General features: G+C 64.4%; 52 protein-coding genes. 22 read left to right on the top strand and 30 right to left on the bottom strand.

The window, feature by feature from the left end; genetic code table 11:
- Positions 1-158: 158 nt before the first annotated feature.
- The 6 genes from E8F20_RS23525 to E8F20_RS23550 are packed head-to-tail and all read right to left on the bottom strand — an operon-like array spanning position 159 to position 7,028.
- Positions 159-1,490 (bottom strand): DUF58 domain-containing protein, encoded by a 1,332-nt coding sequence (locus E8F20_RS23525; protein ID WP_280285893.1) that lies wholly within the window; start codon positions 1,488-1,490, stop codon positions 159-161.
- The gene (locus tag E8F20_RS23530) at positions 1,487-2,512 is read right to left on the bottom strand and encodes a MoxR family ATPase (protein WP_280285894.1); all 1,026 of its coding nucleotides are present in this window, start codon (positions 2,510-2,512) and stop codon (positions 1,487-1,489) included. The genes E8F20_RS23525 and E8F20_RS23530 overlap by 4 nt, the downstream gene beginning before the upstream one ends.
- The gene (locus E8F20_RS23535) at positions 2,509-3,750 is read right to left on the bottom strand and encodes a DUF4350 domain-containing protein (RefSeq protein WP_280285895.1); all 1,242 of its coding nucleotides are present in this window, start codon (positions 3,748-3,750) and stop codon (positions 2,509-2,511) included. Before E8F20_RS23535 ends, E8F20_RS23530 begins: the two co-directional genes overlap by 4 nt.
- On the bottom strand, positions 3,747-5,330 hold the full coding sequence (locus E8F20_RS23540; RefSeq protein ID WP_280285896.1) for a DUF4129 domain-containing protein: 1,584 nt from the start codon (positions 5,328-5,330) through the stop codon (positions 3,747-3,749). Before E8F20_RS23540 ends, E8F20_RS23535 begins: the two co-directional genes overlap by 4 nt.
- The gene (locus E8F20_RS23545; protein ID WP_280285897.1) at positions 5,317-6,297 is read right to left on the bottom strand and encodes a stage II sporulation protein M; all 981 of its coding nucleotides are present in this window, start codon (positions 6,295-6,297) and stop codon (positions 5,317-5,319) included. The genes E8F20_RS23540 and E8F20_RS23545 overlap by 14 nt, the downstream gene beginning before the upstream one ends.
- Positions 6,294-7,028: an RDD family protein gene (locus E8F20_RS23550; RefSeq protein ID WP_280285898.1), complete on the bottom strand. Its 735-nt coding sequence runs from the start codon at positions 7,026-7,028 to the stop codon at positions 6,294-6,296. The genes E8F20_RS23545 and E8F20_RS23550 overlap by 4 nt, the downstream gene beginning before the upstream one ends.
- Positions 7,029-7,349: 321 nt before the next feature.
- Between E8F20_RS23550 and sbcB the strand changes: the two genes are divergently transcribed.
- A complete protein-coding gene (sbcB, locus tag E8F20_RS23555; protein WP_280285899.1) occupies positions 7,350-8,780 on the top strand; it encodes an exodeoxyribonuclease I in 1,431 nt (476 codons plus the stop codon).
- Positions 8,781-8,862: 82 nt separating this feature from the next.
- Here sbcB and mvaT read toward each other — a convergent pair whose 3' ends face one another.
- Complete coding sequence (gene mvaT / locus E8F20_RS23560; protein ID WP_280285900.1) at positions 8,863-9,243, bottom strand: histone-like nucleoid-structuring protein MvaT; 381 nt, start codon at positions 9,241-9,243, stop codon at positions 8,863-8,865.
- Between the two features lie 325 nt (positions 9,244-9,568).
- Between mvaT and purU the strand changes: the two genes are divergently transcribed.
- The 3 genes from purU to E8F20_RS23575 are packed head-to-tail and all read left to right on the top strand — an operon-like array spanning position 9,569 to position 11,077.
- Complete coding sequence (purU, locus tag E8F20_RS23565) at positions 9,569-10,420, top strand: formyltetrahydrofolate deformylase (RefSeq protein ID WP_280285901.1); 852 nt, start codon at positions 9,569-9,571, stop codon at positions 10,418-10,420.
- A gap of 48 nt (positions 10,421-10,468) precedes the next feature.
- Positions 10,469-10,894: a CBS domain-containing protein gene (locus tag E8F20_RS23570; RefSeq protein WP_280285902.1), complete on the top strand. Its 426-nt coding sequence runs from the start codon at positions 10,469-10,471 to the stop codon at positions 10,892-10,894.
- Positions 10,895-10,903: 9 nt separating this feature from the next.
- Positions 10,904-11,077 carry a hypothetical protein gene (locus tag E8F20_RS23575; RefSeq protein ID WP_280285903.1) on the top strand — a complete coding sequence of 58 codons (174 nt, stop codon included), beginning with the start codon at positions 10,904-10,906 and terminating at the stop codon, positions 11,075-11,077.
- A gap of 35 nt (positions 11,078-11,112) precedes the next feature.
- On the opposite strand, the gene E8F20_RS23580 is transcribed toward E8F20_RS23575, so the two are convergent.
- Positions 11,113-12,990 carry a methyl-accepting chemotaxis protein gene (locus E8F20_RS23580; RefSeq protein WP_280285904.1) on the bottom strand — a complete coding sequence of 626 codons (1,878 nt, stop codon included), beginning with the start codon at positions 12,988-12,990 and terminating at the stop codon, positions 11,113-11,115.
- Between the two features lie 124 nt (positions 12,991-13,114).
- On the opposite strand from E8F20_RS23580, the gene E8F20_RS23585 reads away from it, so the two are divergent.
- Positions 13,115-14,605 (top strand): helicase HerA-like domain-containing protein, encoded by a 1,491-nt coding sequence (locus tag E8F20_RS23585; RefSeq protein WP_280285905.1) that lies wholly within the window; start codon positions 13,115-13,117, stop codon positions 14,603-14,605.
- 222 nt (positions 14,606-14,827) lie between these two features.
- On the opposite strand, the gene E8F20_RS23590 is transcribed toward E8F20_RS23585, so the two are convergent.
- The 8 genes from E8F20_RS23590 to E8F20_RS23625 all read right to left on the bottom strand — a co-directional run bounded on the left by E8F20_RS23590 (position 14,828) and on the right by E8F20_RS23625 (position 23,347).
- On the bottom strand, positions 14,828-16,300 hold the full coding sequence (locus E8F20_RS23590; protein ID WP_280285906.1) for an inorganic phosphate transporter: 1,473 nt from the start codon (positions 16,298-16,300) through the stop codon (positions 14,828-14,830).
- 154 nt (positions 16,301-16,454) lie between these two features.
- Positions 16,455-16,652: a hypothetical protein gene (locus tag E8F20_RS23595; RefSeq protein WP_028628576.1), complete on the bottom strand. Its 198-nt coding sequence runs from the start codon at positions 16,650-16,652 to the stop codon at positions 16,455-16,457.
- A gap of 303 nt (positions 16,653-16,955) precedes the next feature.
- Complete coding sequence (mapR, locus tag E8F20_RS23600) at positions 16,956-18,377, bottom strand: GntR family transcriptional regulator MpaR (RefSeq protein WP_280285950.1); 1,422 nt, start codon at positions 18,375-18,377, stop codon at positions 16,956-16,958.
- An 81-nt stretch (positions 18,378-18,458) separates the two neighbouring features.
- Positions 18,459-19,874 carry a cytochrome c oxidase accessory protein CcoG gene (gene ccoG / locus E8F20_RS23605; protein ID WP_280285907.1) on the bottom strand — a complete coding sequence of 472 codons (1,416 nt, stop codon included), beginning with the start codon at positions 19,872-19,874 and terminating at the stop codon, positions 18,459-18,461.
- Between the two features lie 235 nt (positions 19,875-20,109).
- Positions 20,110-20,283, bottom strand: a complete 174-nt coding sequence (locus tag E8F20_RS23610; RefSeq protein ID WP_280285908.1) for a hypothetical protein — start codon at positions 20,281-20,283, stop codon at positions 20,110-20,112.
- Positions 20,284-20,326: 43 nt separating this feature from the next.
- Positions 20,327-20,911, bottom strand: a complete 585-nt coding sequence (nudE, locus tag E8F20_RS23615; protein WP_280285909.1) for an ADP compounds hydrolase NudE — start codon at positions 20,909-20,911, stop codon at positions 20,327-20,329.
- Positions 20,912-21,061: 150 nt separating this feature from the next.
- Positions 21,062-22,192, bottom strand: a complete 1,131-nt coding sequence (locus E8F20_RS23620) for a LuxR C-terminal-related transcriptional regulator (protein ID WP_280285910.1) — start codon at positions 22,190-22,192, stop codon at positions 21,062-21,064.
- 108 nt (positions 22,193-22,300) lie between these two features.
- Complete coding sequence (locus E8F20_RS23625) at positions 22,301-23,347, bottom strand: Rieske 2Fe-2S domain-containing protein (RefSeq protein WP_280285911.1); 1,047 nt, start codon at positions 23,345-23,347, stop codon at positions 22,301-22,303.
- A 180-nt stretch (positions 23,348-23,527) separates the two neighbouring features.
- Between E8F20_RS23625 and E8F20_RS23630 the strand changes: the two genes are divergently transcribed.
- The 8 genes from E8F20_RS23630 (at position 23,528) to E8F20_RS23665 (ending at position 30,695) form a co-directional block, all read left to right on the top strand.
- Complete coding sequence (locus E8F20_RS23630; protein ID WP_280285912.1) at positions 23,528-23,860, top strand: hypothetical protein; 333 nt, start codon at positions 23,528-23,530, stop codon at positions 23,858-23,860.
- Positions 23,850-24,488: a Dabb family protein gene (locus E8F20_RS23635; RefSeq protein WP_280285913.1), complete on the top strand. Its 639-nt coding sequence runs from the start codon at positions 23,850-23,852 to the stop codon at positions 24,486-24,488. Before E8F20_RS23630 ends, E8F20_RS23635 begins: the two co-directional genes overlap by 11 nt.
- A 13-nt stretch (positions 24,489-24,501) precedes the next feature.
- Positions 24,502-25,476, top strand: a complete 975-nt coding sequence (locus E8F20_RS23640; RefSeq protein ID WP_280285914.1) for an NADP-dependent oxidoreductase — start codon at positions 24,502-24,504, stop codon at positions 25,474-25,476.
- A gap of 87 nt (positions 25,477-25,563) precedes the next feature.
- Entirely contained in the window at positions 25,564-26,379 is an 816-nt protein-coding gene (locus E8F20_RS23645) for an SDR family NAD(P)-dependent oxidoreductase (RefSeq protein WP_280285915.1), read from the top strand.
- An 11-nt stretch (positions 26,380-26,390) separates the two neighbouring features.
- Entirely contained in the window at positions 26,391-27,317 is a 927-nt protein-coding gene (locus tag E8F20_RS23650) for an alpha/beta hydrolase (RefSeq protein ID WP_280285916.1), read from the top strand.
- An 11-nt stretch (positions 27,318-27,328) separates the two neighbouring features.
- Positions 27,329-28,417 (top strand): 3,4-dihydroxy-2-butanone-4-phosphate synthase, encoded by a 1,089-nt coding sequence (gene ribB, locus E8F20_RS23655; protein WP_280285917.1) that lies wholly within the window; start codon positions 27,329-27,331, stop codon positions 28,415-28,417.
- A complete protein-coding gene (locus E8F20_RS23660; RefSeq protein ID WP_280285918.1) occupies positions 28,414-29,625 on the top strand; it encodes an NADH:flavin oxidoreductase in 1,212 nt (403 codons plus the stop codon). Before ribB ends, E8F20_RS23660 begins: the two co-directional genes overlap by 4 nt.
- Before the next feature lie 299 nt (positions 29,626-29,924).
- Positions 29,925-30,695 (top strand): SDR family oxidoreductase, encoded by a 771-nt coding sequence (locus E8F20_RS23665; protein WP_280285919.1) that lies wholly within the window; start codon positions 29,925-29,927, stop codon positions 30,693-30,695.
- Positions 30,696-30,809: 114 nt separating this feature from the next.
- On the opposite strand, the gene E8F20_RS23670 is transcribed toward E8F20_RS23665, so the two are convergent.
- The 4 genes from E8F20_RS23670 to E8F20_RS23685 all read right to left on the bottom strand — a co-directional run bounded on the left by E8F20_RS23670 (position 30,810) and on the right by E8F20_RS23685 (position 36,431).
- The gene (locus E8F20_RS23670) at positions 30,810-31,799 is read right to left on the bottom strand and encodes a 5'/3'-nucleotidase SurE (RefSeq protein WP_280285920.1); all 990 of its coding nucleotides are present in this window, start codon (positions 31,797-31,799) and stop codon (positions 30,810-30,812) included.
- Positions 31,800-31,936: 137 nt separating this feature from the next.
- On the bottom strand, positions 31,937-33,313 hold the full coding sequence (locus E8F20_RS23675; protein ID WP_280285921.1) for a DUF1329 domain-containing protein: 1,377 nt from the start codon (positions 33,311-33,313) through the stop codon (positions 31,937-31,939).
- Between the two features lie 80 nt (positions 33,314-33,393).
- Entirely contained in the window at positions 33,394-34,770 is a 1,377-nt protein-coding gene (locus E8F20_RS23680; protein WP_280285922.1) for a DUF1329 domain-containing protein, read from the bottom strand.
- A gap of 23 nt (positions 34,771-34,793) precedes the next feature.
- Complete coding sequence (locus tag E8F20_RS23685) at positions 34,794-36,431, bottom strand: DUF1302 domain-containing protein (protein ID WP_280285923.1); 1,638 nt, start codon at positions 36,429-36,431, stop codon at positions 34,794-34,796.
- A 234-nt stretch (positions 36,432-36,665) separates the two neighbouring features.
- Between E8F20_RS23685 and E8F20_RS23690 the strand changes: the two genes are divergently transcribed.
- Both E8F20_RS23690 and E8F20_RS23695 read left to right on the top strand, forming a co-directional pair.
- On the top strand, positions 36,666-38,408 hold the full coding sequence (locus tag E8F20_RS23690) for an FAD-binding protein (protein ID WP_280285924.1): 1,743 nt from the start codon (positions 36,666-36,668) through the stop codon (positions 38,406-38,408).
- A 78-nt stretch (positions 38,409-38,486) separates the two neighbouring features.
- A complete protein-coding gene (locus E8F20_RS23695; protein ID WP_280285925.1) occupies positions 38,487-39,365 on the top strand; it encodes an SDR family NAD(P)-dependent oxidoreductase in 879 nt (292 codons plus the stop codon).
- Between the two features lie 68 nt (positions 39,366-39,433).
- Here E8F20_RS23695 and E8F20_RS23700 read toward each other — a convergent pair whose 3' ends face one another.
- Genes E8F20_RS23700 through E8F20_RS23710 form a run of 3 tightly spaced genes read right to left on the bottom strand, consistent with a single transcriptional unit; the run spans position 39,434 to position 41,279 of the window.
- On the bottom strand, positions 39,434-40,189 hold the full coding sequence (locus tag E8F20_RS23700; RefSeq protein WP_280285926.1) for an SDR family oxidoreductase: 756 nt from the start codon (positions 40,187-40,189) through the stop codon (positions 39,434-39,436).
- Positions 40,190-40,203: 14 nt separating this feature from the next.
- A complete protein-coding gene (locus E8F20_RS23705) occupies positions 40,204-40,983 on the bottom strand; it encodes an SDR family oxidoreductase (RefSeq protein ID WP_280285927.1) in 780 nt (259 codons plus the stop codon).
- Positions 40,980-41,279: a hypothetical protein gene (locus E8F20_RS23710; protein WP_280285928.1), complete on the bottom strand. Its 300-nt coding sequence runs from the start codon at positions 41,277-41,279 to the stop codon at positions 40,980-40,982. Before E8F20_RS23710 ends, E8F20_RS23705 begins: the two co-directional genes overlap by 4 nt.
- 229 nt (positions 41,280-41,508) lie before the next feature.
- Here E8F20_RS23710 and E8F20_RS23715 point away from each other — a divergent pair, with 229 nt between their 5' ends.
- The 3 genes from E8F20_RS23715 to pbpG all read left to right on the top strand — a co-directional run bounded on the left by E8F20_RS23715 (position 41,509) and on the right by pbpG (position 43,424).
- Entirely contained in the window at positions 41,509-41,949 is a 441-nt protein-coding gene (locus E8F20_RS23715; RefSeq protein ID WP_280285929.1) for a thioesterase family protein, read from the top strand.
- Positions 41,950-41,961: 12 nt separating this feature from the next.
- Positions 41,962-42,348: a DUF488 family protein gene (locus tag E8F20_RS23720; RefSeq protein ID WP_280285930.1), complete on the top strand. Its 387-nt coding sequence runs from the start codon at positions 41,962-41,964 to the stop codon at positions 42,346-42,348.
- A gap of 179 nt (positions 42,349-42,527) precedes the next feature.
- On the top strand, positions 42,528-43,424 hold the full coding sequence (gene pbpG, locus E8F20_RS23725) for a D-alanyl-D-alanine endopeptidase (protein ID WP_280285931.1): 897 nt from the start codon (positions 42,528-42,530) through the stop codon (positions 43,422-43,424).
- Positions 43,425-43,495: 71 nt separating this feature from the next.
- Here the strand turns inward: pbpG and E8F20_RS23730 are convergent, their stop codons facing one another.
- The 4 genes from E8F20_RS23730 to E8F20_RS23745 form a co-directional block, all read right to left on the bottom strand.
- Positions 43,496-44,761, bottom strand: a complete 1,266-nt coding sequence (locus E8F20_RS23730; protein ID WP_280285932.1) for an MFS transporter — start codon at positions 44,759-44,761, stop codon at positions 43,496-43,498.
- Positions 44,762-44,804: 43 nt separating this feature from the next.
- Positions 44,805-45,878, bottom strand: coding sequence for a TIM barrel protein (locus E8F20_RS23735; RefSeq protein ID WP_280285933.1), 1,074 nt, complete (start codon positions 45,876-45,878; stop codon positions 44,805-44,807).
- Between the two features lie 117 nt (positions 45,879-45,995).
- Positions 45,996-47,492, bottom strand: a complete 1,497-nt coding sequence (locus E8F20_RS23740) for a PLP-dependent aminotransferase family protein (RefSeq protein ID WP_280285934.1) — start codon at positions 47,490-47,492, stop codon at positions 45,996-45,998.
- 82 nt (positions 47,493-47,574) lie between these two features.
- Positions 47,575-48,501 (bottom strand): LysR family transcriptional regulator, encoded by a 927-nt coding sequence (locus E8F20_RS23745; protein ID WP_280285935.1) that lies wholly within the window; start codon positions 48,499-48,501, stop codon positions 47,575-47,577.
- Positions 48,502-48,620: 119 nt separating this feature from the next.
- Here E8F20_RS23745 and lysA point away from each other — a divergent pair, with 119 nt between their 5' ends.
- From lysA to E8F20_RS23760, 3 genes are all read left to right on the top strand, one after another.
- Entirely contained in the window at positions 48,621-49,859 is a 1,239-nt protein-coding gene (gene lysA, locus E8F20_RS23750; protein ID WP_280285936.1) for a diaminopimelate decarboxylase, read from the top strand.
- Positions 49,860-50,016: 157 nt separating this feature from the next.
- Entirely contained in the window at positions 50,017-51,123 is a 1,107-nt protein-coding gene (zapE, locus tag E8F20_RS23755) for a cell division protein ZapE (RefSeq protein WP_280285937.1), read from the top strand.
- A 92-nt stretch (positions 51,124-51,215) separates the two neighbouring features.
- Entirely contained in the window at positions 51,216-52,946 is a 1,731-nt protein-coding gene (locus tag E8F20_RS23760; RefSeq protein WP_280285938.1) for an AMP-binding protein, read from the top strand.
- On the opposite strand, the gene E8F20_RS23765 is transcribed toward E8F20_RS23760, so the two are convergent.
- Positions 52,924-53,514 carry a Crp/Fnr family transcriptional regulator gene (locus tag E8F20_RS23765; protein ID WP_280285939.1) on the bottom strand — a complete coding sequence of 197 codons (591 nt, stop codon included), beginning with the start codon at positions 53,512-53,514 and terminating at the stop codon, positions 52,924-52,926. The two genes, E8F20_RS23760 and E8F20_RS23765, sit on opposite strands and share 23 nt — an antisense overlap.
- A 164-nt stretch (positions 53,515-53,678) precedes the next feature.
- Between E8F20_RS23765 and E8F20_RS23770 the strand changes: the two genes are divergently transcribed.
- Positions 53,679-54,098, top strand: coding sequence for a hypothetical protein (locus E8F20_RS23770; protein WP_280285951.1), 420 nt, complete (start codon positions 53,679-53,681; stop codon positions 54,096-54,098).
- Positions 54,099-54,159: 61 nt separating this feature from the next.
- Here E8F20_RS23770 and E8F20_RS23775 read toward each other — a convergent pair whose 3' ends face one another.
- On the bottom strand, positions 54,160-54,879 hold the full coding sequence (locus E8F20_RS23775; RefSeq protein WP_280285940.1) for an EthD domain-containing protein: 720 nt from the start codon (positions 54,877-54,879) through the stop codon (positions 54,160-54,162).
- Between the two features lie 166 nt (positions 54,880-55,045).
- Positions 55,046-56,179 carry an LLM class flavin-dependent oxidoreductase gene (locus tag E8F20_RS23780; RefSeq protein WP_280282216.1) on the bottom strand — a complete coding sequence of 378 codons (1,134 nt, stop codon included), beginning with the start codon at positions 56,177-56,179 and terminating at the stop codon, positions 55,046-55,048.
- Positions 56,180-56,290 lie beyond the last annotated feature (111 nt).

Raw genomic sequence — 56,290 nt, forward strand, 5'->3', positions numbered from 1 at the left:
CCCGGATGCAGGGGCAAGCCCTTTGGTTCCTTTCGGCGCTTGAGAAAGGGACTCGTCCGGGGGACGAAACCAGAAGCATCCGCAGAACTCGGCAAGCAGCCTGGCTCAGGACGTTCTAGCAACACTTAACGCAGACATAGCCAATGAATTCGCCCCTTCTACAGCGCCCCGGCTTTCTTCCACGCCAGGTATCGGCTCACCAGTTGCGGCCCCAGCTCGCTGGGGCGGGCGTCCAGCACGGGTACGCCGTGGGCGGCCAGGCGTTCATGGAGGTTGTTGCGGGCATTGAGGTAGTCCACCGTGCCGCAATAGGCGAGGGCGTCATCGAAGCCCAGCACCGGGGTGTGGCGCAAGCTGTCGAGGACCTCCTCGCGCAGGCTGACTACCAGTAGGCGGTGCTGTCGGCCAAGGCGTTTCACTGCGCTGAACAGCTCGGCATCGTCTTCATCGCGCAGGTTGCTCACCAGCACCACCAGGGCGCGCCGGCGCTGGCGTGCCAAAAGCGCTTCCGCAGCGGCGCTGTAGTCGGCCGGGCGCAGGGTGCTGTCCAGGTCGTAGACGCCGTTGAGCAGCACATTCAGCTGTGCCGGGCCCTTCACCGGCGCCACGAAGCGGTCGTGCTCCGCAGCGAAGGTGCTCAGACCCACCGCATCCCCCTGGCGCAAGGCTACGTAGCTGAGCAGCAGGCTGGCATTGAGTGCATGGTCGAAGTGGGACAGGTCACCGTCCTGGCTGCGCATGCGACGGCCACAGTCGAGGAGGAAGACGATCTGCTGGTCGCGCTCGTCCTGGTACTCGCGAGCGATGGGCGTGCGTTTGCGTGCGGTGGCTTTCCAGTCGATCTGGCGCAGGGTGTCGCCGTCACGGAACTCCCGCAGCTGATGGAATTCCAGGCCAAGCCCACGGCGCGGCCGCTGGCGCACGCCCAGTTGGCTGAGCCAGTCGTCCACCGCTTTCAGCTGGGCACCGTAGAGGCGTGCGAAGTCCGGATAGACGCGCGCTTCGCCAGGGAGGTCGAGCACCCGTTTGTGGCGCCACAGGCCCAGTGGACTGGGTAGCTGGACTTCGCAAGCCGGGAAGTAGAAGTGGCCGCGTTTGAGCGGGCGTACCCGGTAGCCGAACTCGGTGTGTTCGCCGGGATGCAGGGCCACCTGCTGTGGCAAGGGTTCGAACTCCATGGTCGCCGGCACCTGGTCGAAAACATCGACCATCAGGGGGCGGCCGTAGTCATGGTGCAGGGTCAGCCGGACTTCACTCCAGCGGCCCAGTGCCAGGTTCCCCGGCAGTGCCCGTTCCAGGTTTGGCGACGGCAGGCGGCGTAACCAGACGGCGTCGAGCGTGCCGAGCAGCGCCAGGGCGCAGAGCAGGCCCCACCAGAGCGGCTGCAACTGCGCCGGCAGGCCTACTCCCAGGGCTGGCAAGGCGCCGAGCAACAGGGCCAGGCCGAAGAGTCCGGCCACCAGCGCGAGCAATGCGCGGGAAGGCTTCATAGACGCGGCGCCGGCACCTGATCGAGGAGTTGCTGGAGTACCTGGTCCACCGAGAGGCCTTCTATATCCAGTTCCGGCGAGAGACGCACGCGGTGACGCAGCACCGCCAGGGCGCAGCCCTTGACGTCATCCGGCACCACGAAATCGCCGCCGCGCAGCAGGGCACGGGCGCGGCCGCCACGGACCAGCGCGATGGACGCACGTGGTCCGGCCCCCATCGCCAGGCCCGGCCAGCTACGGGTAGCGCGGGCCAGGCGCACTGCGTAATCGAGCACCTGGTCGTCTACCGGCAGCTCGCTGGCGATCTTCTGCAGGGCCATCACATCGCGGGCCTGGAGGAGGGTGCGCAGCGGCGCTACTTCGAGCATGTCGGCGCGGGCAGAGCGGGTGACTTGGCGTACCAGGTTGAGCTCTTCGTCCGCAGCCGGGTAGTCCATGCGCAGCTTGAGCATGAATCGGTCGAGCTCGGCTTCCGGCAGGGGATAGGTGCCTTCCTGCTCGATGGGGTTCTGCGTCGCCAGCACCAGGAACGGCTGTGGCACCGGCAAGGCGCGGCCTTCGAGGGTCACCTGGCGCTCCTGCATCACTTCCAGCAGGGCGGCTTGGGTCTTGGCCGGGGCGCGGTTGATCTCGTCCGCCAGCAGCAGGTTGGTGAACACCGGGCCTTTGCGCAGCTTGAACTGCTCGCTCTGCATGTCGTACACGGCGTGGCCGGTAACGTCGCTGGGCATCAGGTCAGGGGTGAACTGGATGCGCGAGAACTCGCCGCCGAAGCAGCGGGCCAAGGCACGCACCAGCAGGGTCTTGCCGAGCCCGGGCACGCCTTCCACCAGCACGTGACCGCCAGCCAGTAAGGCGGTGAGCACGTCTTCGATCACGGCGACCTGGCCAACCACGGCCTTCTGTAGCTCCAGGCGCAGGGCCTGGGCCAGTTGGCTGGCCCTCTGGCGCTGGGTAGCGGCCGAGGGCGCGCTGGCGCCGGTAGCTTCGGATTGCGACGGGTCGGAAATCTGTTCGCTCATAGGGCATTCCTGAGGGTTTGCAGGTGGGCGACCTGGCGGATGAAGTCGGCGGCGTTGAGCCGTTGTTTGGGCAGCGGCCGCATGGCCTGGCTGATGGCGCTTGGCGGCAGACGGGTCAGGCGGCCCAGCACCTGCCACTGCTCGGCCACGGGAAGCCGTTCGAAACCGGGGTGGCGATGCCGTGCGCGGCGCTGGATATCCCGTTGCAGGCCTTGCAGCAGGCTGGTCTGGCCGCTGCGGCGGAGCAGGAAGTCGGCGCTGCCGCGCAGGTGTTCTTCGAGTTGTCGGCGCGCCCGGTTGGCCGGTGCCTTCAGCGGGCCCTGGCGCTGGCCGACATGCCAGAGCACCAGGACGATGAGCAGCATCAGGGCCACCAGGGCCTCGGGGAAATTCTGCCCGAGCAGGGTGCCGAGGCTGTCGCGCTCGGCGCGGTACAGCAGGGTGACGGCGCTGTCCTGCGTGAGATACCAGAGCAGCCAGGCGTTGTCGTATTCGATGATGTCGCGGTTCTGCCAGATCCAGCCGTCGGTGAGCACTGTGATCAGTCCGTCACCGTGGTTCAGTTGCAGCATGTGCGTGGCCTTGGCGCTGTTGGCCCAGGCGTGAGCTCGGTTCTGGCTGTCGTAAAGGTGGAAGTCCGGATCGAAGTTGGCGTAGGCGGGTGCCTGTTCATTTTCAAGGTAGAGCTTGGTCAGCTCGGGGAAGGGGTCTTCCTCGGCCTGGGCCTGCTCGTCCTGCGTGGCCGCGGCGTCCATTGCCTGTGCCTCGGCCTCGCGCTCCTCCGGCTCCCCTGGCTCGGTGCTTTTGTCTTCATCCAGGTCCTTGGCTTCGTACTGCTGGACGCCCAGGCGGTCGGCCAGCAGGTCGCCGCTCTTGCCATCCTCTTCCTCATAGAGGCGTTCGGCGATGAACAGCAGGTGGCCGCCTTTGTTCGCCCACTCCAGCAGGCGGTCGGCCTGACGAGGCGTCATGCGCGAGCGACTGCCGAGCAGGAGCAGGCTGTGGCCCGCGCTGGGAAGGCCGTCGAGCACGTCGAGTCCGTCGGCGCGGGTCACTTGCAGGCCCTGCTTGCGCAGGAAATGTTCTGCGGCGAGATAGGGATTGCCCAGCACTTCCGGTGCCGGGCCGTGTTCGACGGTGTCCTGGTAGGGCTGCAGGCGCCCGGCGATGTAGATCGCCGCCAGCCCAAGCAGCAGAAACAGGCCGGCACCGATGAGGAAGCGCGGACGCAGGTTCACGACACGGCTCCCGTGACGAACAGACGTCGCCAACCATCGCAGAGGCCCTGGCGCAGTTCGGCGGCGGGTAGGCGGTGACCGTAGGCGAGGTTCTGCCAGTGGCCGGTGAGGGTCTGGCTGTAGCCTTCCAGTTCGGTGTTATCCAAGCGACGCACCAGTTGTAGCACTTCACCTTCGGTGTGGGACTGCCTGAGCGGCAGGCGGAAATCGTGCAACAGGCGGCTGAGCAGTGCACGGTAAAGCAGGCCGAGGGCTTCGCGGGGCTGGCTGGCCCAAAGGCGTTCGACTTCTCCGGCGACATCATCGGGCAGGCTTTCCGGCGCCAGTTCCAGGCCGAACAGCACCGATGGCGCTTCACGTCGACGGCGCTGCGGCAGCCCCAGGCGGCTTGCGAAGGCGGCGAGCCAGTCGCGGTAGCGCCAGAGCAGCAAGCCCAACAGACTGATCAGCAGACCCCAGAGCAACACTTTGATCACCAGGGCGACAGCATCCAGGCTCTTGGCGTATTCGGCCAGCTTGAACAGGTTGCGAATGAATTCAGCCCAGCCTTCCATGTCTTCAGGCTTCACATCCTGGTCGGGGCTTTCCTCGCCCAGGCGCCAGCGGGTAACGGTTTCGCGGTTCTGGAAGGGCGGGGCGTCGAGCAGCGCGGTGATGCTGTCCTTCGCCGCCTTGCCGGTCAGGGACTGATGAGTGAGGCGTTCAGCATCGGGGCCGTCGAGGAATGCCTGGGGTGCGAGGCAAAGGGGCGAGGCATCGTCTGCCATGGCGGGTTGCGGCAATTGGATCAGCAGCAGGCCCACGCCCAGCAGCAAGGCATAGGCGGTGCCGGTCAGGCGCTGGCGCAGGCGGCGGAACTGCAGCTCGATATCCCAGCCTTCCAGGGAGGTGCGGCGGTTTAGATACAGGGTAAAGCCACAGGCAACGTACACCGGTCCCCAGACCATTAGCACCAGGGCATAGAGGCTGTTGGATAGATGCTCCAGCCAGAGCCATTCGCCGGAGGCCATTTCCAGGAGCTTCTGCCAGTCCCAGTCGATTGCCACCTGCTGAGGCAGCATCAGGTAGAGCAGTGTGACCAAGCCGAACCAGAGCGCTGACTCCAGGTGCACGCCGATCACTGTCAGCCAGGTGGCGCCGCCCGCATCGCGCTGGCCCAGTACCACCAGGCGCTGGCTGCGGGCCTGCCCGGAAAGCCCTTCGAGCTGCAGCACCGGCAAGTCGAAACTGCGGGTAGTGCTGAGGCGGCGCCAGGTGAGGCTGGCGAGCAACTGGGGCTTGAGAAGGCGCGGGTAGGCGCGCAGGGCTTCCTTGAGCGTAGGCGTATCGCCGAACAGGGCACGGGAGAGGATGTACAGCGGCAGGCGTTCGTAGGCCGGCTTGAGCAGCCAGAACAGGAAGACGGACAGCCCCGGGTAGTTCCAGCAGATCAGGGTGAGCAGGCCGAACACCGGTAAGGTGACGAGGGCCCAACTGGCCATCAGCAGGCCAGCGTGACGGCGGGCCAGCAACACGCCAAGGTCCATGGCCTCCCAGGCACTGCGCGGGCGGATGGCGACGCTGGCGTCAGTCAGGCGCATGCGCCCTCCTGCCGACCAGGCCGAAGTAGAGGCCTACGAGCAGCCAGAGGCCGGCGCCCACCAGGTATTTGACCTGGGGCTCCACCAGGGTCATGGAGGACCAGTAGGCTTCGACGAAGGCGGCGATCACCAGCAGCAGGATCACCCCGGCCACCAGTTGCACGCTGTGTCCGGCGGCCAGGCGCAGGGCTTCGCCACGGGGCAGGCGGCCGGGGGCGAGCAGGGCCCAGCCCAGCTGCAGGCCGGCGGCGCCCGCGAAGGCAATGGCGGTGAGTTCGAAGGCGCCGTGGCCGATGACGAATGACCAGAAGGTTTCACCGAAGCCGATCTGGGTCAGATGGCCGGCCACCGCGCCGATGTGCAGGCCGTTGAACAGCAGGAAGAACAGGCTGCCGACACCAAAGAGCAGGCCTCCGGCGTAAGTCTGAAAGGCGATGCCGATGTTGTTCATGATGTAGTGGCCGAACATCATCCAGTCATCCCCCGAGTCTCGTTCGCTCATGGGGCCGATGCGTCGGGCGTCCGGGTCATACATGGACTCCATTGACGACACCTGTTCCGGGTCCAGCACGCTGTAGACCAGGTCAGGCCAGTTGTGCACCAACAGGCCCATCAGCAGCAGGCTCCCGTAGAACAGCAGGCTGGCGGCGGCGATGCTGCGCCACTGATTGCGAACCAGGCGCGGGAAGCCGCCGAGAAGAAAGCCCAGCAGGCGCGCGCCGAGGTGGCTGCGATGGCGGTAGAACTGCTGGTGGCCGCGCATGGCCAGCTGCTGCAGGTGCTCCACCAGATGGCTGCTGTAGCCGCGCTCCTGGGAGAGCGCCAGGTGCTGGCAGAGCTGTCGGTAGTCGGCAGAGAATGTCGCACAGGCCTGCGCATCGGCCTTGCCGCGTTCCAGGCGGTCGAGCAACTCGGCGAAGGCTTTCCAGCTTGCCTGGTGCTGGCGTTCGAAGAGGTTCTGTTTCATGGCGAGTTCGTCCCCAACAGGCCACGAGCGATGCCGTTTATACGCGCTTGCGCCTGTTCCGGTGGCACTTCCAGCGGCTCGGCAAGGATGCCGGCGAGTTCGGCGCGACGGGCCGGCGACAGGCTGGCCTGGCGCTCGGCGAAGCTGAGCAGGGCGCGCTGGTCGGCCAGGCTCAGGGGGAAGGGCGTGCGCTCCGGCTCGGCATACGGCAGTTCAGGACGCTGGATCTTTTCGTCGCGGTAGACCACCAGACTGCCGGCGGCGATGTCGCCCAGGCGCTTGAAGGTCGGGTGCAGAAGGCAACTGAGGACGCCCAGGGTGTAGGCGAAGGGCAGCATGTCGACGAAGCGCAGCAGGTTGCGCACCAGCGAGGCGGACCAGCCAATGGGTGTGCCGTCGTCATGCACCACCTGCAGGCCCATCACGTGCTTGCCCGGCGAGCGGCCCTGGTTGAGCACCTCGAACAGCACCATGTACCACCAGTTGAGCAAGAACATGAGGATCAGCCCGAGACCTATGCCGAACTGCCCGAGCAGGGCCAGGGCGATGAACAGCACAAGCATGATGGCACCGCGGATCGCCAGGTCGATGGCATAGGCCAGCGCGCGGGGTAACAGGCCGGCGGGACGCAGGACCAGGTCAATGCCTTCTGGTGTCTCTACCTGGTAGCGGGTGTCCAGCGGCAGGACCTGGGACTCGGCAGGATGGGAACTGGATCGGGTTGCGGGCATCGGCTGGGCGCCAAGGGGAAAGCCCGATGCTAGCGACCGGCCGGTATCCAGGCAACCTGGCAGGAAGGACTCAGCCCGCATGCTGTGAAGGGTGTGGGAAAGTCGACGGGTCAGCGTGTGCGCAGGCATGTGCGCGAGGTGCGGAAGGCACAGGCATGGGGGCAGTCCTTGTCGGGGGTCGATCATCCAGTGGCGGCGATTCTAGGCCCGCCATAATCCGGCCAGCAAGCGGGTTGATGGTGAAGTTTCCCAGCCTGTTCGGCGCCGTTGCCTGGTCCGCCCCGGTGTTAGACTGACCCGCTCACGAACAAGGGGGACGCCGTGACTTCCAGCATCTTCTGGCACGACTACGAAACCACCGGTATCAACCCGCGCTGCGACCGTCCGCTGCAGGTTGCCGGCATTCGCACGGACGAGGCGCTCAACGAGATCGGCGAGCCGATCAACCTCTACTGCAAGCCCAGCGACGATATCCTGCCGCATCCGGCAGCTTGCCTGGTCACTGGCATCCTGCCCGGTACCCTGGCGGAGAAGGGGCTGGGTGAAGCCGAGTTCATGCATCGGGTACATGCCGAACTGGCGCTACCAGGCACCTGTGGCGCCGGCTACAACACCTTGCGCTTCGACGATGAGGTCACTCGCTACAGCCTCTACCGCAACTTCTACGACCCCTACGCTCGCGAATGGCAAGGCGGCAACAGTCGCTGGGACCTGATCGATGTGGTTCGCACCGCCTATGCGCTACGTCCCGAAGGTATCGAGTGGCCTCAGCAGGACGGCCGTGTCAGCCTGCGCCTGGAGCTGCTCACCGCCGCCAACGGTATCGATCACGGCCAGGCTCACGATGCGCTGTCCGATGTGCGTGCGACCATCGCCCTGGCCCGTCTGCTGCGTGAGCGTCAGCCGAGGTTGTTCGACTATCTCTACCAACTGCGCAGCAAGCACAAGGTGCAGGAGCAGGTGCGCCTTTTGCAGCCGCTGGTGCATATCTCCGGGCGCTTTGCCGGCGAACGCCACTACCTGGCGGTCGTCCTGCCGCTGGCTTGGCATCCGCGCAACCGCAACGCATTGATCGTGCTGGACCTGCAATCAGATCCGGCGCCGCTGCTGGAACTCGACGGGGAGGTTCTGCAAAAGCGTCTCTACACCCGACGTGACGCGTTGGCCGAAGGTGAGTTGCCGGTGCCGCTTAAGCTTTTGCATATTAACCGTTGTCCAGTAGTAGCACCGCTGGCGGTGTTGCGAGAAACCGATCGCCAGCGCCTGGGCGTCGACCTGGAACTCTGTCAGCGTCGTGCCGTGCAGCTCACCGAGCTGGCCGCCGTCTGGCAAGAGAAGTTGCCGGTTATTTATGCGGAGGAGGAATTCATTTCGCTGGATGATCCTGAGCAGCAGTTGTACGGCGGATTTCTCGGCGACCGGGATCGTCGTCTCTGCGAACAAGTACGGCGTGCCGATCCGCAGCAATTGTCCCGGGAAAATTGGCCGTTCGACGACACGCGCCTGCCGGAGTTGCTGTTCCGTTACCGTGCGAGAAACTTTCCTGAAACTTTGTCGGAGACCGATCGGTGGCGCTGGGAGGAGTTCTGCAGGAACCGGCTGAAGAGCCCGGAATTCGGGGCGCCAAATACCCTGGAGAGTTTTTTCGCGGCCCTGGATGAGTTCCAGTCCAAAGCCGATCCGGCGCAACAGGCGGTGTTGCTGGAGTGGCACCGATATGCCCGGGAACTGGGTCATCGCTATCGGTTGTGATAACCGCCCCCTGAACTTTCCGGGGTTTACCTGCGCCATAAAAAACGCCAGCGGATGCTGGCGTTCTTTATTGCCGAGGGGCTTAGCCCAGGATGGTGGCCCATCCTTCAACGGTGTCGGCGCCCCACTTGGCTTTCCACTCTTTCAGAGTCTTGTGGTTGCCGCCTTTGGTTTCGATGACTTCACCCGTGTGCGGGTTCTTGTACTGCTTGACCTTGCGGGCGCGCTTGCTGCCAGTAGCACCGGCCTTTGCAGCGCGCGGAGCCTTGCTGGAGCGGGCATCCGGATCGAGCAGGGCAATGATGTCGCGCAAGGACTTCTGATATTCACCCATCAGGGTGCGCAGTTTGCCTTCGAACTCCAGTTCTTTCTTCAGCTTGTCGTCCTGGGACAGGTTCTTCAGGCGCTCTTGGAGCTCCTTGATGGCTTCTTCCGTAGCCCGGTATTCGTTGATCAGCGACATGTCGGCGTCCCTTGTTGGAATCGTACGTTGACTTGCGATTGCGAAGTGTCAGCAATAATAGACAGCGATTATCTGTAAGTAAATAAGCACGAAAACTTTTGTACGCATTGTTGTCGGCTTCTTCTTTGATACTAGTCCCGCTGCCGTTCTAATGCGTAATTGTGCTTCGGATACTCGCTATATCACCGTCGGATGGTGCCCTTTAGTTGTGCGCTGTGTGTTGTACCTCGATCAGCAGAATCCCCTTCAAAGCACGCGGTTACTGAAGTTTCTGCGCGCAGTAGCTAGAATGGCTGCCTTTGCGAAGTCTCTGGAGTGTTCCCTCATGCGCACATTTCGTCTGGTGATTGCCTGTCCGGACGGCGTCGGTATCGTAGCCAAGGTCAGTAACTTCCTGGCTACCTACAACGGCTGGATCACCGAGGCCAGCCATCATTCGGATAATCAGAGCGGCTGGTTCTTCATGCGCCATGAAATCCGTGCCGATTCCCTGCCTTTCGATCTGGATGGTTTCCGCCAGGCGTTCGCGCCGATCGCCCGTGAGTTCGCCATGGACTGGCGGGTGACCGATTCCGAAGTAAAAAAGCGTGTCGTGCTGATGGCCAGTCGTGAGTCCCATTGCCTGGCCGATCTGCTGCACCGCTGGCACAGCGGCGAACTGGATTGCGAGATCCCCTGCGTGATCTCCAACCATGACGACCTGCGAAGCATGGTTGAGTGGCATGGCATTCCCTACGTTCACGTTCCGGTGGATCCGAAGAACAAGCAGCCGGCCTTCGACGAGGTTTCCCGTCTGGTGGAAGAGCATCGCGCCGATACCGTGGTGCTCGCCCGTTACATGCAGATCCTCCCGCCAGAGCTGTGCCAGCGTTACGCCCACCAGGTGATCAACATCCACCACAGCTTCCTGCCGTCCTTCGTTGGCGCTAAACCCTATCACCAAGCGTCGTTACGCGGCGTGAAGCTGATCGGCGCCACGTGCCACTACGTCACCGAGGAGCTGGATGCCGGCCCCATCATCGAGCAGGACGTGGTGCGCGTAACCCACCGCGACAGCGTCGAGGACATGGTTCGACTCGGCAAGGACGTGGAGAAAATGGTCCTGTCCCGTGGGCTACGCTATCACCTTGAAGACCGGGTGTTGGTGCACGACAACAAGACCGTCGTGTTCGACTGATCCCTTCGGCGGGCACCGCTCCGGTCAATTGGAACAGGAGCCCGCCCTATGCTCAGATCCATCAAGGTGCGCGACTACATGGCCCGTCACCTGGTGACCTTCAGGTCCGACACCGACCTCTTCCTGGCTATCGAACGCCTGCTGGAACATCACATTCCCGCCGCTCCGGTGGTGGATTCCCAGGGCCATCTGATTGGCATGATCTCGGAGGGCGATTGCCTTCGCGGCATTCTTTCCGGGGCCTATTACGAGGCCATTGGCGGCAACGTCAGTGGCTACATGTCCACCCAGGTGGAAACCATTTCTCCAGAAGCCGATATCATCGATGTTTGCCAGCGCTTCCTGCGTGACAAACGCCGTTGTTTCCCGGTGGTGGAGGAGGGGGTGCTGGTTGGACAGATTAGCCGCCGCGATGTGCTGCGAGCCGTAAAAGCCTTTGCCCAGCACGATTCCGGGCAGCCTCCGGAAGTCTGAGGAACGCCCATGACCGATCCACGCAACCGCGCTACTTCCACACCGCCGCCCACATTGGGCGAAGGCTGCGTACGGCGTTATGACCCGGATGAGCTGAGTGAGGAAAACGGCACCGAGTTTCCCGGGGCTGCCGAACTGTGGCGAAAGGTGCAGGAAGAGGAAGAAACGAAGAAGGCGCCTTAGGCGCCTTCTCTGTATTGGGATGGCGGCGCGTTGATCTAGATCCGGAAACTCCCCACCAGATGCTGCAAGCGTGCTGCCTGCTGATCCAGATCGGCACAGGCGCGCAGCGTGGCTTGGAGGTTTTCCACGCCTTCCTGGTTGAGGGTGTTGATCTCGGTGATGTCCATGTTCAGCGAGTCGACCACGGCGGTCTGTTCCTCGGTGGCGGTGGCCACCGACTGGTTCATGCCGTCGATCTCGCCGATGCGCTGGGTGACGCTGCCCAGGCGCTGGCCGGCCTGGTTGGCGATCTCCACGCTCTGTTCGCTGTAGCGCTGGCTCTCGGTCATGGTGCTGACTGCCTCGCGGGCGCCGACCTGCAGCTCCTCGATCATCTGCTGGATTTCCTGGGCCGACTCCTGGGTGCGGTGGGCCAGGTTACGCACTTCGTCCGCCACCACGGCGAAGCCACGGCCCGCCTCGCCGGCACGGGCGGCTTCGATGGCGGCGTTGAGCGCCAGCAGGTTGGTCTGTTCGGAGATGCCTTTGATCACTTCGAGGATCTGGCCGATGTTCACCGTCTTGCTGTTCAGTGTCTCGATGTTGCCGCAGGAAGCGCGGATTTTCCCAGACAACTCGTTCATCGCCTCGATGGTGCGCTCAACCACTTGGCGGCCGTCTTCGGCCAGGGTGCGCGCCGAGGAAGCCTGGTGCGAGGCATCGGCGGCGTTGCGGGCGATTTCCTGGGCGGCAGCGCCCAGTTCGTTGATCGCCGCAGCGACGCTGTTGGTGCGGTTGGCCTGCTCGTCGGAGTTGCTCATGGACGAATTGGAGGCGTTCAGCACCAGCTTGGCCACCTGGTTCACGTGGTTGGTGGCCGAAGACACCTCGCGGATGGAACCGTGGATACGCTCGACGAAGCGGTTGAAGGCACTGGCCAGTTCACCGAACTCGTCCTGTGCGTGAATCGCCAGGCGGCGGGTCAGGTCGCCTTCACCCTGGGCGATGTCCTGCATGGCGCGACCCATGATGTGCAGCGGCTGCATCAGCACCCGGATCAACATGCCCAGCAACAGGATAATGATCACGACGGCAATCACCGTCGCGATGATGGCCGAGGCGCGGAACTCGCTGAGCATGCCGAAGGCCTTGTCCTTGTCCACCGACACGCCGATGTACCAGTTCACCGAGGGCAGGCCCTTGACCGGGGCGAAAGTCAGGATGCGGGTGACGCCGTCCACCCCCACTTCGCTGAAGCCGGCATTGATGGCCGGTGTGTTCTGCGGATAAATGTCCCGCAGATTCTTCATCACCATGTCCTTGTTCGGGTGCACCAGGACCTTGCCGTCTGAGCTCACCAGGAAGGCATAGCCCATGCCGTCGAAGTCCAGGGCATTGATGATCTGCACCAGGGTTTGCAGGCTCAGGTCGCCGCCGGCCACGCCGAGGGACTGCACCGGCGTGGCGATGGTCATGATCAGCTGGCCGGTGGCCGCATCGACATAGGGTTCGGTGAGGGTGGTGCCGCCGGCGCTCTTGGCGCCCTGGTACCAGGGGCGGGTGCGCGGGTCATAGCCTTCGGGCATTGCACTGTCCGGGCGCATGGTGAATTGCCCGTCCTGGGTGCCGAAGTACGTGAAGGCGAAGGTGGAGCTCAAGGCCCGTTGTTGCAACAGGGTCGGTACGGCGTCAGGCGAAGGGTTGGCGGCCAGGGATTCGGCCACGCTTTCCACCAGTAGAATCCGGCCCGATAGCCAGTTCTGGATGTTGCTGGCGGTGACATCACCCATTTCCTGCAGATAGTTTTCCAGGTCGTCGCGGATCGCATTCCTTTGCAAGTAATCGTTGTACAGGGTGAACAGCGAGAAAGCCGCAATTACCACCAGCGAGGCGGCAAGCAGAATCTTGTGGCTGAACCTCAGGTTTTTGATCATGTTTGCTTGCGTCCGGTTAGGTCAGGCACCAGTCTTCATGGCACGCGAGTGCAGAAAAACTGAGTAGAAACGTCGGTTTATATATCGGCTCGAACCAACAAAAGCTTTAACCGAGGAAGGCAAAATGCCCGAGCAACGTTCCCTGATTCTTGGCGCTGACCCAGAGGGTAATGCCGTTTCCCAGGCCATGAAGCTGGCCAACCGGCACGGCCTCATCGCCGGCGCCACCGGCACCGGAAAGACGGTGACCCTGCAGCGGTTGGCCGAAGCGTTCAGCGACGCTGGCGTGGCCGTATTCGCGGCAGACATCAAGGGCGACCTCTGCGGCCTTGGCGCCGTCGGCAATCCTCAGGGTAAAGTGGCCGAACGCATCACCTCGATGCCCTGGTTGGGGCATCAGCCCCAGGCGTATCCAGTCACCCTTTGGGACGTCGCCGGGCAGTCCGGCCATCCGCTGCGCACCACGCTGAGCGAAATGGGGCCGCTGCTGCTCGGCAACCTGCTGGAGCTGACCGACAGTCAGCAGGCCGCACTCTATGCCGCCTTCCAGGTGGCCGACCGCGAAGGTCTGCTGTTGCTCGACCTCAAAGACCTCAAGGCCCTGCTCAATCACCTCAAGGACCATCCGGAGATGCTGGGCGAGGACCGCGCCTTGTTCGCCGGCGCATCCGCCCAGGCTCTTTTGCGACGCCTGGCCACCCTGGAGCAGCAGGGTGCCGAAGCGCTGTTCGGTGAACCCGCGCTGCAGTTGGAGGACATCCTCCAGCCCGATCGCGATGGCCGCGGACGTATCCACCTGCTGGATGCCAGTCGTCTGGTCCACGAGGCGCCCAAGGTCTACGCCACGTTCCTGCTTTGGCTGCTGGCTGAACTCTTCGAGCAATTGCCCGAGCGTGGTGATGCCGACAAGCCGGTGTTGGCACTTTTTTTCGACGAGGCTCACCTGCTGTTCGCCGATACCCCGAAAGCCTTGCAGGAGCGCCTGGAACAGGTGGTGCGGTTGATCCGTTCCAAGGGCGTTGGTGTGTATTTCGTCACCCAGTCGCCCAGTGACCTGCCGGACGACGTACTGGCCCAGCTCGGTCTGCGTATCCAGCATGGCCTGCGCGCGTTCACCGCCAAGGAGCAGAAATCCCTGCGCGCCGTGGCGGATGGTTTCCGCCCGAATCCTGCGTTTGACACCCTGACCGTGCTCACCGAACTCGGTATCGGCGAGGCTCTGGTTGGCACCCTGGAAGAGAAGGGCACTCCGGCCATGGTCCAGCGCGTGGCCATTGCGCCGCCGCAGTCGCGCATCGGCCCGCTGAACGACAGCGAGCGCGCCGTGCTGGTACGTGGCTCGCCCCAGGCTGGGCGTTACGACAAGCCAATCGATCGCGAGTCAGCCTACGAAATGCTCAGCGCCCGCACGGCACAAGCACCGGTGGATGAGCCCGAGAAGGGCGGCAAGACGCAAGCCAGTCAGCCCGGCATGGGTGACCTGGCCGGCGAGCTGCTGGGAACCTTCGCCAGCCAGGCGATGAAGACCGCGGTGCGCCAGGCGGCCAACCAGCTCGGACGGCAATTGGTTCGCGGCCTGATGGGCTCCCTGCTGGGCGGCAGCAAGCGCCGCTGAGTTGTGGGGTCTATTTCAATCGACTTGCAGGTCGAAGGTCTGCCCTGAGGTTCACTCGGGGCTGCTTAGCTTGCCTTGGCGAATGAATTGGTTATGTCTGCCCTATGTGTTGCAAGCAGCTGCATTGCCCGTAGGAGCTGGCTCTTGGCCCGATGGTAAATCTCTCGCAACAGCCAAACGAAGAAGGGCGCCCGTGGGCGCCCTTCTTCATGTTCGTCCTGATCAGACGATAAAGGTGATGGCCACCCAGAACAGCGCGGCGGAGAGCAGGATCGTGGTAGGCAGGGTGAGCACCCAGGCCATCAGGATGTTGCGCACAGTCCCGCCTTGCAGGCCGCTGCGGTTGGCGACCATGGTGCCGGCGACGCCGGAGGACAGCACATGGGTAGTGGATACCGGCAGGCTGTAGATGTTGGCCATGCCGATGGCGCAGGCGGCGGTGATCTGGGCGCTCATGCCCTGGGCATAGGTCATGCCCTGCTTGCCGATCTTCTCGCCGACGGTGCGCACCACGCGTTTCCAGCCAACCATGGTGCCGATGCCCAGTGCCAATGCCACGGCCAGGATCACCCAGAACGGGGCATACTCGGTGGTGGCGGTCAGGTCCTTGCGCAGCTTCTCCAGGTCGGCCTTTTCGCGAGCCGGCAGTTCAGAGAGCTTGCCCACCTTCTTGGCGGTGTCGTCCAGGCAGAGCAGGTAGCGACGGACCTCGACGCGGGTGTCGTCGTTCAGGTCGTTGTAGTTGGCCACGCCGTTGAGCTTCTGGAGCAGGGCGTTGATGGTCGGCTCGGTCTGCTTCGGATCGCAGCGATAGAGCTGCGGCATCTCGCTGCCATTGCTCTTGCCCAGGGCCAGCATCTCACCAAGGGTGTCGGTGTGACGCTGGTAGAACTGGCTCAGGTGAGTCGCCGCGTCGCGGGTACGCTCGATCTGGTAGGTGGTGCTATTGAGGTCCAGCACGAACTTGGCGGGAACGATACCGATCAGTACCAGCATGATCAGGCCGATGCCTTTCTGGCCATCGTTGGAACCGTGCACGAAGCTCACGGCCATAGCGGAAAGCACCAGGACCAGGCGGTTCCAGAAGGGCGGATGCTTCTTCTCGTCCAGCTCCTTACGGGTTTCCGGCGTCTTGTGCATCTTCGATAACGGGTACATCCACTTCAGACCCAGCAGCAGCAGGGCTGCGACCAGGAAACCGGCAGCCGGGGAGAAGATCAGTGACAGGCCGATATCGATGGCTTTGCCCCAGTTCACACCTTCGCCCAGGGGCAGGTCGGTGAGCAGTGCGTTGGCCAGGCCGACACCAAGGATCGAACCGATCAGGGTGTGCGAGCTGGAGGCCGGGATACCGAAGTACCAGGTGCCCAGGTTCCAGGCGATGGCCGCGGTGAGCAGGCTGAACACCATGGCCAGGCCATGGCCGGTATTGACGTTGATCAGCAGCTCCACTGGCAGCAGGTGGACGATGGCATATGCCACGCCGACGCCGCCCAGCAACACACCGAGGAAGTTGAAGATCCCCGAGAGGATCACCGCCCGGTAGGGCGACATGGCCTTGGTGTAGATGACAGTGGCCACCGCGTTGGCGGTGTCATGGAAGCCGTTGATGAACTCGAAGGTCAGGACGAATGCCAGGGCGAGACAGAGGCTCAGCACCAGCCAGGCATCTAGCCCGCTGAAGAGATCGAACATGAAAGTTTTGTGACTGGCTCATGGAGGGGCCGCGATTATGCCAGAAAACCGGTCGTCGCCCAGACCCGGGCGTCGAGCGGTTCCTGGCATTCCCTACGCAAGTTGTCGCAAATCTATACGAAAGACTCCCCAACTGACCGGGTGCGACAAATTGTCAGGGTTCCTCTCTGAGCTCTTTCTCGATCTTCTCGAGCTCTTTCTCGAAGCTCTTGTCAAGCAGGCTGGGTTTCTTGCGCCAAGGCTTGCGCTCAGGATCCCTTTGCGCGGCATAGGTCGTGACCTCGCCGCCGTATACATCCTTGTAACGTTGCGCCTGGCGCTCAAGTTCGGCGCGCAGTTCGTCTTTCGTCACGTGGTTTTTCCGTCTCTTTGATCAATGGTCTTAAGGTGGAACAGGCGATCTAGAGGTCTCGGCCCCCATAGCGTCGGTCGCCCGGTCGAGGCCGTCGTTGCGGCCCTCTTGTAGAACAAAGTTCGATTGTCGCAACTACGGTGGACTTTCCTACGCACTACGGAAAGACCCTGCGACAATTCCGGGAATAGAAGTCGATTTCTCTGAAGGCCCGGAACGAACATTGAGAAGTATAACAAGCAAACGGGAAAGCTCCATTACAGAACAATCCCATGAGCGCGAAGGATATCTATTCTTCGGGAATCAGGGATTGCCCATAAGAGACCGGATAATCCTGCCGAGAGTTTCCATCGCCTGCTCGCTGGAGTTGCTCCAGGGGTGACCATAGTTGAGGCGGGCACAATGGCCGAAACGCCGTGTTGCGGAAAAAATCGGCCCCGGCGCGATGCTGATGCCCTGGGCCAGGGCGAGCTGGAACAGACGGAGAGAATCTACCTGCTCGGGGAATTCCAGCCAGAGGAAGTAGCCCCCTTCGGGCCGGCTGACGCGGGTTTCTTCAGGGAAGTGCCGGGCCACTGCGGCCAGCATGGCGTTGCGCTGGCTTTCCAGGGCGTAGCGCAACTTGCGCAGGTGACGGTCGTAGCCGCCGTGTTGCAGGTAGTCGGCGATGGCTGCCTGGGCCGGCACCGAGGCGGAGATGCTGGTCATCAGTTTCAGCCGTTCTATCTGCCCGGCGAATCGCCCACCGGACACCCAGCCAACCCGGTAGCCGGGCGCCAGACTCTTGGAAAAAGAGCTGCAGTGCATCACCAGGCCTTCGGTGTCGTACGCCTTCACCGGTTTGGGCGCCTGCTGGCCGAAGTACAGCTCGGCGTAGACATCGTCCTCGATCATCGGCACCTGGTGCTTGGCGAGCAGGGCCGCCAGTTGGCGCTTCTTGTCTTCGGAGAGACTTGCCCCCAGCGGGTTCTGGAAGTTGCTCATGAACCAGCAGGCCTTGATTGGCAGCCGTTCAAGGCTGTCCTCCAACACTTGAAGGTCGATGCCGTCGCGCGGGTGCACGGGGATTTCCACGGCCTTGAGCTTCAAACGCTCCAGCACCTGCAGGCTGGCATAGAAGGCCGGCGCCTCAATGGCCACCAGGTCGCCAGGACGGGCCACGACCTGCAGGCAGAGATTGAGTGCCTCCAGCGCCCCATTGCAGATCACCAGTTCCTCGATGGGCAGCGGAAGGCCGCCGACCATGTAGCGCAGGGCGATCTGTCGACGCAGGGCATGATTACCCGGCGTCATATCGGCCACTGTGGAGCGCGGGTCCATCTCGCGAACCGCGTGGGCCATGGAGCGGGCCAGGCGCTGCAGAGGGAAAAGCTCAGGGCTGGGGAAGGCCGAACCGAAGGGCACCGTGTCCGGGTCCTTGATGGAGCTCAGCACCGAAAACACCAGTTCGCTGACGTCCACTTCCGTGGTAGCCGCTTCCCGTGGGCCTGGTTGCGGCTCCGGCAGCGGCCGGCGCACGTGTTCGCAGACGAAGTAGCCGGAGCGCGCGCGGGCCATGATCAGCCCGCGGCTTTCCAGCAAGTAGTAGGCCTGGAACACCGTGGATGCGCTCACGCCGTAGGTTCGGCTGGCGTGGCGCACTGAGGGTACTTTCTGCCCAGGGGCCAGGACTTCGGTGCGGATCAGTTCGGCGATGTCGTCAGCGAATTTCTCGTAGCGCTTCATCTTTTCCTGGTTGGGCAGCGGCCAGTTGGTGCCCAACTCTAAGCGCTCGGCGCGTTCGCCGCCATGATCCCGGGCCATGCGTCAGCGCCTCGGACTGACGAAGGTGCTGCTGGCGCTGGCCACGGTGCCCGGTTCATCCAGGCTGCGCACTACGAAGCGCAGTGGACGCGAGCCGGCGGGGCCGCTGTCGTCGGTCAGTGCCACCGAGACTGGCAGCGACACGATCTCGCCTGCGCCGATGTTCACCTCGTGCTCGCCCTGCAGGCGGAAGCCCGGGACCTCCTCAAGTTCCACCACGTAACGCTGTTCCCGCTGGGTCTTGTTGATCAGCTTGAGGTTGTAGATGTTCTCGATCTCGCCGGCGGCATTCTCGCGGAACATGCCGCGGTCCTTGATCACATCCACCGACAGCTGCGAACGGGTAGCGCCCATCCAGGCCAGGGCGATGATCATCAGCAGCAGGGCGACGGCATAGCCGATCAGGCGCGGGCGCAGCAGCCGGGTCTTGCCGCCTTCCAGCGCGCGTTCCGAGCTGTAGCCCACCAGGCCACGGGCGTACCCCATGTGGTCCATGATCGAGTCGCAGGCATCGATGCAGGCCGCGCAACCGATGCAGGCGATCTGCAGTCCATCGCGGATGTCGATTCCGGTGGGGCAGACCTGTACACACATCTGGCAGTCGATGCAGTCGCCCAGGCCCTGGGCCTTCGGGTCACTGCCCTTCTTGCGTGGGCCGCGGGATTCGCCGCGGGTGGCGTCGTAGGAGACGATCAGCGTGTCCTTGTCGAACATCACGCTCTGGAAGCGGGCGTAAGGGCACATATGGATGCACACCTGCTCGCGCATCCAGCCTGCATTTATATAGGTGGCGGCGGTGAAGAAGATCACCCAGAACAGTGCGGTGCCGCCGATCTCCCAGGTGACCAGGTTGGCCACCAGTTCGCGCACCGGGGTGAAGTAGCCGACGAAGGTGATGGCCGTGACCAGGCTGATCGCCAGCCAGAGGCTGTGCTTGACCGTGCGCCGCAGGAGCTTGTTGAAGCTCCAGGGCGCGGCGGACAACTTGATGCGCTGGTTGCGGTCGCCCTCTGTGACTTGCTCGCACCACATGAAAATCCAGGTCCAGACGCTCTGCGGGCAGGTGTAGCCGCACCAGACGCGACCGGCGAACACCGTGATGAAGAACAGGCCGAAGGCGCAGATGATCAACAGCCCAGACAGCAGAATGAAGTCCTGGGGCCAGAAGGTGGCGCCGAAGATGTAGAACTTGCTTTGCTCCAGGCTCCAGAGCACCGCTTGGCGGCCATCCCAGTCGAGCCACAGCGTGCCGAAGAACAGCACGCACAGGAGCCCCGCGCCAAGGCGGCGCAGGTCGCGGTAGAAACCGGTGAAGCGGCGGGTGTGGACAGGTCCGTTGGAGGCGGAAAGGGGTTTGCTTGCGGCGGGCGGCAGGGAGGGAGCTACCTCAATGACCTGCGCCGGGATTCTCTCGCTCATGATAAGTGCCCATCAGGCTGTTACGGCGAGACGGACTATAGGAAGGCACTGATGGGCAAAACAGATTCAGATCAGCCGGCAAAAACCATATCAGATGATTCGGAACAGGGCGCCAGGCCGCAAGGCGCATGGATTGGGCGCCTGACGGCAGAATCCGTGGCAGCTGTGCGGCATCCGGTCGCGGGGCGTCGAGCGGGTTGGCCGCCCTGTGTGGCTCAGAGCTGACGGGGCCTGTTCAGGGCAGCATCGTTCCAATGGTTGGAACTGGCATGAAACAGCTGGGGTAGGCGGGCGGGCAGTATTGCGTGGCAGCTAGCGTCGGCGGCAAGGGCCGCATGATCATGGTGGTGTAGGCGGCGCCGAAGGCACAGAGGACAAGGGCGAGGTACAGCTTTTTTCTTGTTTTCATGGTCATTCCTCTACACAGGAGGGACATGTTGTTTGGGGCAAGACTAGGAACCGCTGCGACAGGCCGCCTCGTCCGAATGGACTAGATGTCGGATTGGCCGACTAAGTGCCATGAACAACGCAGCAATGGCGCGTGCTTCCTGCAGCTCTCCCGAAGCCACCAGGGCCGGCAGCTTCGATACCGGTACGCGCACGACCTCCAGGGGTTCCGGTTCATCACCTTCAGCTGCACAGGGCTGGAGGTCTTCGGCCAATACCACGCGGCAGCTGTGGCACAGGTGGCCGGGAGCCAGGGTCAGCAAGCCCAGTTCCTGCACGCGGTTGGCACGCAGGCCGACCTCCTCCATGAGTTCGCGAGTGGCGGCCTGCTCCGGGCTTTCGTCACCTTCGACGCCGCCCTTGGGCAGACCCAGGACTCGTTGCTCGACCCCTACTGCGTACTCGCGCACCAGCAGGACATGGTCGGGATCGGGTTGTGCCACCACGATCACCGACTGGTAGCCGGAGCCACGCAGGCGCTCATAGACCCGCTGCTGGCCGTTGCTGAACTCAAGGTGCAGAGCTTCGATCTGGAACCAGTCGCTCTTGGCCAGGAGTTCGGTCTTCAGGATGGTGGGCAAGCTGCGCATGGCGGGCTCCCGTGGCGTGATCAGGCAGAGCGTCGCGCGCATTGGGTGTTGGGGCATCGTCTGGATGGACTAGCACGGCGCGGGTCGGCGGGACCGTCCCGCAAGGTGGACAGCGCGTTCTATCCACCCGGTGATCCCATCTCGGCGGGCTCAACCCAGTGTCGCCACACTTCGCAAAATCAACCGCACCAGCATGGTCTGCCGTGTGACCCCGGTCTTGGAGAAGGTCGAGCGCAGATGCGCCCGCGCGGTGTTGCGGCTGATGCCGAGGGCGTCGGAGGCTTCATCCAGGGTCAGGCCGTTAGCCAGAAGCATGGCCAGCTGCGCCTCCGCCGGGGTCAGGTCGAACAGCGCCTTGACGATCTCCTGGGGTGCGCTGGACTCCTGCTCCGGGTCGCTGATGAAAATCACCACCGAGGGGCACTGCTTGCCCTCGTTCCAGGCCGACAGCGGTACTGAGCGCACGATGATGCCCAGGTCCGTCTTGCCCGATGGCCGCTGGACCCGTAGCGCCTCCACCACCGAAGGCAGGTTGTTCTTCTGCGACTGCAGGGCCTGCTTCACCAGCCGGCGGAACTCCTGAGTGTCGCGCGGGTTGCCCACCTGCAGGCCGTCATTGACCAGCTTGAGGCCGTCCTTGTCCTGCAGCAGGCGCTCGGCAACGCGGTTGGTCTGCAGCACCTTGCCGTCTTCGTCGAGGATGATGGTGCCTACCGCCAACTGATCCACGGCGCCGGCGTAGAGGTTGCGCTCGGTCTCGATTCGGTTGAGCTGCATATGAATCTTGATCGAGCGCTCCAGGTGCGGAATGAACCGCGCCACCAGGGCCTTGTCGTCGTCGGTGAAGTCAGGCTCCTCCGGGCCGCGGCTGATGCGAATGCGGCACTGGGCGCCGTCACAGGTACGGATGTCTGCACCGAGGATATGAAACACCCCAACGGGTTCCAGGAAGCTCTTGTAGAACTCCGACTCCACCCACTCCTGGCGCGAGAGGAACTCGCCACTGGTAACCACCTGGCGGTTAGGCAGGTCGACGAAAGGGTCGAGGGCGAAGAAATGTTTGTTGTAGGAGGCCGTTACTTCTGAAGAGCTGCCGGTGGTGTTCACCATCAGGCCTTCGGCATGTTCGCTTGGAGGACGCAGGATAAAGGTGACGTACTTGCTGTGCAGATACAGGTTCAATTGATTGAGGAAGGTCGCCCACGGGACGTCTTCCAATGGCCCCTGGTAGAGGTTGCCGAGCATCTCACTGAATTCGTCGAGCAAGAGAGTGTGTGCCATATCTGAACCGCTTCTTATTTTTGTAGGGAGCTTCTTACCGGCTTATGGGATGGTTCATCAAGCTGGATCGTCCCCCGCTGATCGGGAGACGATCGGGCCAGTCCGGACTCAGGCGGTTTCGGTTTCATCCAGTACGACGAAGGAGCGCGGCTCCTTGATGCTGGCGGGCAGTTCGGCGACATCGGTGTAGAACTGGTCGTACCACTTGCGCAGCTGATAGACCGGACCATCGCCATCGCACAGCAGCGGGTTGTCCACGCGGGTCTTGCTGTGCCAGATGGCCACGTCCTCGTAGAAAGCGTCCTGTGCCTGTTTCACGTATGCCTGGGCCATCTCGCGGTTCTGCTCTTCGGTCAGGCCGGGAACCTTCTTCACCAGCACGCCGTAGCGCAGCGTGAAGCTGTTCAGGTCGATGGGCACGTGGCAGTTGAGCAGGATTGAGTGGATAAGCACGCCGTCCATAGCGCCGGTCATCTCCGTGATCTGGTAGGCCGGGCCGTAGTAGGTAGCGACCGTGGTCAACTCACTGTCGCCGGACAACCGGGCGCTGCTGCCGCGCATCACCTGCACCGCCTTGTGGCCTTCGAAGGTGTTGCTGAAGTGGTTGAGGTCGGTGCCGTGTACGGAATCGAAGTGCGCCATGTCGGACACGTTGTCGATCAGCTCACGGCAGTTGGTGTCGATCTTCAGTTCGGCCACTTCCCAGTCGGCCCATTCGTCGCTGAAGCATTCGTCGATTCGGGGAATGGCCTGCTCGGCAATGGGCGGGTTGCCCTCGGGGTCGTTCCAGACGAACAGCAGCTGGTTCTGTTCCAGTACCGGCCACGACTTGATCTTCGCGCGGGGCGGAATGCGCTTGGCGTAGGGAATGTCGTCGCACACGCCGTCGGCGCGCCAGCGCCACTCATGGAAGGGGCAGCGAATGGCGTCGCCGTCGACGCAGCCCTGGCTCAGGTCGGCGCCCATGTGCGGGCAGTAACCATCGAGGATGCGGATCTGCCCATCCTCCCCGGCGAAGGCCACCAGGCGGGTGCCGAAAGCATCCAGGCGGTGGGCCTTGCCATCGCGGTACTGCCCGGCCAGCCCCAGGCAATGCCAGCCACGGGCGAAACGCGGTTCCAGTTGCTTGGTTTCGATTCGGTGCAGGGTACTCATCTTCTTGTTCTCCCATCAGGGTTCTCGTGGGCCGCATCCGGCTTCGGAGAGCCGCTGCAGCACATGCACTGACCGGATTCTGCGGTGCCAGCAATTCCCGGCATCGTCTGATCGGACGATGGCCGCGGACTGTCCCCCGGTTTTACTGCGCGGCAGAACAACAATCAGGGGCGCCCGAAGGTGATCCACATACTCGATGAGATTCCGCTCGTCGCCGGGCGCGTCGCTCAGGTGCTGGAGGCGCTGGACAGGCTCTACCTGCCGGCCTGCACCGGTCGGGGCCTGACCCTGGAACAGCGTTGGGTGTCGCCGCCGGTCGTGGTGCCGGGGCAGCCCAATACCCTTTGGCTGCTCTGGCGCGTGGCCGACGTCCCGGCTTACTACGCCATGCGCAGCGCCGCAGGCGCCGAGGTACGTGCCTTCTGGGACCTGGTGGAGGAGGGCGGCAGTTGCCGTCGCCGCCATGTGCTCGGATCGGCGGACCAACCCCTGGAGGCGCCCGATGTCGAGTGAATCGCTGCAGCTGAACCTGTCCGGCGGCGTTGACCCCGTGGAGTTCGAAGACCGATTGCGTGAGCGCCTCCAGGCTGTGCCTGGTCTTCTGCATTTCGGTTTTGGCCGCAACCTGCCCGGCAGTTGGGGGGCCGCCGATTGCACCCTCGACCTGCAGTTTGCCGATACGGCGCCGTCAAACCTGGATGACCTGCTTGGCCAGCTCCACGGCATCGCCAGCGTTGAGCGCGTGGCGTACCGGCGCATTGGCGGTGGCTTGCGCGAGCCGGGCCTGGCGGGTGGCATCTGGCGCACCTTACTGCTGCGGGTTCGCCCGCAGGCGACGGTCGAGCAGCACGCGGCCCTGGAGCAGGACCTGCTGCGTATGCCCTTGTACATCAGCGGCATCCGCAACTGGCAACTGGCCCGGGTGTCGACGCCGGGGCGCTGGACCCATGTCTGGCAGCAGGAATTCGCCTGTGTCGACGACCTGCTGGGCGAGTACCTCATTCACCCCTATCACTGGGCCTGGGTGGACCGCTGGTTCGACCCCGACTGCCCGGACTGGACGGTGGACGCCATCGCCCATGCCTTCTGCCCCTTGCAGACCAGCCTGCTCGGCCGGTCTGCCTCAAATCCAGATAACTGACCGGGAGACTCGCATGCGCGCAGTGGTCATCGAACGCCTTGGTGGAGCCGAGGTTTTGCAAATGAAGGAAGTCGACCGCCCACAACCCGGCCCCGGCGAAGTCCTTGTCCGGGTGGTCTGCGCCGGGGTCAATCCGGCGGACTGGAAATGCCGCGAGGGCTACCTCGGGGCCTTCCTCACCTATCGTTTCCCCTTTGTGCTCGGCTTCGATCTGGCCGGCACGGTCGAAGCCCTGGGCGAGGGTGTCGACGACCTGCCCCTCGGCATCCGCGTGTTCGCCCAGAGCGATGTCGGTGCCGGCAAGTGGGGCTCCTACGCCGAATACGCCTGCGTGTCCCGTGCGGCGCTGGTGCCCATGCCGGACAACCTCGACTTCGCTGCCGCAGCGGCGGTTCCTACCCCGGCCTTGGCGGCCTGGACCGGCTTGTTCGACGAAGGTGGCCTGGTCCCCGGGCAGACTGTGCTGATCCACGGCGGCGGCAGCGCGGTGGGCGGTTTTGCCATCCAGTTCGCCCGTTGCGCCGGAGCGCGCATCGCCACCACCTGCGGTGCGGACAATGCCCGTCAGGCGCGGGCCCAGGGTGCCGAATGCACCATCGACTACCGCACCGGAGATATCCACAAGGCCCTGCGCCAATGGGCGCCGGACGGCGTTGACCTGGTGCTCGATTGCATCGGCGGCGGCAGCCTGCCCAATGGTCTCGACTTGTTGCAGCCGGGCGGCATCCTGGTCGCCATCCTCACCCTGGCGCCGGGGGATGCCGGCCCCGACCATGCCGCGGCGGCCCAGCGCGGGCTCCGCACGGCGATGGCCTATAGCCGCATGCCCAGCGGAGAGCTGCTGGGGCGCATCGCCAGCCTGCTGGCCGCCGGACGGGTGCGTCCGCCGGCCATCGACCTGTTGCCCCTGGCCGAGGTGGCCGGTGCCCACGAACGTCTCCAGCAGGGGCGGGCGCGGCGCAAGCAGGTGCTGCAGGTCGCCAGCTGACCGTACCCTCGTCCGCACGGACGATGGCCGGCCGTGCTGAAGCGGCTCTACTGGCGAGCACTACAACAATAGGAAGGGGAATCAGCCATGCGAATCGAACGGGGCCAGGTGGCGGTGATCACCGGAGCGGCCGGTGGCATTGGCCGTGGTCTGGCGGAGGAAGCCGGCGCGCGTGGCCTGCGCCTGGTGTTGAGCGACGTGAGCGGTGAGCGCCTGACAGCCCTGGCCGAAACGCTGCAAGGGCAGGGCGTGGAGGTCGCCAGCCTGGTGGTCGACGTTGCTGACTCGCAGCAGGTGGATGCCCTGCGTGATCTCGCCGTCCAGCGCTTTGGCGGCGTCGACCTGCTATTCAACAACGCCGGCGTAATGCAGACCGGCTTCAGTTGGGAAATCGACAGCGCCCAGTGGCAGCGTCTGCTGGCCATCAACCTGGGCGGTGTGATCAACGGTGTCCGCAGTTTCGTGCCGCTGTTGCTCGGCCAGCAGCGCCCGGCCCGGGTGGTCAACACCGCGTCCCTCGCCGGACTGATCTGCAGCCCCATGCTCGGCCCCTACACCGTCAGCAAGCAGGCGGTGGTGGCGCTCTCCGAGACCCTGCACTACGAACTGGCCATGCTCCAGTCCCAGGTGGCGGTGGCCGTGCTCTGCCCGGGGCCGGTGGCCAGCGACATCATGGCTTCCAACGAGGCTGGTGCCGCCGCCACGCAACAGCTCGACGAGCTGCTCGACAGCAGCATCCGCCAGGGCATGGACCCGCGCGAACTGGCCCGCGAAGTATTTGCCGGCCTCGAGGCCGGGCGCTTCTGGCTGCTACCCCACAAGAATTTCAAACCGGCGCTGGAACGGCGCCTGTCCAGCATCCTCGACGAGACCAATCCGGTCTTCCAGATGGCCGACGCCTAAGGATATCCAGCATGTCCCTCGACCCCCAGATCGCCGCCGTGCTCCAGCAATTCAGCGGCATGCCGCAGCCGGACTACAGCCAACTCGACCCGGTTCAGTACCGCCAGTTCTCCGACAACCTGATGCCGCCCATGCCCGGCGAGCGCCTGTTCGAGGTGCGCAACCTGCGCTTGGCCGGCGCCGAAGGCGAACTGGACGCGCGCCTCTATCGCCCGGAAGACCGTGATGACCTGCCCTTGCTGGTGTTCTTCCACGGCGGTGGCTTTGTCATCGGCAATCTCGATACCCACGACAACCTCTGCCGCAGCCTGGCCCGCCTGACCGGCGCCGTGGTGGTCTCGGTGGGCTACCGGCTGGCCCCGGAGCATCGTTTCCCGGCCGCCCCACATGATTGCTACCGCGCCACCTGCGACCTGGTGGAGCGGGCCCGTGAACTGGGCTTCGACGCCAGCCGCCTGGCCCTTGCCGGTGACAGCGCCGGAGCCAACCTGGCCATCGCCGTGAGCCGCCTGGCGCAGATCCGCAAGGGTCCGCGCATCGCCTCGCAGTGCCTGTTCTACCCGGCCACTGACGCCCGTTGCGAGAGCGCTTCCCAGCACGAGTTCGCCGAAGGCTACTTCCTCACCCGTGAACAGATGCAATGGTTCTGGCGGCAGTACCTGCCACGCCGCGAGCAGGGCGACGATGCCCTGGCCTCGCCGCTGCGTGCCGAGGATCTGGCGGGCCTGCCTCCGACCACGGTGTTCAGTGCCGAGTACGACCCGCTGCGCGATGAGGGCGAGGCGTTCGCCCGACGCCTCGAACAGGCTGGCGTGAAGACCCGGCTGGAGCGCTGCGCAGGCATGATCCACGGCTTCATCAGCATGGCTGCGTTCGTCTCTGGCGCCCAGGCTGTGCTGGAATCCGCCGCCGCCGACCTGCGCCACGCGCTGAACTGAAGGGGCACTCCATGGACAGCCCGCAACGACTGATCGAGGCCATGGCCAGCGGCACCATGCTGGTGGTCACCGACGACGAGGGGGATGGCGAAGGTTCGCTGGTGATCGCTGCCGGTCACGCCGATGCCGCCGCCGTCAACTTCATGGCCCGCGAAGCGCGTGGGCTGATCTGCCTGGCCCTGACCGAAGAGCGCTGCCAGGCCCTCGGCCTGGAACTCATGGTGCCCAACTCGCGGGCCCGTCATGGCATGGGCTTTACCCTTTCCATCGAGGCTCGCAGCGGAGTTTCCACCGGCATCTCCGCGGCCGACCGCGCCCACACCATCGCGGTGGCCGTTGACCCGACCAGCACCGCGACCGACCTGGTACAGCCGGGTCACATCTTCCCCCTGCGTGCGCAACCCGGCGGGGTGATGCAGCGCGCCGGCCATGTCGAGGCCGCCTGCGACCTGGCACGCCTGGCCGGACTGATGCCCGCCGCGGTGCTGGTCGGCATCCTCGATGAAGAGGGCGAACCCGCACGCGGCCAGGTCCTGCGCGACTTCGCGCAACGGCATGGCCTGCCGCTGGGCAGCGTGGCCGACCTGATCCACTACCGCATCCTCCACGAGGGCACCATCCGCCGTTCGGGCGAGTACCCGATCCAGACCCGTCACGGCGAGTTCCGCGTCGTCACCTACCTGGATGACTACCAGGGACAACTGCACCTGGCCCTTGTACGTGGTGAAGTCCGCCGCGACCGGCCGACGCTGGTGCGGGTGCAGGCTGCGGAAACCCTGCGCGACCTGTTGGACAGCCATCCCGACCAGTGGAACCTCGAACGCTCCCTGGCGAAGGTGGCGCAGGAAGGCGCCGGCGTCGTGGTGCTGCTGGCCCAGCAGGAAACGCCGGCCGCCTTGATCGAGCAGCTCCAGCAGGGCGCGCACAAGCCCCGCCCACCAAGCTTTCCGCAGCGCACGCTGGGGATCGGTGCGCAGATCCTGCGGGACGTCGGCGTTCGCAAGATGCGCCTGCTGAGCTTCGCGGTGAACTACAAGGCGGTGTCCGGCTTCGAGCTGGAAGTCGCCGAATTCGTCCCCTTCGATCGGGAGCAGGCATGAACCCGCACCTCGACAGCCTGCTACAGCCGGCTCGGCTGGCCGGCCTTCAGTTGCGCAACCGACTGATCAAGACGGCCACCTTCGAAGGCATGTGCCCCGGCGGGGTTCCCGGTGACGACCTGATCGAGCATCACGCGACCATGGCTCGCGGCGGCGTCGGTCTGACCACCGTTGCCTACTGCGGTGTCTCGCCCGACGGCCTGACCTTTCCCGACCAGATGTGGATGCACGCCGGCATTTTCCCGCAGCTGCAGCGCCTGACGTCGGCGGTGCATGCCGAGGGGGGCGCCATATCCGCCCAGCTTGCCCATTGCGGCTACTTCAGCCGCAATCGTCCGCTCAACATGCCACGGCCGCGCGGCCCAAGCGCCTGCATTAACCAGTACGGCCTGTTCTCCGGCATTCCATTCGGCGGTGCCATGAGCATCGCCGAAATTGGCCGCACGGTCGCTGAGTACGCCGCGGCGGCCAGCCTTGTCCGCGACGCGGGCTTCGATGCCATCGAAATCCACATGGGGCATGGCTACCTGCTCAGCCAGTTCATCTCGCCGGCCCTGAACAAGCGTCGCGATTCCTACGGCGGCATGCTGGAGAACCGCATGCGCCTACCACTGCAGGTGCTGGCGGCGGTGCGGGGGGCGGTGGGGCGCGATTTCCCGATTCTGGCCAAGCTCAATCTCAGCGATGGCTTTGCCGGTGGCCTACAGATCGAAGAAGCCTGCCAGGCCGCGCGCCTGCTGGAAGAGGCGGGGCTGGACGCCATCGTCATGAGCGGTGGGCTGGTCAGCCGCACGCCGATGTTCCTCTTCCGGGGTGCGAGCCCGTTGGCGCAGATGGTGCCGCTGGAAAGGAACCCACTGCAGCGCACCGCCATGAAGTGGTTTGGCGGCGCCAGCTTCCCCGACCTGCCCTTCGAGGAGCTGTACTTCCTCGAATTGGCCCGGCAGATGCGGCGCACCGTGAGGATGCCGCTGGTGTACCTCGGCGGCGTGTCCAGCGGCGAAGGCATGGCGCGGGCGGTGGAGGAAGGCTTCGACTTTCTCGCCCTTGGGCGCGCCTTGCTCAATGACCCGCACTTGCCGCAGAACCTGCAGCGTCAAGGCTCGACCTGGCGCAGTGCCTGCACCCACTGCAACCAGTGCGTCGCCAGCATGGGGCTCCCGGGTGGAATTCGCTGTGTGCTTAACCGGCCTGCAGTCTTCCGTTAGGGGCGAATGAATTGGCTATGTCTGCGTAAAGTGTTGAAGGTCCCGGAATCCCTTGTAGGAGCTAGCTTGCTAGCGAACGCGGACATTTTCGCCAGCAAGCTGGCTCCTACAGGCGTCCAGGTTCACCGGTTGCCGTCTAGCAACAGCTAACGCAGACATAGCCAATGAATTTTCGATGCCTGCGTTAGCTGTTGCGGGAGATTTACCCTCGAGCCAAGAACCTGCGGGCCATGCAGCTGCGTGCAACGCATCCAGCAGCCTTTATCTCCGAGTTCATCCCACAACAAGAAGGAACACTCATGACGCGTGAAGCATTCCCCGACGGCGTCGCCCTGATAGTGGGCGGCAGCGGTGGCATGGGCCAGGCAATCTGCGAGCGCCTGGCCGAGGCCGGAAGCGATGTCGTGCTCACCTATCACCGCAATGCCGCACGCGCCGAAGCTGTGGTGGCCGCAGTGCGTGATCGCGGGCGCCATGCACAAGCGCTGCAACTGACCCTCGGCGACGAAGCTTCCGTCACCGCCAGCCTGCAGCAGCTCACGGAAGGACGGCGTATCCATACCCTGGTGGTGGCATCGGGCTCGGACATTGCCCAGCCGAGGATCAGCGAACTGAACCTGGCGCAATGGAAGCGGGTGATCGATGCCGACCTCAACGGTTTCCTCAACCTCGTGCTCGGCGTGTTGCCGCACATGCGCGCCCACAACGGCGGTTCCATCGTGCACATCAGCTCGGCCGGGCTGTTCCGCTGGCCGGAGGGCGACGTGCTGTCGGTGGCGCCCAAGGCGGCCATCGAGTCGCTGATCCAAGGCATCGCCAAGGAGGAGGGGCGTTTCGGTATCCGCGCCAACAGCGTGGCCATCGGAGTGATCGATGCCGGCATCTTCCATCGCCTCTGGGCTGACGGCACCTTCGATGAACAGTGGCGAGATGCCGTGCAGGCCAAGCTCTGCCTCAAGCGCTGGGGCCAGGCTGAGGAAGTGGCCGAAGCCGTGGCCTTCCTTGCCTCCAGCCGTGCGGGGTACACCACCGGGCAGGTGCTGGCGGTGGATGGGGGATATGGGGTTTAGCCAGGAGGCGCAGCAGGAGCAGTGCGGCAGCGTCTGCACCTCTCAGAAAACCGAGCGGAATCGTTGCCACAAAAAAGCCCCCAACCGGGGGCTTCTCCTTCACCTACCCACACCTCAAGGCTTGACGCCATGCAGCATCAGCTTCGCCTGGGCTTGCACCAGTGGCGAGGCGGTGTAGTTGCCGTCGATCGGGGTGATCACTGCCTTGCCCAGCGATAGCTGGTAGGCGTCGCCCTGTTTCTGTTCGGCGGTCGGCGCCGACGGGGCGACGAGGTTCATCCGTACCACACCGTCGGCACCCTGCTGCGGGGCGAAGACCACGCTGCCCCAATCGCCGATGGGCGCAAAGGCCACGCCCGTCACCTGGCCAGCTTCCAGAGCCGGGTAGTTGATGTTCAGCCCTGTGATGCCCGGCAGGCCGATCACGTTGGTTTCGCAGTAAGCCTTGGCCTTGCCGTGGCTCTTCTGGCACAGGCGCTTGGCTTCGGCGCCGATGGCGGCGGCACGGTTGATCACGCGGACGGCGAAGCGCGCAGTGTCGTCCATGGCATTGAGGGTCTTGAGGTAGCCGGCCTGCTGGTCCTGGGCGATCAACTGCAGGTCGATGGCGGTGGATACGGCCACCGCCGGCACGCCCTTGAACATGGCGCGAACAGCAGCGTTGACGGTGCCCGACATCTGCGTCAGCGGGCCGACGTTGTCACCGAAGTTGGTGCCGGAAACCACCAGGTCCGGGCGGCTGTCCTTCAGCAGCAGGTCGAGGCCGACGTTCACCGCATCCACCGGTGTGCCGATGGCCGATGTCTTGCCGGCCGGCGGTGTGTAACCCGCAGGGGCACCGACACAGTACTTGTCCTGGGCGAGTTGGGTGATGGCGACGACCTGGCCGGGCACTACCACGCTGGCGGCGCCGATGCCGCTGCTGTCGTTCTGCGGGCCCACCAGTGTCACCTGGTGACCGGCTGCGATCAGTGCCTGGTAGACGGCATCGATGCCCGGTGCTCGGCAGCCGTCATCATTGGTCAGGAGGATGTTAAGGGCGTTGGCCTGCAGTGACAGGCCAAGGGCGGTCAGGCTGATGCCGACGCTCAACAGCTTTTTCATTGTTGTTTCCTCGTGAGGTGGGGTTGGTCAGGGAAGCTGACCTTATGGTCAATTTGTTTCAGGTTTTCGAGGTGGCTGTTGCAACTGCTACCAGGAAGCGGGGCCATTGCGGCGCCCGCTTCGCGGCATGCTCGGGATCAGCGGCCCTGCTTGCGCAGGCTCGCGACGGTGAAGTTGCTGGAGTCGAAGTCACTGGCGTTGAGCTTCGGGGCGTCCTGGTCGTTGATCAGGCGGTCGGCCAGGTAGGAGCCGGCGATCAGGTCGTGGTAGACGGCGACGCGGGCGTGGAAGCCTTGCAGCTCGTAGGCGTAGATCGAGGCCTGCATGTTGGTTCGCCAGAGCTGGCCCTTGCCGTCGTAGTTGTCAGCCAGGGCGGCGGCCCAGGTGTCTTCGTCCAGGTACATCACGCGCTTGCCGTAGACGTGACGCTTGCCGGGCTTGAGGTTGGCTTCCAGCACCCAGACGCGGTGCTTCTCGTAGCGCATGTACTCGGGATTGATGTGGCCGCTGGTGGCCAGCAACTGGTCGAGCTTCACCGACGGGTCGTCGAGCCGGTAGTTGTTGTAGGGGATGTACAGCTCCTTCTTGCCCACCAGCTTCCAGTCGTAGCGGTCGGGTGCGCCGTTGAACAGGCGGTCCTCGTCCATCACGCGGAAGCCGCCGGCGCCGTACGGCGTGTCGTAGGCCACGGTGGGGGCACGGCGCACGCGACGGTTGCCGGGCAGGTACTGCCAGCTCTGGCGCGGCTGGGCCAGTGGGTCGGTAAACTCGTTGCCGAGGAAGATCTCGCCGCGCTTGCGGGTGGGCTCCATGGTGGTGATCATGAAGTGCGCCTGGATGCCGTTGAAGGCCTCCGCGTTGCCGCTAGGGTCGGTCCAGGGCGAGAGGATCTTGTAGTTCACCAGCTCGAACTGGCGATTACCGTTGGCCAGGGTCAGCGCCATCTTGTAGGTGGCGTCCTCCTTCCAGGCCACGGTGTGGAGGTTATGGTTCCACATCAGCTCGTAGCCGTTTTTCGGGATGGGGAAGGGGGCACCGCCGTAGGCATTGGCCACGCCGTTGCCATCGTTGACCAGCTCGGCGTTGAGCGCGTTCTGCTTGATGGCATCTTCCACCCACTGGCCATACCGGAAGTCCCGGTGGCTGGGGTAGATCGGCATCGTGAAACTCTGTGGATAGCGCTGGAACAGCGCCTTCTGGCCGTCGGACAACTGGTCGGCATACTGCGCCATGTTCTCGGCAGTGATGACGAACAGCGGCTTCTCGCCGGCATAGGGATCGGGGTGTTTGTTGCCGCTGCCAGCGAACTGGACTTGCGGCGGTGCGCCGCGCCACTTGCCGCTCCAGGCGGGAATGCTGCCGTCAGCGTTGCCGGCTTTCTCGGCGCCGGTGGGGGTCAGTTCCTGGCCCAGGCGCGCGGCTTCTTCGGGACTGACTTTGGCCAGGGCGGGAGCGCTGGCGATGCTGGCGGCAAGCAGGGCGCCCAGCAGGGGCGAGGGGTATCTCGAGAACATGTTCAAGGTTTCCGTGAGGGGTCCAGGGAAAGCCCTGGCCCCGCCGCCTTGCGCGGGCGGGTACCAGGGCGGCGCTTGGGCTATTTGCCCAGCTTGCGGAGGTTGCCGGCGGTGAAGTAGCTGGCGTCGAAAGCGGCGTCGTTCAGTCGGGCCGGGGCCAGGCCGTTGACCAGACGGTCAGCCAGGTAGGAGCCGGCGATCAGGTCCTGGTAAATCGCGACGCGGGCGTGGAAGGCCTGAATCTCATAGGCGTAGACCGAGGTCTGGGTATTGGTGCGCCAGAGTTGCCCCTTGCCGTCGTAGTTGTCGCCCAGGGCGGCGGCCCAGCTGTCCTCGTCGAGGTAGAACACGCGCTTGCCGTAGACGTGGCGCTTGCCGGGCTTGAGGGTGGCTTCCAACACCCAGACGCGGTGCAGTTCGAAGCGCACCTTGTCGGGGTTGATGTGGCCGGTACCGGAGGTCAGCTCGCTGGCGGGCATATCCGGGTCGTCCAGGGCGTAGTTGTTGTAGGGGATGTACAACTCCTTCTTGCCCACCAGTTTCCAGTCGTAGCGGTCGGGGGATCCGTTGAACAGGCGGTCCTCGTCCATCACACGGAAGCCGCCGGCGCCGTAGGGCGTGTCGTAGCCGACAGTGGGCGCACGGCGCACACGGCGGTTGCCGGGCAGGTACTGCCAGGCCTGGCGGGGCTTGGCCAGCGGGTCGGTGAAGTCGCAGCTGAGGATGATCTCGCCCTTCTTCCGTGCCGGCTCCTGGGTGCTGATCATGGCGCAGGCCTGGGTACCGTCGAAATTGCCGACCGAGCCCTTGGGGTCATCCCAGAGGGAGAGGATCTGGTAGCCGACCTTCTCTTCCACCCGACTGTTGTTGGCCAGCACCAGGGCCATCTGGTAGGTGGCCTCTTCCTTCCAGGCGCGAGCCGGCAGGTTCTGGTTCCACATCAACTCGTAGCCGTTTTTCGGAATGGGGAAGGGAGAACCGCCGAAAGCGTTGGCCACGCCGTTGCCATCACTCACCAGCTCGGCGTTGAGGGCGTTGTATTTGATGTTGGCTTCCACCACGGGCGAGAAGCGGAAGTCGCGATGGCTGGGGTAGACCACTATCCGGTAGGTGTCCGGGTAGCGCTTGAACAGGGCCAACTGGCCGTCGGAAAGCTTGTCCTTGTACTGCTCGACGTTGGCTGCGGTGATGGTGAATAGCGGCTTCTCGTCGGCATAGGGATCGGGGCGCTTGTTGCCGGTTCCGTCGTACTTCACATGGGGCGGGGCGCCCAGCCATTTGCCGCTCCACGCCGGAATGCTGCCATCGGCGTTGCCGGCCATCTCGGCACCCATGGGTGTCAGGTCCTGGCCCAGGCGGGCGGCTTCTTCGGGGCTGACCTTGGCCAGCACCGAAGTGCTGGCCAGGCTGGCGGCGAAGAGGGCGATGAGGAGCGGTTTTTTGTTCTGCGCTTGCATCTCGTCTCTCCTGCTGCGGTGGATCAGAAGCTGTATTTGGCGCTGAGACCGAAGTTGTCTCGGTCGGCCAGAGGGGTGTCGCCGGCATCACCCAGGAAGGCGTTGTAGCGGGCCTCGATGGTGAAGTTGTTGAGGTAGCGCCAGGTGGTGCCGATGCCGAGGCGATCGTCGCCTTCACCCATGCCGAAGCTGCCGGCCAGGGAAGAGTTGCCGCCGAGGGACTGGCTGTAGATCAGCGGGATGGTCAGGTCCCAGCCTTCGAAGAGGTTCAGGTAGTCCAGCGACAGGTTGAGGGTGTAGCCCCAGGCGCTCTTGTCGTTGTAGAGCTTGTCGGTGTTGTTGGTGGTCATCGGGAAGAAGCCGCCCACGCCGTCTGGAACGAAAACGTTGAAGCTGGGTGCGCGGTCGTTGTCGAGCACCTCGTTGTAGCCAACCTCGCCGGTCAGGGTGGTGTTGTCGGCAATCGGCAGGTTGCCGAACGCGTGGATGAAGGACACCTGCGCCTGCATGGTCTTGGCGCGCACCGCGTGCGGGGTCAGGCCGGTATCCACCAGTACGGGCTGGCCGTCGCGATAGCTCACTTCGCCGCTGACGTTGGTTTCGCCGAGTACGGTGGAGAAGCTCGCGCCGTAGAGGTCGATGTCGTCGAAGTAGCGGACCTGGTAGTTGCCGGTGTTCCAGTTGGTGAGGAAGTCGAGCGTTGGCGCCTTGTCGTGGAAGCGCACGTAGTAGAGGCCGAACTCGGTGTTGTTCAGCGACTCGGCCACATAGGTCATGGCCAGGCCGTACTGGCCGCTGTCACCGGGTTTGTCGTCCTTCAGGCGACGGGTCATGCCGAAGGCATCGGTGAAACCGCCTTCGTCCATCTGGTCGGTGACCGAGAAGAAGCTACCGACGCCGTCGATCTCGGTTTTCTCCCATTCGTACTGGTAGTACGCCTGCAGGCCGAGGTTGTCGGTGACGCTGACCTGGCCGAACACCTGGCCCACCGGCAGGAAGATTTCCTTCACCTCGACGCCGGGAGTGTTCACCTTGGTGCCATCGGCCGGGCTCATGGCCGAGGAGATGCCGTTGGCGATGAACAGGCTCTCGCCCCAGCTCACGACCTGGTCACCCACCCGCAGGTTGAGGTCGTGGCCGCCCATGTCCCAGGCACCGTACACATAGGAGTCGAGCAGACGGATGTCCTTGCCGTGCTGGTCGATGGTGTCCTGAGGGAAGTGATTGGCCTTGGAGCAACCGCCACCGGCGAAGCAGTTGGAGGTGCCGGTGCCGTTGTCATTGCTGCGGTTGTAGACGTCGTCGTAGAAGCCGCTGGCGCGCATGAACAGACCGAAGTCTTGGCGCCAGTTGAAGTTGGCCTCGGTGAGGAAGCTGGCGCGGTTGGTGATCAGGCTGCCCTTGTCAAAGGCGTTGTTGCCGTCGTCGATGTTGGCGATGGCCGGATTCGGGGAGCCGTTGGACAGCGCGTGGTCCCGCGACTCGGTGCGCCAAGCCAGTGCGTAGGTGAGGGTGGTGTCCCAGGAAATCTTCAGATCATCGTTGGGCTGGAACGCCAGCGCGTGGCTCAGCCCTGCGTGGCTGAGCGCCAGACCCACGAAAACAGTACGGATCGCAAGGTGAAGCGGCTGAAGGGAGTGGCCTTTTTTTGTTCTTATCATGTTGTCGCTCTCGGCTTGGCTGGGCACAGCTCGGTTTGCCAGGCCCAAGGTTGAGTTGAGTGTGGCGGCCTGACTATGTGGTCACCGATGCGGGGCAACATCGTCCGAAAAGACTAAGCGGCTTGTGCGATTCGCAGTCCCGTGGCCGCTAGTCCCAACGGACGATGTTGGCGCCAGGTGGGCTGCCGAGAATCCGGCTGGATTGCGCAAACAGAACAACAAGGGAGTAACCCGATGAGCGCGAACAGCCCGCAGTGGGATGACAGTTGCGACGTATTGGTGGTGGGTTCGGGAGCCGGTGCCATGACCGCTGCGCTGCGTGCCCATGACCTTGGTTCGAAGGTGCTGGTGGTGGAGAAGAGCGACCGCTACGGCGGCACTTCCGCCATTTCCGGCGGCGGTATCTGGATTCCCTGCAACCACCGCATCGAGGCCCTGGGTGGGCAGGACTCGGCCGAGGAAGCCATTGCCTACATCCGCGCGGTGACCCACGGTGAAATCGACGACGGTCGCATCGAGGCCTATGTGGAGAAGGGCCACTTGGTGGTGCGCTACCTCGAAGAGCGCTCCCGCGTGCGCTTCGAGGCCCAGCCGCGTTATGCCGACTACTACCCGGAAGTGCCCGGCGGCAAGCCCGGCTTCCGCTCCATGGACCCGTTGCCCTTCGACGCCCGAGAACTGGGAGACGAATTTGCCCGCATGCGCGAGCCGTCTCCCGGCACCCTGATGATGGGCCGCATGGGCATGACCATGAAGGAGGCCCAGGTGTTGCTTTGTCGCGGTCCGGGCTGGTTCGGCCTGACCCTGAAGATCTTCTGGCGCTATTGGCGCGACCTGCCGGGCCGTCTGCGTTCCAGGCGCGACCGTTTCCTCACCCTGGGCAATGCCCTGGTCGCCGCGTTGCGCTGTTCCCTGCTCGATCGCCAGGTGCCGGTGTGGCTGGACTGCCGGCTGGAGCGCCTGATCGAGGAAGAGGGGCGGGTAGTGGGTGCCGAGTTGGTTCGCGCCGGCCGTCTCCTGCGGGTTCGCGCCCAGCACGGGGTGGTGCTGGGCGCCGGTGGCTTTGAGCGCAACCAGGTCATGCGCAGCCGGTACCACGCGCAACCCTCACGCAGCGACTGGAGTGCCACGCCACCCTACAACACGGGCGATGCCATCCGCGCCGGCCAGGCGCTGGGTGCCGCCACCGCGCTGATGGACCACAGCTGGTGGGCGCCGACCACGCATGTCGAGGGCGAGGAGAAGCAGCGTGCACTGTTCGTCGAGCGCACCCTGCCTGGCTGCGTCATGGTGAATTCGGCGGGTCAGCGCTTCGTCAACGAAGCGGCGCCCTACACCGACATCGTCTACGCCATGTACGAGAACAACCGCGAGGGGGCTACCAGCGTGCCTTGCTGGCTGGTCTTCGATGCCGAGTTCCGCCGCAAGTACCCCTGTGGTGCGCTGCTGCCCGGCTACGCCATGCCCGACAGCCGCTTGCCCAGGCACCTTCACAGCTACTTCCACAAGGCGGACAGCCTGCACGAACTGGCGGAAAAGACCGGAATCGACGCTATAGGCCTGCTGCGCACCATCGACCGCTTTAACCCGATGGCCGAGGCGGGCAAGGACCTCGACTTCCACAAGGGCGATTCACTCTTTGACCGCTACTACGGCGACCCGACGGTGACCCCCAACCCCTGCCTGGCGCCGCTGCTGAAGGCGCCGTTCTACGCGGTCAAGGTGGATGCCGGTGACATCGGCACCAAGGGCGGCCTGCTCACCGACGTGCATGCCCGCGTGCTGCGCGAGGACCGCACACCCATTGACGGGCTCTACGCCATTGGCAACAGCGCCGCCTCGATGATGGGCCGGACCTACCCCGGTGCCGGCTCGACCATTGGTCCGGCGATGGTCTTCGGCTTCCTGGCGGCCAACCACATTCACAGCGCCGAGCAGGACCCGCCGCAAGCGGTCCCCATCGCGCGCCAGGCCTGAGCCCGTCCTGGAAATCGCAGGAAACGGCTTCAACCTCTGAACCACCAGCTTTGGCTGACTGCAGCAAGGAACCCTCGTATGAACGCGAACAACACTCCCGTTGCCGTGGTGACCGGCGCCAGTCGTGGCGTCGGCAAGGGCATCGCCATCGCCTTGGGCGCGGCAGGCATGACCGTCTACCTGAGCGGCCGTTCGGCCACCCAGAGCAACAGCCAGCTGCGCGGCCAGACCCTGCCGGGCAGCCTGGCGGACACCGCCGAGGCCGTCACCCGCGCCGGCGGCAAGGGCATCGCGGTGCCCTGCGATCACCGTGACGATGCGCAGGTGCGCGAACTCTTCGCCCGCGTCGAGCGCGAGCAGGGGCGTCTCGACCTGCTGGTGAACAACGCCGCCTTCCTCCACGAGAATCTGATCGATCCCGGTCCCTTCTGGCAGAAGCCCCTGGAGATGGTGGACATACTCGACGTCGGCCTGCGCTCGGCCTATGTCGCGAGCTACCACGCGGCGCCGCTGCTGGTGCGCAACGGCCGGGGGCTGATCGCCTTCGTGTCTTCCTACGGTGCCGGCTGCTACATGCACGGGCCCGCCTATGGGGCGCAGAAGGCGGGCTGCGACAAATTCGCCGCGGACATGGCCGTGGACCTGGAAGGCTCGGGCGTCGCCGCGCTGTCGCTCTGGCTGGGGCCGCAGCGTACCGAGCGTACCGCCATCGCCGGCGCCGAACGCGCCGAGCAGTACGAGGCCTTCATGGCCATGGCGGAAACTCCGGAGTTCAACGGCCGGGTCATCCACGCGCTGCTGAACGACCCGAACCTCCAGGCACTGAGCGGGCAGACCCTGGTCACCGCGGAGCTGGCCCTGGGCTATGGCATCAGCGAGGCCGAAGGCCGCCAGCCGCCGTCCTACCGCGAGATGCTCGGCTCGCCCCGCACGCAGCACCCTGCGCGGGTCATCTAATCGGCCGATGGCACAAGGAAAGAGGCCCGCAATCGCGGGCCTCGTTCTGTGCATGACCTTCGCCTCTCTTAGCCCCAGTAAGCCTGGCCGCCATCCAGCGGAATGGTGGCACCGGTCAGGTAGCGGGCGTTGTCGCTGACGAGGAAGGCCACAGTGCGGCCGATATCCTGTTCGCAGTCGCCGACCCGGCGCAACGGAATGCTGCTGAAGTAGGCCTCGGCCTCTTCCGGGTTGGCTTCAATCCAGCCGCGCAGCCCGGGTGACAGGGCGTGGGGGGCGATGACGTTGACGCGAATGCCGTCCACGCCCCATTCGCAGGCAGCGCCACGGCTGAGCGAGCGGATCGCTTCCTTGGTCGCGGCGTAGTGGCCGTAACCGGAGGCGTCCCAGCGCACGGCGGCGGCGGAGGCCAGGTTGACCACCGCGCCATCGCCCTTGAGGTGCGGGTAGCAGGCGCGCATCAGGCGCAGGGTGGCCATTGGTCCGGAGTCGATTCCCAGCATGAAGGCTTCGTCACTGACGTCGAGGATGCGGCCCAGCGGCACGATGTGCGCGTTGTTGACCAGGATGTTCAGACCACCGAAGGCCTCCACCACCTTCGCGACGCAGCGGTCTATGTCCGCCTGGCTCATCACGTCGCATTCCACCGCCAGGGCCTGGCCGCCACGGCGACGGATCTCCGCGCAGGTTTCTTCCAGGGTGGCGAGGGTGCGGCCGGCGATGGCCACCCGGGCACCTTCGGCCGCGAGCGCGTAGGCGATGCCCTGGCCGACACCCTGGCCGCCACCGGTGACCAGCGCCACCTTGCCTTGCAACATGTTCATCGAGGTTGATTCCTTCATGGATGGGTGGCTCCGGCGGCGATTCCGGAGATCAGTTGCGCGTTGTCGATGCGTAGCTCGGCGCCGTTGACGAAGCGCGATTCGTCCGAGGCGAGGAACAGCACCAGGTTGGCCACATCCTCGGGCATGCACATGCGCGCCATGGGGTTGTCGGCGATACCCAGTGCCACGGGATCGAGGCCGGGTACCAGGGCCTGGGTCATGGGTGTCCAGATGCCATCTGGGTGGATCGAGTTGCAGCGGATGCGATAGCCGCTGCTCTTGCAGTGCACCGCCACGCTGCGAGTCAGCGCGGTGACCGCGCCCTTGGAAGCGCTGTAGGCGCACATGGGGGGCAGGCCGCCGAGGGCGGCAATCGAGGACATCATAATGATCGAGCCGCCGCTGGCATTCTGCTTCATCGCCTCGATGGCGTACTTGCAGCCGAGGAAGTAGCCGTCGGCGTTCACCCGCAGTACGTTGCGCCACTGCTGCAGGCTGGCTTGCTCGATGCTACCCAGGGGGCAGATGGCGGCGTTGTTGACCAGCACGTCCAGACGGCCATAGCGCTCCAGGGTTTGGGTGATGGCGCGCTGCCAGTGCTCTTCTTCGGCGACATCCAGATCGACGAACAGGGCGTTGGCGCCGATCTCGGCGGCCAGGGCCTGGCCACCCTCGCGGTCGATGTCCGCCAGCACCACACGGGCGCCTTCGGCGGCCAGCAGCAGGGCGTCTGCCTTGCCGACTCCGCTGGCGGCACCTGTGATCAGGACCACCTTGTCTTCCACGCGTTTCATTCAGGACTCCTCATGCTGGCCTGGCCGGCCAGGGCATCCTGCAGGGCGACCGCGCCATGCAGGGTCACCACCGGGTCGTCCAGGCGGGGATTGCGGCACAGTTCGTTGCCGCCTTCGATGGCCAGGCTCTGGCCGGTGATTCGCACGGTCTTGCCGTTGAAACTGAAACCGGGTCCCTCCGGCACGGCGTCCGGGCTGAACAGACGGGCCAGGGCCTGCTGGCGCCGTTGATCCACCGGTTGTGCAAAGCGGCAGACGAATGCGTAGAGCGCTTGCTTGTGCGATGCCGCGGACATGTGGGGATCCTCCTGATGCGGCCTGCTTCGATACAGGTGCGGGGACACTCGCATTGGCGGCGTGGTGGGGCATCGTCCGAGGGGACTAAGACGGCGCCGTGGTAGCACGGCGCGTTCGTTGCGCAGGTCCTGCACCTGGGCCGGGGGGACTGCCTGGCGCGCCAGTGTTGCAAAGCGGGACATTGGCCATAATGTTGGCTTCCCACTCTTCTTGCTGCGGAGACCCTCCATGTACCAGAAGACCCTTATCGCTGGTTGGGGCGACATGGATTTCAACTCCCACATGCGTAACACCGCCTACCTCGATAAGTCCGCCGATGTACGCATGATGTATTTCGCCGATCATGGCTTTCCCATGTCCGAGTTCCGCCGCCTGCGCCTGGGCCCGGTGGTGATGAAGGACGAGATCGAATACTTCCGCGAATTCCACCTGCTCGACGAACTGGACATCACCATGAGCTCCGCCGGCTTGTCGACGGATGGCAGCCGGATGTTGCTGCGCAACGCGTTCTTCCGCAGGGGTACGCTGGCGGCACGGGTGACGTCCACTGTTGGCTGGTTCGACCTGGAGCAACGCAAGCTGACCATCCCGCCGGCCGGTCTGCTGGCGGCGCTCCAGGCCATGGACAAGACCGAGGATTTTCGCGAACTGCCCAGTAGCAGTCGCTGAGGAGGCGGAGCGATGAGCATCAGCATCGTCCGGCTGGGTACGCCACGGGCCGCGGGGGAGGGGGTGCGCATCGGCACGGTCCGGCGGCCACCGCGCGGTGTGCCCAGGGCCGAGTTCGCCAGCCGCGACTACTACGACACCTGGTTGCCGCTGCTGGCCCCCAGCGCCGAGCTGATGGCCGAGGGCAAGGCCGTCGAAAGCGACGCCGACTGGGCGCGCTTCGCTAAGCGTTACCGCGCTGAAATGGAAGGTGGGGAGGGCGCGCGGGTGCTTGACCTGCTGGCAGCCCTGTCCCATGGCAGCGACTTCGCAGTGGGCTGCTACTGCGAAAACGAGGCGCGCTGCCATCGATCCCTGTTGCGCCAGTTGCTGGCTGAGCGCGGCGCCTCGATTCGCTGATCCTCGTGGCGAAGTTCGCCCACGCGCTCCCTCTGGCGGACATTCGACCAAAGGCGCAAAATCGCGCCCCATCGACGGAAGGCGCTGAGTGCTTTGGTGCCTTCATTCCTATACTTGACCAGTATCGGTCCTACATTTCATTTCCTCTTTTCTTCTTTACTTACGTTACTGGACGCATCGTGAAAATTCGCAGTTCGATCGCCAAACTGTTCGTCCTGGGTTCCTGCCTGTTCGTTCTTGCAGGTTCGCCAGCCCACGCCCAGGAACAGTCCTTACCGGCACGTGACCCGGCCAAGCTGCAACTGTCGTCACGCAGTGCCGCGCTGGTGGACCTCAACAGCGGCAAGGTGCTCTATGCACGCAATCCGACCCGCGTGATGCCGATCGCGTCGGTGACCAAGTTGATGGTTGCAGTGGTGGTGCTGGAGTCCAGGCAACCGCTGGACGAAGTGCTGACCGTCACCATTCGCGACAACCGCGAAATGCGCGGGGTCTATTCGCGGGTGCGCCTGGGCAGCCAGCTGAGCCGCCGCGAATTGCTGCACATCGCCCTGATGTCTTCGGAAAACCGCGCCACTTCGACCCTGGCCCACCACTACCCGGGTGGTTACCGAGCCTTTATCGCCGCGATGAATACCAAGGCGCGCGCGCTGGGAATGACGAGTACGCGCTATGTCGAACCTACCGGCCTGTCGCCGCTGAACGTATCCACCGCCAACGACCTGGTGGTGCTGCTGAAGGAAACCCGCAAGTTCCCGCTGATGACGCAGCTCAGCACCACCGAGAGCAAGACCGTCACCTTCGTCAAGCCGCGCTACAGCCTGGGGTTCCGCAACACCAACGGCCTGGTGCGCAAGCCGAACTGGAGTATCCAGCTGACCAAGACCGGCTTCACCAATGACGCCGGCCATTGTCTGGTGATGCTGACCCGCATGAATCAGCGCCCGGTGGCCATGGTGCTGCTGGATGCCTACGGCAGGTACACCCACATGGCCGACGCGACGCGCATGCGCCGCTGGCTGGAAACCGGCTCCAGCGGCAAGGTGCCGGCGGGGGCTCTGGCCCACAGCCGCTAGCGCACCCTGCTCAATTGAAGAAGCCAGCCCCCGGGGCTGGCTTCTTCGTTTCTGGCCGGGGTGGAACGGCTTCAGGCCTCGGCTGCCATTGCCTCCGGCAGGGTATCGCCGCGCTTGCGCACTGCGCGGTGCAGCAGGCTGGAGACCATGAAGCCGATTACCGCCAGCACGCTCATCAGCCCGAACACGTAGGTGTAACCCTGTTCCCCTGGGTAGTGGTCGAGGATGGCGCCGTAGATGACGTACGCGAACATACCCGGTGCGTAGCCGATCAGGCAGCCGATACCGAAGGCAGAGCCGGTGATGCGCGAGGGAATGCCGACCTCGCTCATGGGCGCCCAGAACACGCCGCGCATGGTGAAGACGATCAGCGCGAACGAGAGGGTGGCCGCCATCCCGGCGTAGATGAAGCTTTCCCCTGTGGGAATCGTCAGGATCACTGCCATGACCGGCAGTAGCGCCAGGAATGCCCACTTCAGGTAGCGGCTCGGGCTCTGGAAGCCCTTGTCCGCCATGAAACCGCCAGCCGGACCGCCGAGCACCTTGAGGAAGTACTGGTTGATGATCCCGTAGGCACCGACCAGCGCGACCGGCAAGTGGTACATGTCCTTCAGGTACGGGATGAAGTAGGTCAGGCCGCAATAGACGATGTAGACCATGAACACGTTGAGGCTGACCAGCCAGATGCCCGGTACGCGTACCGCTTCCAGCAGGCCGGCCAGACCGATGGTTTCAGTGCTGGCAGGGCCTCGCTTGCTTTCCTTGAGCAGGAACCAGGTGAGCAGGCCCGCGCCGATATCGATCACCGAATAGAACAGAATGGCCGATTTCAGGCCGGCTTCGCCCGAGCCCATGGCGACGAACACGCCCAGGGCGGAGAAGGCCACCAGGGTATCGACCACACCCCGGCCGCCTTCCAGGAAACCGAACATCCGTCCCTGCTCGGTATCGTCGCCCAGGTTGCGAATGGCCTTGAGCAAGGCGGGCCAATAGATGCAGTCGGCGCAGATGGCGAACAGGCTGAACACGATCAACAACTGGCTGTAGCCGGGGAAGGTTGCCAGGTAAAGGCCCAGCGCGCCGGTGCCGATCAGGCCCAGGGGTATCAGTTTGCGGGTGTCGAAGCGGTCCGCCAGGAAGCCGCCGACCACGAACAGGGCGGTAGCGATGATGGCGTTCGCGCTGAGCAGGGTACCGATCTCGGTGTGGCTCAGGCCCATGTGTTCCTGCATGGGCACGTAGAAGGCGTCTTTCAGGTTGGCGAGCTTGTAGATGGTCCCGCCGCCGAGGACGAGGATCAGGAATCTGAGCCACTTGGCCTTAGCCTGTGCTGTCATTTTTGTTCTCCACAGTATCAAGGGGTGAATTGCTGGCGGCGGGTCAGGCGCAGGATTGGCCAGTCTCGGTCAGCGTGAGTTCGGCCAGCACGCGCAACTCGGTGAGCAGCCCGCGGACATGCCGGATCTGGTTGTTCGCCCAACGGTGCTCGTCGGCCATCATGCGGTCGGCCGTGTAGCCGGGCGGCAGAAGGGTTTCGCTCATCTCGCGGTAGGGGATGAAGGGATCTTCCGCCTCGTCCGATTGACGGAACGACGGGGCGATGTAGTGGTTCTCCTGCTCCAGGATGAAGGCGATCACCTGGGGGGCGTGTTCGCCGAGCATCAGCAGTTCGAACAGCATCCGTGCGCCAGGCAGGTCATCTTCGCGGCTGCCGTGGAGGACGCCGTAATGGCCGAAGCCGTTCTGTTCGGGGACGATTCGCACGCCCTTGAGGTGTACCTGGCGGATGTATGGGGAAAGCGCCTGAAGCGCCGGTAGCGGTTGCTCGCAGGCGTTGATCATGTTGCCGAAGTCGAACAGCGCGTTCAGGCGCGGGTTGCCGGCTTGACGCAGCAGTTGCGCAATCTCGCCGCTCTTGAGTTCCTCGTGCTGCTCGAAGTCGAAGTGCAGGTCGTGCTGGTTTGCCAGTTGGCCGATGTACTGGAGGTCTGCCTCGATCAGCGCCATGACACGCGAGAGGTGACCCTCGTAGCGCGAGTAGACGCGGATGTTGCGGGTGCCTATCGCCTGGGCGACGCCTACCACCTGGTCGACGTCTTCGCGGCGCGTGCTGCTGATCTCCAGGTGCACGTCCAGGCCCAGGGCGCGCGCCTTGTCGGCGAAGGCGCGGAGCTGGGTGGGGCTCATCTGCGACAGGCTGTTCTCTTCACCGTCCAGCAGGTGCAGGCTCAGGCCCTGCAGTTCATGGCGGTAGGCGAAGTCCAGTAGGTCTTCGGGCTTGAGGCGGCCGTGGGTGAGGTTAGTCAGAAGCGGGTAGCCGTGGGCGAACAGGCGGAGGCTTTCGAGGCGTGCCAGCAGGCGGGCGGCGAGGTCGGGCGTCAGGGCCGGAGGCGGGGCTTCACTGCTGGCGTTCTGGCGCAGCAGCGCGGCAAAGCGTGCTTGGATAGCGTTCATTCTTGTCATTCCTGAAAAAGGTGCCGGGTTGGCCGGCGTTGCCTTTATCTCTCCGGAATGGCGCTATCGATATAGCCATTATTTTTTAATTGTTATGACCACTTTGGGTGGGCGCCGCTACAGGCGATAGCCGAGATTCGCCAGGGCCCTTGCCAGAGCCTCGACTTTCTCGACGGCCTGTTCCTCGGGGGTACCGGCAAAGCCAATCAGCAAACCCGGAGGCAGGTAGCGCTTGATGCAGTAGTCGCCCAGGCCATAGGTGTAGATCTGCTGCCCGGCCAGCCCTTGTGCGACGGCGTTGTCGTCCTCGGCTTCGTCGAGCCAGCCGATCAGGTGCAGGCCCGCTTCCACGGGGTCGACCCGCATGAAACCACCCAGGTGGCGCTGCAATTGCTCGAGCAGCCGTTCCTGGCGTGCCCGGTAGAGCGTTCGCATGCGGCGGATGTGACCGAGGAAGTGCCCCTCGACGATGAAATCTGCGGTGGTGGCCTGGTGCAGGGTGGAGGGGCTGCGGTCCATCACCGCGCGGATGGCACAGAAGGGCTCCACCAGGGCCTCGGGCAGGATCACGTAGCCCAGGCGCAGCGAGGGGTAAAGCACCTTGCTGAAGGTGCCGACGTAGATGACCTTCTGCCATTGATCCATGGCGAACAGCGCCGGTAGCGGACGACCGACATAGCGGAATTCGCTGTCGCAGTCGTCCTCCACTATCCAGCCATGGCCACGGCCGGCCCACTCGATCAGTTCCAGGCGTCGGGCATAGCTCATCGTGGTGCCGAGCGGGTGCTGGCGCGAAGGCGTGGTGAACGCGAGGCGGGCGTCCGGACATTCGCGCAGGCCTTGCTGCACGTCCAGACCCTGATCGTCGATGCGCAGCGGAACCAGCCGGCAGCCCTGGGCCTGGAAGGCGATACGCGCGGCGATGTGGCCTGGGTCTTCCATCCACACGCCGTCCTGCGGGTCGAGCAACAGCATGCTGAGCAGGTTGAAGGCCTGCTGGGCGCCGGATACCACCACGACCTGGTCCACGCTGCACTCTATTCCGCGCGCGTCGAAGACGTATTCGACGATGGCTTCGCGCAGGCGCTGCAGGCCTTTCAGTTCGCCGTAGCCGAGCAGCGCCTTGGTGGGATGGCGGAGGTGACGGTTCATCAGGCGCTTCCACACCGGCAGGGGAAAGGCATCGTAGGCCGGGTGACTGGGCAAGAAGGAGGTCGGGCACTCAGGCGCCCAGGTGGCATAGGACACCCCGCCGAAATGTTCGCTGCGCAGGGAGTGTACGGACTGACTCAGGCTCGACAGGCGCGGTGGCTTGCGCGGGCCATCGGAAGCGGCATCACGGCGTTCCCATTCGTCGCCTACATAGGTGCCGGCACCGGTGCGTGGCGCCAGGAAACCTTCGGCAGTCAGTTGGTCGAACGCGTTGAGGATGGTGATCCGCGACAGCTCCAGCTCCTTGCATAGCGTGCGGGTGGAGGGCAGTCGTGTGCCGCCCGGTAGCCGGCCGCTGAGGATCTGCTTGCGCACTTGCAGGTAGAGCTGGCGGTAGAGGGGAATGGCGCTGGCGCGGTCCAGCTCGATTGCTGTCAGCAACATGCCGCCGGGTGACTTCATTCTGTGCCTGCCTCGTCGTGTCGAGCTCGGTGCGGGTGTCTATTGTGCGTCAGCCTGGCCAGGGTAAGTGGCAGGGCGTCGTTCAGTCTGTGCGGTGCAGCCGTGCTTCCAGTGCACTGATCAGGCTTTGCGCCTGCTCGTGGAGTATCTCAGTGGCGGTATCCACCAGCACGGAGGAGGGCCGGTACTCGGGGCGGATCAGCTGCACACGGAAGGGAATGGACGTTCGCAGGCGCCGCATCTGCAGGCCCCGGCCCGCTTCGTCCAGGGCGCTCAGCGGGTTGACGATGGCCAGCCCCAGGCCCTGGCGGACCATGGCGCAAACCGAGGCGGCGGTGCTGGTCTCCACCACCATCCGGCGTTCCACCCCGGCGGCAAGGAAGTGGGCGTCCAGGCTCTGCCGATAGATGTCCAGGCCGGCCAGACTGATGAAGGGTTGCCCATGGAAGTCCGCCAACTCCAGCTCGGGTCGCGCCAACAGTTCGTGGCCTTCAGGCAGCACGCAGACCATATCCCCAGCGAACAGCGTCGAACCTCGGGTTCCGCGCGGCAGGATGTCGGTTTCCGAAAGCCCAAGATCATGTCGCTGGCCGCTGAGGGACTCTTCCAGTAACGGCGACTCCTGGGCGCTGATGGCCAGTCGCACGCCGGGATGGCGTTCGAGGAAGGCCTGGCAGAATCCGGGAAGCAGGGTTTGGGCGAACACCGGCAGGCCAGTGATGGCCAGTTGGCCCTGGTCGAATCGGCGGATGGCCTGGGCGGCACCGACGATGCGTTCCAGGCCGGCGTAGGAACGTTGCACTTCATCGAACAGTGCCAGGCCCTGGGCGGTGGGCGCCAGGCGGCCGGCCTCACGGTCGAACAGGCGGAAGCCCAGCAAGTGCTCGAAGCGCGCCAGCTCGCGACTGACTGTGGGCTGCGAGGTGAACAGCAGGCGCGCGGCGCCGGTTACGCTGCCAGCGGTCATTACCGCGCGGAAGACTTCGATATGGCGAATGGAAAGGTCCATGGGGCGCTCGGGAGCAGGTGACTGTGCATATCAATAATGAATGGTATAAGCAAAAATTGGTATTTTATTGAATTGATCGACCTCGACATCATGGCGCTATTCCTTCCCAGGAGGCCGCCATGCGCCCGAATATTCCCGCCGCCACCCTCGCCAACCTTGCCCGTGAACACGGCACCCCGCTGTGGTGCTATGACGCTGCGGTGATCCGTGAGCGCATCGCCCAGCTCAAGGGCTTTGATGTGATCCGTTTTGCCCAGAAGGCCTGCTCCAACCTGAGCATCCTGCGCCTGATGCGCGAGGAAGGCGTGCAGGTGGACGCGGTGTCTCTCGGCGAGATCGAGCGCGCGCTGCTGGCCGGCTATTCGCCCAAGGGTGAACCGGCTGGCGTGGTGCTGACCTGCGACCTGCTTGACCGCCCGACCCTGGCCCGCGCCGTGGAGCTGGGCATCGAGGTCAACGTCGGCTCCATCGACATGCTCACCCAGCTGGGCCAGGCAAGCCCTGGCCACCGTGTCTGGCTGCGCATCAACCCCGGTTTCGGTCATGGCCACAGCCAGAAGACCAACACCGGCGGCGAAAACAGCAAGCACGGCATCTGGCACAGCCAACTGGATGCGGCGATGGCGGTGATCCGCGACTACGGCCTGGTGTTGGTGGGCCTGCACATGCACATCGGTTCGGGCGTGGATTACAGCCACCTGGAAGAAGTCTGCGGTGCGATGGTCGGCGCGGTGCGTGACCTGGGTTGCGACCTGGAAGCCATCTCCGCCGGCGGCGGCCTGTCGATCCCCTATCGCGATGGCGATCCAGTGGTGGATATCCCGCGCTATGCCGAATTGTGGAACCAGGCTCGTCGCGAGATCGAAGGTATCGTCAAGCATCCGGTGCGCCTGGAGCTGGAACCGGGCCGCTTCCTGGTCGCTGAGTCCGGCTGCCTGCTGAGCGAAGTACGGGCCACCAAGGATGTCGGCAATAACCACTTCATCCTGGTGGACGCCGGCTTCAACGACCTGATGCGCCCGTCCATGTACGGCAGCTTCCACGCCATGACCCTGTTGGACGATGCCGGCAATCCGGTCAACGCTCCCAGCCGCCCGACAGTGGTCGCCGGCCCGCTGTGCGAGTCCGGTGACGTCTTCACCCAGCACGACGGCGGTCTGGTAGCCCCGCGCGAGCTGCCGGCTGCGCAGGTCGGCGATTTGTTGCTGATCCACGACACCGGTGCCTACGGTGCGTCCATGTCGTCCAACTACAACAGCCGTCCGCTGCTGCCGGAGGTACTGGTGGACGGCGACGAGGCCCGCCTGATTCGCCGTCGCCAGACCCTGGCCGACCTGCTGGCGCTGGAGCAGTTCTGAGTGCTTTGCGCCCCTCTCCCACCGGGAGAGGGGCCGGGCGTGAGGGTTGTTTCCGGCACGCGGAAGTATCCAAGGCTGGATGCGTTGGGCTTCGCTGCGCTCTGCGCCAACCGACGGACCTTCCCCATGGCGCCTGCAACCGCCACAATGCGGCGCCATGACTTTCGACTCCCCCCTTGCCGCCTACTGCCACGCCCTGGAGCAAGACGGTTTCCAGCCGGATGCCGCCCAGCGCCATGCCGTCGACTGTCTGCAGGCCTGCCATGAGGCGCTGCATCGCGCCGGAGAAGTGACCGGCGTCTACCTCTGGGGGCCAGTCGGGCGCGGCAAGACCTGGCTTATGGACCGCTTCCATCAGAGTCTCAAGGTTCCGGCGCGGCGCCAGCATTTCCATCACTTCATGCGCTGGGTTCACCAGCGTCTGTTCCAGCTCACCGGCACACCGGACCCGCTCCAGGCGTTGGCGCGTGAGCTGGGTCGGGATGTACGGGTGCTGTGTTTCGATGAGCTGTTCGTCAATGACATCGGCGACGCCATGCTGCTCGGTCGCCTGTTGCGGGCGATGTTCGAGGAAGGCGTGGCCATGGTCGCCACCTCCAACCAGCCCCCGCAGCAGCTTTATGCCGACGGCTTCAACCGCGAGCGCTTTCTTCCAGCCATCGAGGCCATCGAGCGGCACATGCAGGTCGTAGCGGTGGATGGCGATCAGGACCATCGGTTGCACCCCGGTGCGGTTCATCAGCGCTACTGGGTGGCCGAGCCCGGTCGACCCAGCGCCCTGGCTGAGGTGTTCGAGCGGCTGGCGGTGGGCCAGGGCAGTTCCAGCGCTGCCGTGGAGTTGGGCCATCTTCCGGTGCCGGTCGTGCGCCGATGTGCGACGGCGGTCTGGTTCCGCTACGAAGACCTTTGCCAGCAGCCACTCGCCGCGCTGGACTTCATCGCATTGTGCGACCGCTTCCAGGCGATTCTCCTGGGAGAGGTGCCCAACCTCAGCGCCGCCCGCCGCGAAGGGCGCATTGCACGTGGCACCGAAGATGGCGCTGAGCGAGTGGCCGCTGGCGATCGGGAGCTGCCGCAGCTGTCCGTACATGACGATGGTGTGCGCCGCTTCATTGCCCTTGTGGACGAGTGCTACGACCGTCGTGTGCCGCTCTACATGGAAGCCGCCGTGGCCATGAACCGCCTCTACACCGACGGCTACCTGGAGTTCCCCTTCCGTCGCACCCTGAGCCGGCTGCGGGAAATGCAACTGGAACGCTTCTAAGCCGCATCCGCCTTCTTAACATTTGTTAATGCCACCGCTGCATCGGCCCCCAACAATCGGCGCACAACAACGCGCAGGTCCAGGAGGCCGCCATGCCTAGCCAAGCTCCCACCACCGTCTACGAACTGTTGCAGGCCTCGGCGTCGTGCCACCCGGAGCGAACGGCCCTGACCTTTATCCACAGCCTGGGAGCGGAGATCGGTGAGCAGAACCTGAGCTACGCGGCGTTCTTCGCCCAGCTCAACCGCAGCGCGCGGTTGTTGCTGGCGCTGGCGGGAACGCGCAAACCGGTGATCACCCTGTTGCTGCCGAACATTGCCCAGAGCCAGTGCCTGCTCTGGGCGGCGGCCAGTATCGGCATCGCCAACCCGATCAACCCATTGCTGAATGAAGACGCTCTGGTCAGCTTGATGGAGAAGGCCGGCACCGACCTGGTGGTGGCCCTCGGCCCGGTGGCGGGTTCCGACCTGTGGCAGAAGGCCCTGGGCGCCTCCGTGCGCTTACCGAACAAGCCGAAGTGCATATCGGTGCTGACGCAGGGCGGCGAGTTCTTCTATGACGCGTTGCTCGAGGGTTACAGCGACGCTGTGCTGGAGCCTGCGCTACTCCCTCGGCCGGAGGATAGTGCGGCTTACTTCCACACCGGCGGCACTACCGGCCTGCCCAAGCTGGCCCGGCAGACCCATGCCAACCAGGTGGCGGCAGCCTGTGCCTATCGCGCTTGCATGGACGCCGGCCCGAAGGATGTGGCACTGAATGGCCTGCCGATCTTCCATGTGGCCGGCGCCCTGGTGAACAGCCTTGGCGGCCTGGCCAGCGGGCTGCGCATGCTGCTGCCGACCCTGGGTGGTTTCCGCAATCCAGAGGTGATCCGCCAGCACTGGCGGTTGGTAGAGCACTACGGCATCACCCTGAGTGGCGGCATACCCACCTCGGTTGCGGCCATGCTCGAAGTGCCCATCGACGGACGCGACATCGGCAGCCTGCGCTTCATGCTCTCCGGCGGTGCACCCGTACCGGCGGCCCTGTGCGAAAAGGTGAAGGCGGTAACCGGGCTGGAGCTCTACCAGGCCTATGGCATGACTGAATGCACCGGGGTGATCGCCTTGCCCAACCTGGCCAATCCGGCGATTCCAGGGAGTGCCGGACATGTGGCGCGGCCCATCGAGGTGAAAATCGACGGCGGGGAAATCTGCGTTCGCGGGCCCACGGTATTCGCCGGCTACCTGGGGCAGGACACTCCATCCCTGGAGGAGGGCTGGCTGCGCAGTGGCGACCTCGGGCATCTGGACGAGCAGGGCAACCTGTTCATTACCGGGCGTGCCAAGGACCTGATCATCCGCAGTGGCCACAATATCGACCCGGCGCTGATCGAAAGTTGCCTGGAAAGCCACCCGGCGGTGTCCATGGCTGCCGCCGTGGGCATGCCGGACGAGTATGCAGGCGAGTTGCCGGTGGTCTACGTGCAACTGCGCCAGGGGCAGACGGCAAGCAGCGATGAGTTGCAGCAGTTCGCGTTCGACCATATCGCCGAACGTCCGGCCTGCCCGAAGCGGGTGTTCCAGGTGGAAGCGCTGCCGGTGACCGTGGTGGGCAAGATATTCAAGCAGCGTCTGCGGGAATTGGCGGCGGCCTGCGTCTATCGCGAGCGGGTCGCCAGTCGCTGCCCGACGCTGGGCTGCGAGGTCGTGCAAGACGCTGATGGCCGTCTGTGGATAACGCTGACGGATGTCCCTGCCGAGCAGCACGACTTCTGTGTGGAGCGTGCCGAGGCCCTGGGTTTGCGGGTACGCGAGAGGGTCAGCGGTCCTGCCTGCGCTTGACCCGTGAGAAAGACACAGGGTCCATCCCCAGATAGCTGGCCAACTGGTACTGCGGCACCCGATCCAGCAGCCAGGCTTCGTGCTCCATCAGCCACTGGTAGCGCTGCTCGCTGTTGCTGGTGAGCAGCAGCGCCTCGCGGTCTTCATTGCGCAACATGATCTGGCGGGTCACCAGATCCTGCATCTGCTGCAGTTGGGGGAAGCGCTCGCCCTGCTGGCTGAGCATCGCCAGCGGCAGGCTGGCCAGTCGACACTTTTCCACAGCGGCGATGCTGTAGGTGCAGGGCTGTTGCTTGAGGTGGGCGCTGAGGGAGCCGATCAGTTGGCCTTCGCGGAAGAAGGTCTTGTTCCACTGCCGACCTTCGGGGGAAAGGTAGTAGTAGCGCGCGACGCCGGAAAGGATGACGTAGAAGTGGGTGGGACGTTCGCCAGCGCGGATGATCAACTGGTCGCGGTCGTAGTCGCGCAGCTTGAGCGCCTGCATCAGGCAATCCTGCAGCGCCGGGTCGGTCATGCCGTGGGCACGGAAGATGTCTTGCAACTGGACTAGGGTATCGGCGGGGATCATGGGGCTCGGCCTGTGGGCGATGGTCTTATCTAAGCACAAGCGCGCACGTTGCCCCCCAATCGAGAATTGCCCGCCGCTCTGCCGTGCCTGACACTAGACTCCTTTCAGCCCCAACCAACAAGGATTACCTCGTGTCCCCAAGCCAACAAGACAGCTGGGCCCAGATCTGCCTCGCCGCCGGCCTTGACCCGGAAAAGCGCCTGGCCGCCCGTCAGGCCGTACTCGACCATGCCGATGCCCTGGACTGCACCCTCTATCGCCCCGATGAGAATGACCTGGACGCCGAAGAGGAAGACCTCGGTGATGCGCGTGTTCTGTTTACCGGGCCTTTCCAGGCCCCGGCCGAATGGAGCGAGCAGGATCACGAAGACTACTTCGGTGATATCGACCCCTCGTCCTTCGTCACGGCGCTGATCGAATGCCAGGCCGATCCGGCGACCCGCGATTTCTTCCTCGCGGATGCCGGTGATTTCGTCGCGGTAGTCACCGCCTCCGGCGACGTGCAGATGTTCTACCTCTACGACTGCAGCGAAGACGATGACGGCCTGCACTGTGTGCTGGTGCGGGAAGACGAGGAAGCCTGATTCCTCCTTTCAGGGAGGACTCAAATTCCCGACGGGAATTACGACCGGTTCGTGCCCGGGGTCAACCCGCCGCCGCTGTCTTCAGCACGTACTGGCTGGTGGGGAGCACGTCGATCTTGTCGAAATCGATGAAGCGGTTGCAGCTCTCCATCATGGCCGCAAGGTTCTTCTGGAACTTTTCCTCGTCACCCACGGCGTCGAAGAAGGCCATGGGGTTGGTCATCGCGGCCGGCGGGAAAGCTTCTTCCACGATGGCGTCCAACGGCGCCGCGCCGTGGGTCAGGGCTCGTACCACCAGGTTCTGCACGTAGAGGAAGTTGTCCTGGGTGTCGATGGCTACCTGGGTGTGGTAGTTGCGCCAGGTATCCAGCCAAGCGTCCCGGGTCAGGCGCGGTGGGCAGCTGAGGAAGGCGATCTGCGAAAAACCGTGGGTGCGCTGGCCAGGGTGGGCGGGGAAACGCGTATTGCGGATCGCCACCGACTCGCACACCAGGTAGGCCGCCAGGCGGCTGCTGGTCGCAGCCAAGACTTCATCCAGGGGCCGACGGCTTTGCGCGTTGGCGCTGTCGACCCAGAGCGACACGACCGCATCCGCCAACGGCCGGTTGTTCTCCTGTCGCAGCCCAGCGGCGGGGGCGACATCGGCGTCGGCCAGGTTCACCTGCAGGCCACGGCCGCCCAAGGTGAAGAGTTGTTCGGCAACGCCACCCCGCAGGCGTTGGGAAAAGGCGTCGAGGCTGTCCGACGGATTGCGCCACAGGGTGTAGATGATCTTTTCCACGGCAAGGTCCCTCAATAGGCAGTGAGTTCGGCCGGGTTTCGGCCGGGCCGACAGAACATGCAACGCGCGCCGGGGCGCTGCATCGTCTGGCCGGACTAGCGCCTTCCTGCTGGCAGAAAAAGCCAAACGGGCCCGAAGGCCCGTTTGGCATTCCTCACTCCGCGGCTCAGGTCAGTCCGTTCTGTTTGCGGAAGTAGGGAATCACGTGTTCGCCGATGTTCTTCAGGGTTTCGAGCTGTGCCCATTGGGGCACGGTGCCCATCTGGCAGATGAAGAGGATTTCGTCGGCGCCGGCGTCGATCAGGCGCTGCACGTAGCCGATGCAGTCCTTGACGGTGCCGTAGGCATGGTTGGGGTTCATCATCGCCATGGTCGGGTCGGAGAAGTCCACGGTGACTTCCTCGGAGGCGAAGCGCGACTTGATCACGGCCTGGCCGTTGCCGTCGATGAAGGTGTCGTCCTTCCACTTTTCCGGGTCCGGGCGTTCGCCGCCGGCGTACCAGTAGGCCAGCGATTCCATGAAGTAGCGTTGGCCGCGGATGCCGATGTGGCGGGCCTGCTCGTTGTCGTCGAGGACGATGGCCGGGCAGAGGGCGGCGATGTGGCGGTTGGGGCGGAAGCCGACCTGGTTGTTCGCGTCGCGGTTGTCCCAGGCCTGGTGGTAGACGGCGACCTTCTTGGCGATTTCCTCGGGGCCGCCGAAGCCCAGCACCAGGGCGCCCATGCCGCGGCCGCCGGCGTTCTTCAGCGACTCGGTGTTGGTGCAGGCCAGATACATCGGCGGGTGCGGGTCCTGGTAGGGCTTGGGATGGATCGGGCGCTTGGGGATCTTCACGAAGTCGCCGTTATGCTCGATCTCGTCCTGCACGAACATTTTCGGGATCAGGTACATGGCTTCGTCGATCTGCGGCTGCAGGGTGGCCAGGTCGTAGCCGAAGGTGCCGGCTTCCTGCTGGGTGCCGCCCTTGCCGACGCCGAAGTGCACGCGGCCCTTGGAGAGCAGGTCGAGGGTGGCGATGCGCTCGGCGACCTTCACCGGGTGGTTCATGGCGGGCGGCAGGCAGACCACGCCGTGGCCGATGCCGATGCGTTCGGTCTTGCCGGCGACGAAGGCGAGCATGGTTTCCGGTGCCGACATGTGCGAGTAGTTGGTCAGCGCGGTGTGCTCCACGCACCAGAAGGTGTCGAAGCCGAGCTGGTCGGCGAGCACGGCCTGCTCGACGGTTTCGTCGAAGATGCGACGGTCGCCTTCGCGGCTGCTGTCGATCGTCTGTGCCTCGTAGATCAGGGAGAATTTCATGCGCGTGGCCCTTCTTGTTCTTGATTCGGTCAACCCGGATTGCCGGGTGTTGGGCGCATGGTGTGGGATCGAAAAACCGCCTGAATCCTCCAAACAGACTAATCATCTTGC

The sequence above is a fragment of the Pseudomonas sp. BN415 genome (assembly GCF_029871195.1).
In the GTDB taxonomy this organism is placed as follows: Bacteria; Pseudomonadota; Gammaproteobacteria; order Pseudomonadales; family Pseudomonadaceae; genus Metapseudomonas; species Metapseudomonas resinovorans.

Coding starts and splice junctions, on each gene's coding strand:
- E8F20_RS23525 (WP_280285893.1), bottom strand. CDS start 1,490: ATGAAGCCTTCCCGCGCATTGCTCGCGCTGGTGGCCGGACTCTTCGGC.
- E8F20_RS23530 (WP_280285894.1), bottom strand. CDS start 2,512: ATGAGCGAACAGATTTCCGACCCGTCGCAATCCGAAGCTACCGGCGCC.
- E8F20_RS23540 (WP_280285896.1), bottom strand. CDS start 5,330: ATGCGCCTGACTGACGCCAGCGTCGCCATCCGCCCGCGCAGTGCCTGG.
- E8F20_RS23545 (WP_280285897.1), bottom strand. CDS start 6,297: ATGAAACAGAACCTCTTCGAACGCCAGCACCAGGCAAGCTGGAAAGCC.
- E8F20_RS23550 (WP_280285898.1), bottom strand. CDS start 7,028: ATGCCCGCAACCCGATCCAGTTCCCATCCTGCCGAGTCCCAGGTCCTG.
- mvaT (WP_280285900.1), bottom strand. CDS start 9,243: ATGTCGCTGATCAACGAATACCGGGCTACGGAAGAAGCCATCAAGGAG.
- purU (WP_280285901.1), top strand. CDS start 9,569: ATGCGCACATTTCGTCTGGTGATTGCCTGTCCGGACGGCGTCGGTATC.
- E8F20_RS23570 (WP_280285902.1), top strand. CDS start 10,469: ATGCTCAGATCCATCAAGGTGCGCGACTACATGGCCCGTCACCTGGTG.
- E8F20_RS23575 (WP_280285903.1), top strand. CDS start 10,904: ATGACCGATCCACGCAACCGCGCTACTTCCACACCGCCGCCCACATTG.
- E8F20_RS23580 (WP_280285904.1), bottom strand. CDS start 12,990: ATGATCAAAAACCTGAGGTTCAGCCACAAGATTCTGCTTGCCGCCTCG.
- E8F20_RS23585 (WP_280285905.1), top strand. CDS start 13,115: ATGCCCGAGCAACGTTCCCTGATTCTTGGCGCTGACCCAGAGGGTAAT.
- E8F20_RS23590 (WP_280285906.1), bottom strand. CDS start 16,300: ATGTTCGATCTCTTCAGCGGGCTAGATGCCTGGCTGGTGCTGAGCCTC.
- mapR (WP_280285950.1), bottom strand. CDS start 18,377: ATGAAGCGCTACGAGAAATTCGCTGACGACATCGCCGAACTGATCCGC.
- ccoG (WP_280285907.1), bottom strand. CDS start 19,874: ATGAGCGAGAGAATCCCGGCGCAGGTCATTGAGGTAGCTCCCTCCCTG.
- E8F20_RS23610 (WP_280285908.1), bottom strand. CDS start 20,283: ATGAAAACAAGAAAAAAGCTGTACCTCGCCCTTGTCCTCTGTGCCTTC.
- nudE (WP_280285909.1), bottom strand. CDS start 20,911: ATGCGCAGCTTGCCCACCATCCTGAAGACCGAACTCCTGGCCAAGAGC.
- E8F20_RS23620 (WP_280285910.1), bottom strand. CDS start 22,192: ATGGCACACACTCTCTTGCTCGACGAATTCAGTGAGATGCTCGGCAAC.
- E8F20_RS23625 (WP_280285911.1), bottom strand. CDS start 23,347: ATGAGTACCCTGCACCGAATCGAAACCAAGCAACTGGAACCGCGTTTC.
- E8F20_RS23635 (WP_280285913.1), top strand. CDS start 23,850: ATGTCGAGTGAATCGCTGCAGCTGAACCTGTCCGGCGGCGTTGACCCC.
- E8F20_RS23640 (WP_280285914.1), top strand. CDS start 24,502: ATGCGCGCAGTGGTCATCGAACGCCTTGGTGGAGCCGAGGTTTTGCAA.
- E8F20_RS23645 (WP_280285915.1), top strand. CDS start 25,564: ATGCGAATCGAACGGGGCCAGGTGGCGGTGATCACCGGAGCGGCCGGT.
- E8F20_RS23650 (WP_280285916.1), top strand. CDS start 26,391: ATGTCCCTCGACCCCCAGATCGCCGCCGTGCTCCAGCAATTCAGCGGC.
- ribB (WP_280285917.1), top strand. CDS start 27,329: ATGGACAGCCCGCAACGACTGATCGAGGCCATGGCCAGCGGCACCATG.
- E8F20_RS23660 (WP_280285918.1), top strand. CDS start 28,414: ATGAACCCGCACCTCGACAGCCTGCTACAGCCGGCTCGGCTGGCCGGC.
- E8F20_RS23665 (WP_280285919.1), top strand. CDS start 29,925: ATGACGCGTGAAGCATTCCCCGACGGCGTCGCCCTGATAGTGGGCGGC.
- E8F20_RS23670 (WP_280285920.1), bottom strand. CDS start 31,799: ATGAAAAAGCTGTTGAGCGTCGGCATCAGCCTGACCGCCCTTGGCCTG.
- E8F20_RS23675 (WP_280285921.1), bottom strand. CDS start 33,313: ATGTTCTCGAGATACCCCTCGCCCCTGCTGGGCGCCCTGCTTGCCGCC.
- E8F20_RS23680 (WP_280285922.1), bottom strand. CDS start 34,770: ATGCAAGCGCAGAACAAAAAACCGCTCCTCATCGCCCTCTTCGCCGCC.
- E8F20_RS23685 (WP_280285923.1), bottom strand. CDS start 36,431: ATGATAAGAACAAAAAAAGGCCACTCCCTTCAGCCGCTTCACCTTGCG.
- E8F20_RS23690 (WP_280285924.1), top strand. CDS start 36,666: ATGAGCGCGAACAGCCCGCAGTGGGATGACAGTTGCGACGTATTGGTG.
- E8F20_RS23695 (WP_280285925.1), top strand. CDS start 38,487: ATGAACGCGAACAACACTCCCGTTGCCGTGGTGACCGGCGCCAGTCGT.
- E8F20_RS23700 (WP_280285926.1), bottom strand. CDS start 40,189: ATGAACATGTTGCAAGGCAAGGTGGCGCTGGTCACCGGTGGCGGCCAG.
- E8F20_RS23705 (WP_280285927.1), bottom strand. CDS start 40,983: ATGAAACGCGTGGAAGACAAGGTGGTCCTGATCACAGGTGCCGCCAGC.
- E8F20_RS23710 (WP_280285928.1), bottom strand. CDS start 41,279: ATGTCCGCGGCATCGCACAAGCAAGCGCTCTACGCATTCGTCTGCCGC.
- E8F20_RS23715 (WP_280285929.1), top strand. CDS start 41,509: ATGTACCAGAAGACCCTTATCGCTGGTTGGGGCGACATGGATTTCAAC.
- E8F20_RS23720 (WP_280285930.1), top strand. CDS start 41,962: ATGAGCATCAGCATCGTCCGGCTGGGTACGCCACGGGCCGCGGGGGAG.
- E8F20_RS23730 (WP_280285932.1), bottom strand. CDS start 44,761: ATGACAGCACAGGCTAAGGCCAAGTGGCTCAGATTCCTGATCCTCGTC.
- E8F20_RS23735 (WP_280285933.1), bottom strand. CDS start 45,878: ATGAACGCTATCCAAGCACGCTTTGCCGCGCTGCTGCGCCAGAACGCC.
- E8F20_RS23740 (WP_280285934.1), bottom strand. CDS start 47,492: ATGAAGTCACCCGGCGGCATGTTGCTGACAGCAATCGAGCTGGACCGC.
- E8F20_RS23745 (WP_280285935.1), bottom strand. CDS start 48,501: ATGGACCTTTCCATTCGCCATATCGAAGTCTTCCGCGCGGTAATGACC.
- lysA (WP_280285936.1), top strand. CDS start 48,621: ATGCGCCCGAATATTCCCGCCGCCACCCTCGCCAACCTTGCCCGTGAA.
- zapE (WP_280285937.1), top strand. CDS start 50,017: ATGACTTTCGACTCCCCCCTTGCCGCCTACTGCCACGCCCTGGAGCAA.
- E8F20_RS23760 (WP_280285938.1), top strand. CDS start 51,216: ATGCCTAGCCAAGCTCCCACCACCGTCTACGAACTGTTGCAGGCCTCG.
- E8F20_RS23765 (WP_280285939.1), bottom strand. CDS start 53,514: ATGATCCCCGCCGATACCCTAGTCCAGTTGCAAGACATCTTCCGTGCC.
- E8F20_RS23780 (WP_280282216.1), bottom strand. CDS start 56,179: ATGAAATTCTCCCTGATCTACGAGGCACAGACGATCGACAGCAGCCGC.